Below are 57671 nucleotides of genomic sequence, written 5' to 3'. Positions count from 1 at the left end.
TTATATAGAGGGTTAGGGATGTTAAAAATATCAATAATATTAACAGTAATGTCTTTAGGAACTAGAGTAGGCTTAGCATATGTACTTTCAGCAACTTTATTAGGCGCTTATGGGATATGGTGGTCAATACCTATAGGATGGGCATTAGCTGATACTTTGGGAGTTATTGTATATAAAAGATTAGATTATTGATAGTCTAATATCAGTCATGAATATGATTTTATATTTTTCAAATACTATAAGAAAGTATAAAAGAATGGACGTGAAATATTAATGAATGAAACTTTAAATTCTAATATTTTTAGAAAGTATACTTTGGATTATTTAGGGAAATATCATTTTTATGAAGAAGATGAATTAGTAAAATTAAAAAAAGATGGTGAATATATTTTAGATAATCTTAAAAAGAGTAATAGATTTGATTATGATAAAGCAATGTATACGTTCACTAAGTTTGGAAATATTTCAGAGGGAAGAACAGAAATAGATGTTATAGTAGAAATAGAAAAAGAAAATATAGATGTAAGGATTAGTGATAAAATAACACAGCTAGATTTAATATATAAAATGGAAGTAAAAAAATTAGAAGATCATTATAGAATAGCAACTCGTATAAGTGAAAAAACTGATTCAGTATCTGCACTATTATATATAAATCTTAGAGATGGAGAAGAATTTATAAAAGCTTTAGAAGAAATTAAAAAATATCAAGAAAAATTATCTAATAGAAATACAATTAAATAACTATGAGATTCTTACAGCTATTTAATTGTAATCTTATAATTATAAACAATAAATATACAATGAAGCATTATTAAATAGTATTTAAAATTAAGATTTAGATTCAATCTAGATCTTTTTTGTTAATAAATTAATATAACAGTGCTTATGTAAGAGTTAGAAAAGTGTTAATATACTTGAAATATTTTAAAAAGTGATAACGATTACTAAAGTTAAATGAATTAATATCGATAATATATAATGATATGGAAAATTAAGTTAATTAGGAGATGGGTTAAGATGGAAAATGATTGGAGCTTTGATATTAGAACGATACATAAAGTAAATTATATAACTATAATTGTTATATGTTTATTTATGAGTTTAACGACTATTTCAATGCTTAATTTTAAATTAAACATTGATGATTTATTACCATTTATAACAATAATAATAGTTTCAGTTATAATATATTTTTTAAATATAAAGGACATCATAAAAGCCATAGCTTTTAGTTTAGCTATAATACTTTCCAATTTTGGATACCTATTGTTTGCAAACTTTAATGAACAAACTACTGCATCTGACACATTGGTCTTTGGAGCTGGTATTATATGTGGTGCATTATATTTAAATAAAAAAGTATTAGTTGTAGATGCATTTGCTTTAGATATGTGTATTGTAATATTATTTTTGGTTAATCCGACCAGCATTTTAGGAGAACACTTTTCATATTCTAATATGTTAAATTTTTTTGTAATTTTAAATGGAATTATAATTATAATTTACTGTATTACTGTTTGGGGTGAAAATTTAATTGAAATAGTAAATAAGAAATCTTTAAAAAGTACGGATATAGTAGATAAATTAGATAGGCTTTTATTAAATATTAAGAATTTAACTAATGATTTAGAAAGTAATATAGAAACTTTTCCGGGAGATAGTAAGGATGTTAAGGATTCGAGTCAAGATAAAACAGAATCTATAGATCAAATAAACATGAGAGTTCAAGAAATAGCGAAGAGTATATTAAATATAAAAACAGAAGTTGAAGGAAAAGGAAATATTATTGAAGAGCACACAACATATGCAAAGGAAATTGATGGAACAATTAATAAAGCAAGAAAATTAACTCAATAAAAATTAATGCCTATATTGACAACATATGTGAAAAAATATATAGTTAATTTATAATAGGATAGAAAAACAGCTAACCTGATTTGGATAATGTCAACGTAGAGAAATTGTATTATTTAAGTATAATATAAAAATAGTAACCATAAGCATAGAATTGTCTAAGTTAGATGATTTTATGCTTTTTTATTCTTTAGGAAATTATATATCTTGAAAATTTATGGATAACTTATAGAATATTGTATTTTAAAGGTATGATGAGTATCTCTAAAGAATAAAAAATAATCATATGCCGCACCATTATTCCTGCACTGCGTTTGGAAAGGGTACATGGCTAAAAAAATCGACGGCTCTAAAGTCGCCTAGGCGATTTTGTTCTGATTTCAAAATTAGTGCTTGTTTTAATAATGTATTGATATAGATTACTTTACCTATTAAATATATGAACACATATTTAAAACAGAATTAATAATAAAAACAATAATAGGGGGAGTTAAAATGTCAGTATGTAATGTAAGTTTGCAAGTAGTACCAAGTGTTCCAGAAGATATGATTTATCCAGTAGTGGATAAGGTTATAGAATACATAGAGTCTACTGGTGTAAAATATGAAGTAGGTCCAATGGAAACAACAATGGAAGGTGAATTAGATTTTCTTCTTGAAATTGTAAAAAAATCACAGGAGATTTGTGTAGAAGAGGGTGCATCTAGAGTTATTTCAATGGTTAAGATTGACTATAAAAAAGATGGTGTAACCATGGATGAAAAAATTAAAAAATATAGAGAATAAAGTAGTAAGTAATATAACAATTATTTGTTAAAAAAGAAATTTAATATTTTAAAACAAGATAAAAATACATACTGTAACCTAGTATGTATTTTTATTATAGAATAAGAAAAAATAGGATATTAAGGAATATTTTATTTAATTATGCTATACTACTGATTATAGGATATATTAGGAGGCAATTCACGGATGGATAAAAGACAACTAGTTATAGTCTCTAGTAATGCAAAAAAAATTTCACAAATATCTAATAAGGCTCAAGATAATGGATTAGACTTTTCAATACATGGAAGTATAGATGAAGTTATTAAATTAGATGTGAATTTAGTAATAATAGATACAAATATAGGCAACAAAGAAGTTATTAGAACTATAAAAAAATTAAAAAATGAATTTTTAAAAGTTAAATTAGGAATTATAATATGTACAGATAAAGATAACATTGGGAATTTAAAAGAGTATATAGAAATTGGAGCGGATGATTATATATTAAAACCATTTAGATTTGAAGAAATAGATTTAAGAATTAGTAATCAAATTAAGTTAATGAAAGCTGAAACAAATTCTAAGATAAAAGATATTCAATTTGATGCATTGTTAAACAACACTCCTTTTATGGCTTGGTTTAAGGATAAAGATAGCAATTATATTAAAGTAAATAATGAGTTTATGGAGCATAGTGGAAAAACAATGGGGCAGATAAAGGGCAAAGGGGATCACTATGTATGGAGCGGTATGGTAGGAGATCGGTGCAGACAATTTGATTTAGAAGTAATGAATAAAAGAACTCAAGTAGTTTTTGATGAAATAATTCCTGGGGAAAAGGGATTTAAGCAATTTAATATGTATAAAGCACCAGTAATAAATGAGTTTGATGAAGTAATAGGTACTATAGGTATTGCAAGAGACATTACTGATTTAAAAAATAAAGATGCTAAATTGCAAATGCTTATGGACAACTTACCTTTTCCAGTATGGTTAACTGATATAAATGCAAAATATGTTAATGGAAACAAAAAATTTGCAGATTACTTTAGTGTAAGTATGGATGAATTAATAGGAAGAATGCAACATGAAATTTTTGGAGAAGATATTGTAAAAGATATTCATAGTCAAAATAAAGAAATAATGGAAGCAAAAGAGACTAGAAAATTTGAGTCTGATATTAAAGTTAATAATGAAATTAGAAGTGTGGAAATTTATAAAACACCTGTATTTGATATAGGAAATGAGGTAATAGGAATTGCTAGTGCACTTATAGATATTACAGATATTAAGGAAGCACAAAGAAAAATAAAGAAGCAAGCTTTTACAGATGCTTTAACGCAAATATCTAATAGAACAGCATTATATGATTACATGAAAAATGAAAGTGATTATAGTAATATAGGTATGATGCTTGTAGACATTGATAATTTTAAAGATATTAATGATTATTATGGTCATAATTTTGGCGATAAAGTAATTGTACATGTAGCAAATGAACTTAATAAAATTTGCAATGATGTTTTTATATGTAGGTTTGGTGGAGATGAATTCTTAGCTGTTTTTAAAGATGTAGAAAATGAAAATATAATATGTGATAAAGCAGAAAAAATATTAGAAAAAATACATATGTATAAAGAACATGATTTTTCTGTTAGTATAGGCATCGCAATGGGAGATAATATATCAGATATAAATAGGCTGCTTGTAAAGGTAGATCTTGCAATGTACAAATCTAAAGAATTAGGCAAAAATAGATTTATAAAATACACTAAGGAATTAGAAGCAGAAAAAAACTTAACTTTAAATATAGAAAAAGATTTAAAGTATGCAATAGCCAAAAATGAAGTAAAAGTATTTTATCAACCACAATATACAATAGATAGAAAACTAAAAGGATTTGAAGCACTATTTAGATGGCAAAGCAAAAAATATGCAAGTGTTCCTGTTATAAAAATAATAGAAGTTATGGAACGTAGCAATTTAATAATAGATATGGGTTATTATATAATGCATGAAGCTTGTAAATTTGCAAAAAAAATAAATGTAAACAGAAAAGATAAGATAGTAGTTTCAATTAATATATCTGCCATTCAAATAATGGAGAAAGATTTTATAAATAAGGTAAAATCAATAATTAATAGGGCAGATGTATCTATTGATTGTATTGGAATAGAAATAACAGAGACTATATTAGTTAAAAATATAGAAGAAAATATAATGAAAATTAAAGAATTAAAAGATATGGGAGTTACAATAAGTTTAGATGATTTTGGTACAGGCTATTCATCCCTTAATTATATTGTAAATATGCCTTTATCATTAATAAAAATAGATAAGAGTTTTATTAGTGGAATGAATGTAAAAAAAGAATATATAAAACTTTTAAGATTAATTATTGCCTCAGCTCATTCATTGAATTTACCAATAGTGGCTGAAGGCGTGGAAACAGAAGAACAATTAGCAAAATTAAATAAAATGAATGTAGATTATGTTCAAGGATTTTTATTCTCTAAACCAGTAGAGGAAGAAAAAGCATTTAAATTATCAGAACTTGAATCATAAATTTACCATATAAATTAAAATTTCGTTGTATAGCTATAATACGTAAATATTTTATAAATATACTATTGTATATGGTTAGTTAAAAAGTGTATAATGAAATGGCAGGTTATTAATTAAAATTACGAATGAGGGCTATATCTTAAGAATATTTAATATTCTTAAGATATAGCCTAAATTTTTATATATTATTATGAGAGGATTTAATTTTATTATAAGGAAGAGATTTAATTAAATATATAAGGATATCGGATTTTACATATGCTTATACAATCTTTAATAGTATTTTCTCCATAATAGTTTATTAATTCAACAATAACTAAGCCTAAAGCATTTTCTACTTTGGCTACATATAAAATGTGAACTAACTTATCGGTTAAATTATCAAAATTAAAATAATGTTTACTCATAATAAATCCTCTCTAATTATAATTTATTAAATATATATTCACATAACATATATTTAATGACTAAAACCACAAAATAATAAGATATATTTTAGAATATGGACAATTATTAGGAATATATGCAGATTTAAAGAAAATTTATCTTACAAAAATGTAATTATTATAAAAAGAATCTACATAGACTAGTAAAATAAAGGGGTTATGAGTAAACGTCAAAAAAATTTTTAAAAAATTTTAGCAAGTTCATATAACTCAAAAATCGTTATATTTTGCCAGGTGGACAATATGAGTTAGAAAAAGGGTATATGATTTAGGATTAAATTTTGAATATACTACATGCGAAAATATAATAATAAAGTTATTAGAATCAGATAGGGTTACGGGTGGATTAAGATATAAAAGAAAATTTGCTTTTAAAATCAATAGATTTAATTTAATTCAAGCATATTGGACAGTAGCCTGTCATGTAGCAAAGGAGGAGTAGCCAATGACGCCAAAGGAACTTACAGCATTAACAGTAAGAGATATTGCCAATAGAAGAGAAAAAGCTGATAAAGAATTCTATGGTTATCAAAAAGAGAGTGGAGTAAGAAGAAAAAAAGCTTGCAATGTGAGATATGGTGGATATAGATGGTAATTAATTTATAATAGTAGGGAACCAATTTATTAAGAAGTGAATAATATAATATATGCAATGCTTACTAATAGCTTTAAAGAGATTATTATGAAGCAGGTGTCTGAAATGATTATTGCATTTAATCAAATTATGTTGAATATAGAACGAGGATATTATAGATATATTGGTTCAGGTTCTAGTAGAAAAGTGTTTGATTTGGGAAATGGATATGTAATCAAAGTGGCAAAAAATAGAGCTGGAATTGCGCAAAATAAATCTGAGTATAAAATTTCATCTAATGATTATTCAGATTTGTTTGCAAAAGTTATAAAAGCTTCAAATAACTTTAATTTATTAATAATGCAAAAAGCGATTAAAATATATAATATTTCATATGTATTGAAGTATTTCAATGTTAGAAGTAAAAATCAACTGCTTAACTCAAAAGAGCTACAGAATATTAAGAGAAACTATAATTTATTATTGTCTGATTTAGGTAGGAAAAGTAGCTGGGGAATTATTAATGGAAGACCTGTTATTATTGATTATGGTTTTACAAGAGAGGTCCAGAAAATGTATTATTAACATTTTTAGATATAAGATAGGATACTATATATTAAAATAAAGTATATTAAATATCGGATATTAAGATATTATGTTTAATAGTATATAAATAGTAAGAGTAAGGTACGTTATAGAAGATATGCCTTGCTCTTTTTTATATATTATATACATATTAAAGTAAGTAGCATAATAAATTTAAAATGCTTAAATGGTGGAATAAAAGAGGAATAATTTTTTAAAATAAAAGCTTTATAATAGTAAGTGTAAAGAATGAAAAGTGGTATTATTTAGATCCTAATTCTACAGGATATAAAGGAGAATGTTATATAGATAGGACTGCCACTATAGATGGAAAAGAATATAAATTAATGTCCTGTTTAGTAACAATTATATAGTAATATGAATATATTAATAATATACAAAAGATAAGAGGTGATTAGTATGTGGTTTGGTCCTGGATTTGGATTAGGATTAGGATTTAATGGATTTAACAATGGATTTGGATTTAATGGATTTAATGGATTTAACAGATGTTGTAGATGTTGTAGATGTTGCAGATGTCGTAGATGTCGTAGATGTCGTAGACATCACAGACGCCGTTCTTGCTAATGACAGATTAATTATTCCTTATACTAAGAAAGTTATAATGAAATTAAAAGCTATTAGTAAAATAATTTAGTACTATTATATACCGTATTATTTAAATCTTTATGAGAAGCGAATAATACGGTATTTTTATTTAACTCACATAAATATACAAAAGAACATAGTACATAGTATTTTAAATAGCAAAGGAGAAACATTTAACAAATGGAAAGCACATTCATTTAGTAAAGGGGAAAATAACCATCGATGATGGACATGATCATGATTATTATTTTGCGACTCAAATTCAAGATCCAACTGAAGTACCAGAAAAGAAAATGTGCTAAATTTTAAATAAAAATACAAGTAGAAAATGTAATGACAGTATGTGATTAAGTTCTATGTACTGTCATTATTTTTATTTAGCTAAAGTTAATGCTCCACTAGAATATATAATTATTGTTAATCTAAAAAGAGTGAAAATACTTCTAGCAGCTAAAAGAATATTTTTAATATTAAGATTAAAGTATACTAAATTAAAAAGAAGTAAAAATAATCTTATAAGAAACTAATATTAAGAGGTGAAATTTTAATGAATGATATAAAAGGATATTATTTAATGCCACATCCACCAATAATAATTCCTGATATAGGAAAAGGTGAAGAGAAAAAAATTGAATTAACTTCAAATGCTTGTAATGAAATAGGGAAAGAAATAAGTGATATTAAACCAGATACAATAATTGTAATAACTCCTCATTCAACTATGTTTTCAGATGCAATAGTTGTATCTAATGAAGAAAGAATTAGGGGAGATTTAAGACAATTTAGGTGTTCTAATTTTAAAATGGATATTAAAATAGATACTGAATTTAATAATGAACTTATAAAATTGTGTACTGAAACAGAGATTCCAGTAGCACCTGTAAATTCAGAATTTTTAATAAGATTTAACAGAGATTATGAATTAGATCATGGAGCAATGGTTCCACTATATTTTATAAATAAATATTACAATAATTATAAGCTAGTTCATATTACGTACTCAATGATTGGCGATTTAAACTTATATAAATTTGGGATGAACTTGAACAAAGCAGTTAAAAATTTAAATAAAAAAGCTGTAATAATAGCTAGTGGGGATCTTTCACATAAACTTAAAAATGATGGACCATATACTTATTCACCCTATGGGAAAAAATTTGATAATGAATTTATAAAAAATCTTGAAAATGGTGATATTTTAAGTGTATTTAATATGAAGAAAAGTTTAATAGAAGAAGCAGGACAATGTGGATTTAATTCTACTTTGATACTATTAGGTAGTATGGATGGAAAAGAAGTAAAGGGAAAACTTTTATCTTATGAAGGAATATTTGGAGTTGGGTATGGAGTAATGAAATTTAATGTTAAAAATAGTGAAAACAGTACATTAAATTCTATAATAAAATTTCAGAAAAAAAAATTAAGGGAAAAGTTAAATTCATCAAATACATATGTAAAATTAGCACGTGAAAGCTTAAATTACTATTTTAAAAATAAAATAAAATTAACTGATATATCTAATATGCCACAAGAACTATTAAATAAGAGATATGGAGTATTTATATCATTAAAGAAGTTTGGTAATTTAAGAGGATGTATAGGAACAATTTCTCCAACGACAGATAATGTAGCACAAGAAATTATAAGAAATTCAATAGAAGCAGCAATAAATGATCCAAGATTTATGAGTGTAGTAGAAGAAGAATTAGACGATTTAGATATATCTGTGGATGTACTTATGGAAGCAACATCATGTAATAAAGAAGAATTAGATCCTAAGAAATATGGTGTAATAGTTACTTCTGGATATAAAAGAGGATTGTTACTTCCAGATCTTGAAGGGGTAAATACTATAGAAAGCCAGCTAAATATAGCATGTGAAAAAGCAGGAATAAATAAAAATGAGAAATATGATATAGAGAGATTTGAAGTTATAAGATATAAAGAAGGTGAATAGCTATTGGATTATAAAGTATTTTTTTATGAAAAATTAGAAGATAAATTTAAGTGTAAACTATGTCCTCATAACTGCATAATAGATAAAAATAATTTTGGAATATGTAAAGTAAGAACTAATAAAAATGATGAATTAATTGCTATAAATTATGGAGAAGTGACTTCAGCAGCAGTAGATCCAATAGAAAAAAAGCCATTATATCATTTTAAGCCATCTAAGAATATTTTATCACTTGGAAGCTTTGGGTGTAATATGCAATGTAGTTTTTGCCAAAACTATGAAATATCTCAAAATAGACCACAAACGCAGTACGTCAGTATAGAAGAATTGATTAAAATTATTTCTAGAATAGAAAATAATACTGGAATTGCATTCACTTATAATGAACCATTTATGTGGTATGAATATATTTATAATTGTGCTAAAAAAATAAAAGAATATGATAAAGATATAAATGTAGTTATAGTAACAAATGGTTATATAAATGAAGAACCTTTGATGAAAATATTGCCATTTGTAGATGCCATGAATATAGATTTAAAAGCATACACAAATAAATACTACAACAAAATATGTGGTGCAAAATTGGAGCCAGTACTTGAAGCTATAAAGAAATGTAACGAATATTGTCATGTAGAAATAACAACTTTATTAGTTAATGACGAAAATGATTCGATAGAAGAAACTTCACAAATAGCGCAATTTATATCAAGTATAAATAAAGAGATACCGCTTCACTTAAGTAGATATTTTCCAAAATATAAAATGCAAAATGAAGCAACGGAAATAGAAAAAATAATAAAAGCAGAAGAAGAAGCTAAAAAATATTTAGATAATGTGTATGTGGGAAATGTTGGTGGAGTAGATAATAATACTTATTGCAAAAAATGTGGCAAACTTCTTATAAAGAGAGATGGATATAGTACAGAAGTTTACATTAAAAATAATAAGTGCAGTCAATGTGGAGAAAAATTAAATGTAATTATATAGGGTTTTAGCATTTAATGAAAATAAAAAATACTACTGGAAATCAAAATTTCTAGTAGTATTTTAATAACAAATTATAAACTACTAGAAATTATCTCAAGTCTCAATTAACGTTAAGAAAGTGCTTTATTCATATAATCACGGTCAAAACTATCATCAAGTACTTTATATGTTTTATTTGAATTATCTTTATACCAAATTATTAAATATTCTTTCCCTAATGTATAAATAGATAAAACATCATCTGAATTTTCATAAAGACATATATGAAAAGATCCTTTAGTTCTGTTTTTTGATGTATCACCAAAATATCTAACAAGTTTTGTAGTAGAAATGTAGGATAAAATTTCATTTATTTCATCTTTATCTTTAATAGTTTTTTCATTTCCAGAATTAACACCTCTAATATAAAGTTTATCAATGGCTTCTAAATTGCAATTAGTAGATAAAATGTTGCCTATAGTAGTTTTTCTAGGATAAAAGCAATATAGCAATATAATTGATAAAATAATTATTGATAAGATTAAAAAATAACGCTTTTTCATGACTATAACTCCCAACTAAATTAGTCTTTTGTTAAATTATAGCATATTAATGTGTTATAATTTAACAGATATGTTATAATAAAGAGAAATTATGAATTATTTAATAAAAAGATAAGAAGAAATTATATTTACAATATTAAATATAAAAAAATCACTGATAATTTTAAATTAATTAATATCATTGAGTGTGGAGGCGCAATTTATATATGCAAAATAAAATTTCAACATTAAATATAGGTAATAAACTAGGATTTATTTCTCTCGGAATTCCTGTAATTGTTTTTATGTTCATTATTAATTGGTTTTTTAATATAACACCGTATCAAATATTGGAGGGAATGCCATTAATGCGAGCTCCATATATATGTTCAATAGGAGCCATATTGGCATTAACTACAGCACTAGTACTTGCAACGAATTTTATAGGTGCTAAAATATTGTTTTTATATGCTCTATGGATTTGTATTATGATTTCAATAACTCCTTTGCTTTGTATATATATAAAAGTATGATTATAATATTATTAAAAGATAGTAAGATAGAATCTTAATGTAAGAAATAATTAGTTAAATATTATATTAAGATATATTTTATAATAAAAAGAGTATATACAGTTTTATTAAATGATTACTGGCTTTAATAAAATGACTTGAAAATTATACCTTACAGTCTTACTAACCATATATTTTAAGTCGGTAATCATGTAAACATATTCATATTGTTTAATAAATCATTTTTATGGAGGTTAAAGATATGAATAAAAAAGAAATAAAAATAGTTACTATTGGAGGGGGTTCAAGTTACACTCCTGAATTAATTGAAGGATTTATAAAGCGTAGCAATGAACTTCTAATTAAAGAAATTTGGCTTGTAGATATTGAAGAGGGAAAAGAAAAATTAGAAATTGTAGGTGCTATGGCTAAAAGAATGGTTAAAGCAGCTAAATTAAACTGGAAAGTTAAATTAACTTTAAATAGAAGAGAGGCATTAAAAGATGCTGACTTTGTAACAACTCAATTTAGAGTGGGCCTTTTGGATGCGAGAATAAAGGATGAAAGAATACCTTTAAGTCATGGATTGATAGGACAAGAAACAAATGGTGCAGGAGGAATGTTTAAAGCTTTTAGGACAATTCCAGTAATTTTAGAAATAATCAAAGATATGAAAGAATTATGTCCAAATGCATGGCTTATAAATTTTACAAATCCAGCAGGTATGATAACTGAAGCAGCTATTAAATATGGAGAATGGAATAAAACTATAGGATTATGTAATGTTCCAATCAATTGTATGAAACAAGATAGTAAAGCATTAGAACTTGAAGAAGAAGATTTATTTTTTAAGTTTGGCGGAATAAATCATTTTCATTGGCACAGAGTCTGGGATAGTGAAGGGAATGAAAGAACAAAAGAATTAATAGAATTATTATATAATCCAATTAATGCAGATTCAAATAATGAAGCAGTAGTAGCAAATATTAAAGAATCAAAATTTATATATGAGCAAATAAAGGATTTGGGGTTATTACCTTGTCCATATCATAATTACTACTATGCTACAGATGATATGCTAAATGAAGAACTAAAAGGTTTTTCAAAGGGACAAACAAGAGCAGAGGTTGTAAAAAAAACAGAAGCGGAATTATTTGAATTATACAAAGATGTTAATCTGGATTATAAGCCAGAACAATTAACTAAAAGAGGCGGTGCTTATTATAGTGACTCAGCATGTGAAGTTATAAGTTCAATATTTAATGATAAAAGAAAGATTATGGTAGTTAGTACTTTAAATAAAGGAGCACTTGTAGATCTTCCATGCGATTCTGTTGCAGAAGTTTCAAGTATAATAACAGCTCATGGACCAGAGCCAATAAACTTTGGACAGTTAGATGCATCATCAAGGGGAATGGTTCAATTAATGAAATCTATGGAACAAGAAACCATTTTAGCAGCAATTAGTGGTGATTATAATAAAGCATTACAAGCTTTTATAATAAATCCATTAGTTCCAAGTGGTAAAGTAGCAAAAGAAGTATTAGATGAACTATTATTAGCACATAAAAAGTATTTACCACAATTTGATGGCACAATAAAAAATAGAGAAGTAAATATGAAATCTTGATAAAATCTAGATTTAGATAAATATTTAGTTGGAAATTGAGAGTGGAAAATTGAGAGTAAAGAAATAAATTCTACAGTGGAATTTTAAAATATATATTTTGAGAAAATTTTCAAGACTTTCATCTCTCCACTTTCAATTAACAAGGGGGGAGCAACAACCTTTGTTCTATTTTTGAGAATTTGATTAAGGAGAGATTTTTATGGGGGGAATAAGTAGAAAAGAAGAAGTGATGCAAAAATTACTTGAACTTGAAAACAAAAACAAGAATGGAATTACGGCAACAGAATTAAGTTCATATATGAATTTGGATCGTACTAATATAAGTAGATATTTAAATGAGTTATATAAAGATAAAAAACTAGATAGACAAGATGGTAGACCCGTTAGATATAGAAGTATACAAAAAGATAAACAAGTAATTTTAAATGGTAATGAGGAAAAGAAAAATATAAATAAAAAAGATAGTTTAGAGATGCTTGTTGGATCAAAACATTCACTAAAACTACCTATACAACAAGCAAAAGCGGCTATATTATATCCACCTAGAGGACTTCACACTTTAATATTAGGTGAAACTGGTGTTGGAAAATCATTATTTGCTGAAGTTATGTATTACTTTGCAAAAGAATCTAATATGATATCTGATGACGCACCATTTGTTAGATTTAATTGTGCAGATTATGCTGATAATCCTCAACTAGTTGTTGGACAAATATTTGGAGTGAAAAAAGGGGCCTTTACTGGTGCTGATAGTGATAAAGAAGGTTTGCTAAAAAAAGCAGATGGTGGAATATTCTTTTTAGATGAGATACATAGATTATCTCCGCAAGGTCAAGAAATGCTTTTTACTTTTATTGATAAGGGTTACTTTAGAGCATTAGGTGACACAGAAAAGAAAATAAAAGTACAAGTACAAATTATAGCAGCAACAACAGAATCACCAGAGTCATTTTTATTAAAAACATTTACTAGAAGGATACCAATGACACTATTATTACCACCACTTAGAGAACGAATGTTAGAAGAAAGGTATAGGCTTTTAAGTGAATTTATAATAGCAGAATCATTGAGGCTTGGAAAAAGTATATATGTAAGTAAAAATTCAATAATATCCTTTTTGCTATATGATTGTCCTAACAATATAGGACAATTAAAAAGTGATGTTCAACTTTCGTGTGCTAAGGCATTTTTAAATTATAAAATAAATAAGAACAATTATATTTTAGTAGATCAAGAAGAATTACAGCCTAGAGTTCAAAAAGGAATAATGAAAATTCAAGAACATAGGGAAGAAATAGACTTTATAGTTAAAAATATTACTGATATTTTAAGATTTTCAAGTAAAGATAATTTTGAAAGAAATTTTGAATTAGAAATTGATGAATCTAGTAATGATAAAAATAAGAGCTTTTATTCAATTATAGAAAATAAGGTGGAATTATTAAAGAATCAGGGAGTTGATGAAGAAAGCATTAATAATATTTTAAATATTGATTTTGAAGAGTATTTTAAAAAGTATATAAATACAATAAATACAAATTTAAAAAAAGAAGAAATTTCTAAGATTGTTGGATTAAAAATAATAAGAGTTGTTGAAAATATGTTATCTATAGCTTCTAAAAAATTAAACAGAGAATTTAATCAAAGAGTTTACTTTGGACTTTCACTACATTTACAAGGGAGTATTGAGAGGATTACTTGTGGAAAAAAGATATATCATCCTAAACTTAATATTATTAGAGTTCAATATAGAGAAGAATTCAATGTAGCAATGGAGATAGTTAAAATTATTGAAAAAGAATTTAATGTAGATGTTCCTTTGGACGAGATTGGGTATGTAACTATGTTTTTATCTGCATGTGATGATGAAGCTAGTGAATACGTAGAAGAAAAAGTTAGTGTCCTTGTTATGATGCATGGAAGAAGTACAGCCAGCAGCATTACTGAAGTTGCTAACACACTTATAGGGGAAGAATATATACAATCATTAGATATGCCGTTAACAATGAAAGCTGAAGTTATGCTTAAAAAGGCTAAAGAAAAAATTAAAGAAATGAATACTGAAAAAGGATTATTAATATTAGTGGATATGGGATCATTGATTAATTTTGGAAGCATAATTAGCAATGAATTAGGTATTAAAGTTAAGACAGTGGATATGGTAACAACATTAACGGTTATAGAAGCTGGAAGGAAAGCAATAAGCGGTAGAAAATTAGATGAGATTTATTCTTCATGTAAAGAGCTAGGAAGAACTTCAATACAAATGTCTAAGGAATATTATAGTGAAGACAAAGAATTTATAGTAATTACAACTTGTTTTACAGGGGAAGGTGCAGCAGAAAAGATAAAAACGAGAATAAGTTGTAGTTTGAAAAATATAGAAAAGGTTAGTATTATTTCTCTTGATATCTTAGATAAAGAAGATTTCTTGAAAAAGGTAAGTACATTGAAAGAAAAATATATAATATTAGCTGTGGTTGGAACTGTAAATATATTTATTGACGGAGTACCATTTATATCTGCACAGGATGTTTTTATGGAACGTGGAGTAAATCAATTAGATGATTTAATTGAAATAGAGAGTGATTTCTTAAAAGTAAGAAAAGCATTAGAAAATGAAATAACAGAAATTAATTGTATGGCTTTAATTAGTGACATTAGAGATATGATAAGAGATATAGAAGAGAGTTTAAATGTTAAAATTCAACATGATATACAAATTGGAATTTTAATTCATATAAGCTTTCTTATAGATAAACTAAAACATGGAATGAATCAAACTATGTTTAATAAATTAGAAGAATATAGATATAAGTATTTAAAGGAGTTTTTGATTGTTAGGAAAATTTTACGAGTTTTAGAAAATAATTATAATATTGAAATCGGTGATGATGAATTAGCTTATATAGTTAGAATGATTGTAGAAAATATAGGGTAAATATTAGGTACAACTTAACTGTAGATTGTGATATAAGGTGTTAATTTTATATAGAGTGTAAAAATAAGAAAGTGTGTGATTAATTTTACACACTTTTTTTGTGATTTTTACAATATGAGAGTAGACAATAAACACAGGAATAGCACTGTTTTAAGGAAAATTTTCTTTGATATAAGTTTTGGCATGGTTATTGCTTAATATAAAGGTGTAAGGTAAAAATAGTAAGCAAGAATGAATATGTTTTAAAACTGTAAATTTAAAGGAGGATTTTAAGTGAAAAAGATATTATTAGTTTGTTGTGCAGGAATGTCTACTAGTTTATTAGTTTCAAAAATGCAAGTAGCAGCAAAAGAAAAAGGAATTGAATGCAGTATAGAAGCGACAGGAGAAGCACAAGTTAAAGATCATATAGATGATATTGATATTTTATTATTAGGGCCACAAGTTAGATTTTTATTAAAACAATTTCAAAAAAGTCTAGCGGATAAGAATATCCAAGTAGAAGTTATAAACACAATTGATTATGGGACGATGAATGGAAAGAAGGTATTGGAAAGAGCTTTAGAACTTACAGATAATAAATAATCAAAAAAAGGGGAGAAACTATATGGAAGAAATAATAATGAATCTTATAGTTCATAGTGGGGAAGTTAGAAGTTATTCGATGGAGGCAATTCAATGTGCTAAAAAGGGAGACTTAAATAAAGCAAGAGAATTGATGGAAAGAGCTGATGAAGAAATGTCAAAAGCTCATAATGTTCAATCATCTTTAATACAAAAAGAAGCTGGTGGAGAAAAAATAGAGGTATCATTGCTTATGGTACATGCTCAAGATCATTTGATGACAAGTATGACAGTAAAATCTCTTGCAGTTGAATTTATAGATATGTATGAGAAATTTAATGGTAAGTTAAATAAGGAATAAAATTAAATTTTATTTAAGAGCACTATATAGTCTAATAGTAAAACTTATACAAGCCAATATAATCTTTAAAATTATTTAAGTAAATTAAAATTATGGTTTAAACATCTTTGATGTAATCGTTATTAAAAATATTTGAGTTTTGAAAAAACTGTTTACAGCAAAAATAAAAAAGTGTGGTGATTTTATGAAATATATTATAGGCGTTGATGGTGGAGGTACAAAAGTAGAGGCTACAGCTTATGCCATGGAAGGAGCAGCTATTAAAACGTCTATAAAAGGATTTGGAAATTTGTTGAATAACAAAGAAAAGGCTTTAGAGAATATAGTTAAATCCATAAAAGATATAATAGAATTTTTGCCTAATGAAGAACTTATAAATGTATATCTTGGGATTGCTGGATCTGAAGTTGGTAATAATTCAAAAATGATAAAAGAAGAAGTTAAGAAAAAGCTCAATATAGATTGTGTAGTTATGAATGATGGTGAAATAGCATTAAAAGCTATGTTAAAAGGAGAAGATGGAATATTAGTTATAGCAGGTACAGGATCAGTAGCTTTAGGAATTAAGGATAATAAAACTATTAAATGTGGCGGTTGGGGAAGTTTATTAGGGGATGAAGGTAGTGGATATAAAATAGCCATAGAAGCAATAAAAAGAATGATATTAGAAGAAGAGTATTCAATGCCTAAATCAAGATTATCTAAAAATATTATAAAAAAATTAAATATTAAATCAGTTTATCAAATAACTGATTTTGTTTATTCATCAACTAAAGATGAAATAGCATCATTAACACCTATTGTTGTTAAATTAAGTGAAGAAGGAGATGATATATCAATTCAAATATTACTTGATGAGAGTATATCATTTGCAAGAACTACTGAGAATGTATATAGGAAATTAGGATTTGAAAGTTGCAATATAGCATTAATTGGAGGCGTTATTAGAAATTCAAAGGTTTTTAGAACGGCTTTTGAGAATCATTTAAGAGAAAATATAAATATTAAAGATATTATAGATGAAGAAGTCTCTCCAACAATAGGAGCTTATTATATGGAATGGGGGATGAAAAGATGATAGGACTCGGAATTTCAGTTTATCCTAATCATACAGATATAAATGAAATTGTGAAGTATATACATTTAGCTGGCAAATATGGATTTAAAAGAATTTTTACATGCTTAATCTCTGTAGATGATAAAAATACTGAAGATGTAATGAGTAATTTTAAAACTATGTTATGTGCAGCTAAGAAAGAAAATATGGAGGTGATTGCAGATTTAGATCCAAATGTATTTAAAAATTTAAGAGCATCTATATATGACCTAAAAGTGTTTGAAAATATTGGATTAGATGGAATAAGACTAGATTTAGGCTTCAGTGGATTAGAAGAATCTATAATGAGTTTTAATGAGTATGGATTAAAAATAGAACTTAATATGAGCAATGGCACTAAGTATATAGACAATATTTTATCTTACAAATCCAATATTGATAATCTATATGGATGTCATAATTTCTATCCTCATAAATATACAGGTCTTTCATTTGAACATTTTATTAAGTGTTCAAAACAATTTAAGGAGCTTGGAATAAGAACAGCAGCCTTTGTAAATTCTAAAACAGCTAAGTACGGACCTTGGCTTGTATCAGAAGGGTTATGTACTTTAGAAATGCATAGAAATTTACCTATAGATGTACAAGCTAAACATTTATTATCAATAGGGCTTATTGATGATGTAATAATAGCAAATTCTTTTGCTTCAGAAGAGGAATTAAAGATATTAAGTGAAATAAATAAAGAAAAATTAATGCTTAATATTGAATTTGATGAAACAGCAACAGAACTTGATAAAAAGATAGTTCTTGAAGAATTTCATTACAATAGAGGTGATGTATCAGAATATATGATAAGGTCTACGCAAAGTAGAGTTAAATATAAAGATAAGCGCTTTCCAGCAGTTAATACTCCAGATATAAAAAGAGGAGATTTATTAATAGATTCAGATTTATACACTAGATATTCAGGTGAACTTCAAGTTGCATTAAAGGATATGAAAAATAGTGGAAAAACAAATGTGGTTGGAAAGATAGTAGATGAAGAGATATTTCTATTAGATTATATAGAACCTTGGACAAGTTTCGGTTTTAGAGAAGTAAAAGGTTAAAGTTATAAGAATAAAAAATATATCTAAGTAAGGAGGAAAAGGTCTATGAAAAAATTCTTTGATTGGATGGAAGAGCACTTTGTACCGATTGCGGCTAAAATAGGTGCTCAAAGGCATTTAGTAGCAATACGTGATGGGTTTGCAACAATAACACCATTAGTTATGGCAGGAGCATTTGCCATATTATTTAATAATTTAGGATTTAAATGTTATCAAAATTTTCTAGATTGGTTATTACCAGTGGGTTGGCAAGCATGGGGAGGAGCTATTTGGAATGGTACTTTTGGCGTTATGTCCATATTACTTGTATTTACAATATCATATCATTTAGCAAAAGGATATGATAAAGATCCATTAGCAGCAGGTATATTATCATTAGGATCTGCAATGATTTTATATGCAACAAATGCTGAAGGTGCATTACCATTTGATTTCTTAGGAGCTCAAGGATTATTTATTTCTATAATAGTAGCATTAGTAGCCACAGAAGTTTTTGTTAAATTATCAGGAAATTCAAAATTAATAATAAAGATGCCAGAGGGAGTTCCACCAGCAGTTTCTAAATCTTTTGCGGCCTTAATACCATCAATTATAGTTTTAGCTTTAACAGCTGGAATTAAGGAATTATTAATAGTTATCAATATACCAGATGTTCATCAGGCATTATTTCTAGCATTACAAAAACCGTTACAAGGAGTTGCTGGTAGTTTAGGTGGAGTATTACTTATAATTTTTGTATCTCAATTATTATGGTTCTTTGGATTACATGGCTCTAATATACTTGCACCAGTTATAAATGCGCTACTACTTCCATTGCTTGTTTTAAATACAGAAGCAGTTAAAGCTGGATTAGAACCAGAATACATTGTAAATAGTCAATTTTTAGATTCGTATGTGAATATGGGTGGTTCAGGTGCTACCATTGCATTGATTCTAGCAATATATATTTTAGGAAAGAAATCAGGATCTCAACAGAAGATGATTGCAAATTTAAGTTTAGCACCAGGATGTTTTAATATAAATGAACCAATAATTTTTGGTATGCCAATAATATTAAATCCAGTATACTTTATTCCATTTATGTTAGCACCATTAGTATCTGCATTAATAGCATATGGTTTAACAGTAATACACTTTGTACCAAAAGTTTCAATTATGGCAACATGGACAACACCACCAATTGTTGGAGCATTTTTCTCAACTAATTCAGTTATGGGTGCAGTTACAGCAATAATTTGCATAGTAATTAGTGTATTAATATATCTTCCATTTGTTTATGTAGCAGGAAGACAAGAACTAAAAAATAACCAATAAATTTATTAAAGCTTTATCCTACTAATTATATAGTAGTTTAATATCATATAAGTTATCCTCTCAAAATTAATCCATTTTATAAAACAATTTATTTACAAAAAGCACTCCATGAATATTCATGGAGTGCTAATTTTTATTATTTCATATTTATGATAATTGTAAATCGCTGATAAGAAAAATCTTTGGTAATGAAAAGAATACCTATAAAAGGAAACATATATTAAAAGTAGTAGTTCAACAATATAAGATTTGAGCTAGTACTTTTTTGTGTTATGCTATATTTAATAGGAATATTTAAAATTATAGATTTATATCTTATAAAGAATAAACCCTAATTATAACTTTAACATTGGAGTTTAAAATATAAATTAAAGGAGATGGTCTATTATACGAAACTATAAAAATATTTTTGTTAATATTAATAGAATTTTCTTTATGATATTAGGTGCTATTTTAGTATCAATAGGACTTGAAATATTTTTAATACCTAATAACATAATTGATGGAGGAATGACAGGAATATCAATAATGGCAAGCTATTTAACAAAGGTTCAACTTGGAATGTTTATCTTTCTATTTAATTTACCTTTTGTTATTATAGGTTATAAACAAATTGGAAAGACTTTTGCTTTGTCAACCATATTTTCAGTAATATGTTTATCAATAAATGTAACTTTATTTCATTCTATTCCAAGCATTACACAAGATATATTACTAGCCACTATTTTTGGGGGTATTACAATGGGAGTAGGAGTAGGCTTAATTATAAGAAATGGTGGATCTTTAGATGGAACTGAAATTATTGCTATAATACTAGATAAAAAAAGTGCATTTTCTATTGGAGAAATAGTTATGTTTTTTAATCTATTTATATTGGGAATTTCAGGATTTGTATTTGGATGGGATAGAGCCATGTATTCTTTAATAGCTTATTTTATTGCGTTTAAAACAATAGACATTACTGTTCAGGGGCTTGATGAATCAAAGGCAGTTATTATTGTTTCTGAAAATAATGAGAAAATTTCTGAAGCTATAATGGCAAGACTAGGAAGAGGTGTGACCTTTTTTTATGGAAAAGGCGCATATAGTGGAAATAAAACAAATGTCATCTATGTGGTTTTATCAAGACTTGAAATAGCAAAATTAAAAAACATTGTACATGGTTTTGATAAAGATGCATTAATTACAATTACAGGTGTTGAAGGTACTGGAAAGAGATATGGAAAGAAAGCTATACATTAAAAATATTCATATTGCAAAAGTTCTAATTACTATAAAAATAGGATTAGAACTTTTATTATTATGTTATAATTCTTAGTGGAAATAATATCTTCATGATATGTATTAAATAAACTAAAGAATAAAATGAGGAAGGGGATACAAATTAAGTATGACTAAAACTGAAAAAAATAATATAAGCCGAAACAACTGGATAATTCTTGCGATAGTAGTTATGTCACCATTTATGGCATGTCTTGATAGTAGCATAATAAATGTAGCACTACCTGTTATGGCAAAGGATCTTTCAACATCTATGGCTGGTATACAACAAATAGTTACAACATATCTTATAGTGATTTCTGCAACTATACTTATATTTGGAAGATTGGGGGATATAAAAGGAAAAACAAGTGTATTTAAATACGGATTTATAATATTTGTTTTAGGTTCTTTATTATGTGGAATATCAACTACGCTTAATTTTTTAACATTTTCAAGAATTGTTCAAGGAATAGGTGCAGCTATGACTATGTCTACAAGTCAAGGAATCATAACACATACATTTCCAAAGAATGAAAGGGGAAGAGCACTTGGAATATCTGGAACTTTTGTAGCACTAGGAACTTTGCTTGGACCACCTTTAGGAGGACTAATAATATCAGTAGTAAGCTGGGAGTACATATTTTTAATAAACGTTCCAATAGGTACAGTAGCTTTTATAGCAGCTATGAAATATTTACCTAAGGATAAAATAACCACTAAGCAAACTTTAGATTATAATGGTGCCATACTTTTTCTTATATGTATAGTTTCATTATTTTTAGGGTTACTTAAGGGACAAAAGATTGGCTATAATCATATAACAATAATTTTATCATTTATAATATCTCTAGTGAGCTTTATTGTATTTATTATATTAGAATCAAAGATAGAAAATCCGCTTGTAGATTTATCTATATTTAAAAATAGAGTTTTTTCTATCAATGTATTTTGTGCTTTTTTATCATTTGTAGGAATTAGTTGTATAAACATAATACAACCTTTTTACCTTCAAGATGTATTGGAATTATCTCCAGGTACAGCAGGATTTATTATGATGGGTTATCCTATAGTTTTAACTATTATAGCTCCATTAAGTGGATATTTAGCAGATAAAATAGGAAGTAAAATACTTACCTTAACTGGCCTTATGATAAGTGCAATAGGTTTATTTACTATGACAACTTTAAATGAGCAATCATCATTTTTAATAATTATTAGTATTATATCTATAGTAGCCTTAGGCAATGGAATTTTCCAATCCCCTAATAATACTTTAGTTATGTCTTCAGTTGAAAAAAGTAAACTTGGAATAGCTGGTGGAATAAATGCTCTTATTAGAAATTTAGGATTTGTTTTTGGAGTTTCATTTTCAACTACTGTTTTGTATAACAGAATGAGTTATAAAATAGGTTATAGAGTATTAGATTATGTAGAAGGCAGAGGAGATGTATTTATATATGGTATGAAATGGGTATATGCTCTTGCAGCAATAGGATGTATTATTGGATTTATCATATCTTTAATTGATAAATTGCAGATAAGACATATTCAAAAAAGCAATGAATCTAAAATTACTGAACAGTCTATATAGATATTATATAAGCCTAACACTAGCGAATGGAGGAAATGAATTAATGGTTAATTTACCAAATTGTCCTAAATGTAATTCAGAATATACTTACGAAGACGGAAATCTTTTTATCTGCCCAGAATGTGCCCATGAATGGAATTTAGAATCACAAAATGCAGGTAATGAGGATGAACTTGTTGTAAAAGATTCAAATGGAAATATTTTAAATGATGGCGATTCTGTAACAGTAATCAAAGATCTTAAAGTAAAAGGATGTTCATCACCTATTAAAAAGGGTACAAAAGTAAAAAATATACGTTTAGTTGATGGAAATCATAATATTGATTGTAAAATTGAAGGTTTTGGAGCTATGCAACTAAAATCTGAATTTGTTAAAAAAGCATAATTAATATATTTTAAAATAATATTGATATTGTAGTATAGAGCCTATAAATATACTACAATATCAATTTTTATTTTAAATATAATATTAAATCTAGAAGGAGTTGTTGTTATCTCTTTAAATAGAATATCTTTTATTAAGGATACCACAGCACTATCTTACTACCATTTTCCCAATTTTTAAAATCAACATTTCCGCCATGTACTTTAGCAATTTGTTTTACAATAAACAGTCCAATACCATGAGAGGTACCATTAGGAATTTCATTAGAAAAATTCAAATTTTGTAAAACTTCATATTTAAATCCCATTCCTGTATCTTTAATTTCAATTACACAACCCTCATTCTTTTTTTTAACATTAATAAAAATATTACATCCATGTTCATTATGCTTAATACTATTTCCTATAAGATTATTAAGTGAACGTTCAAATAATCTTATATCACCATTTATCATATGAGTTTGAGCTTCATCAGAAATTGAGAGTTGCAATGTATATTTGTTATTACATAAATTATTTAAATAATCTACAACTACTTTTCTTATAACTTCTGAAGCATAAAAAGGTTTTATGTTTAAAGGCTGCATATCATATTCAAGTTTTACGGTTAAATTTAAATCATTTATTAATTGTTTAATTTTTTCACTTTGAAATCTTATGATACTAAATTGTTTTCTCTCTTCATCAGAAAACTTTTCATTATCTTCTAATTCACTAGAATATCCCATAATCATAGAAAGGGGAGTACGAATATCGTGAGATACTCCAGTAATCCAATTATTTCTAGCTAAATCTCTTTTTTCTATTATTTGTTGCTGTCTTAAAAGTTCATTAGAAGTATTATTTATATTATCTGCTAAATCTTTTAATACACCCTTAGTTTCAAGCAATACAGGTTTCTTTTTAGCCATATCATCTATTCCTTTTACAACTGTACGAAGGGAAAGGAAAAAACGAATTCCAAATAAAAATGCTAAGAACATAGCAATCGTAAAATTTATTATTAATGAAGCGAATAACCACTTTGGACTATTTCTTAAAACTGTTTCAGGTAGTATAAATTCAAGTTTCCAAATAGTATTTTTATCATTTCCAAGAACAAATAAGCCATAGTCATGTTTCCATACTTGAACAGGATAATCATTTAAATACCATTTGGTAAAGGAAGCAATATCAGAAGAAGTATATTCTAATGGTAAATCTTCAGGTAGATTTTTATTCCATATAACTTTCCCATCATCATCTAAAAGCATTGCCCACTTATATTTATTATTAATAGTAAATGAACTTTTATCGGATAATACAAATTCATTATTTTCTTTTATAAGTCCTTGGCTAATTTCAGAAATATTATATCCTATATCACTATATTTATTAACATATTTATTAACAGATATTGTCCATGTAACTAAAATGAAAAAGTTAGTTAACAATAATAATATGCTAATTCCTCCTGCTGATAGTAGGTAACGCATTATTATTTTCATCATACTCTTCATTTTATTACTCCAATATAAGCTTGTATCCAAGCCCTCTTACTGTTAAAAGATATTTTGGGCGAGAAGGCTCTGGTTCTATTTTTTCTCTTAATCGTCTTATATGAACCATTAAAGTATTTTCATATCCAAATAAATTATCATCCCAAGCAGCTCTACATAAAGCATCAATAGTAACAATATTTCCCTTATTAACATACAACTTATCAAGGAGAGTATATTCTTTAGCTGTAAGTGTTAATTCTTTTTTTGATGTTTTTATAGTTCCGCTATTCATATCTACAAATCTATCTCCCAAATAAAAAGTCGGTTTTTTATTTGGTTTTATTACTGAAGGAAAATAAGTTCTTTTAAGAATAATGCTAAGTCTAAGAATTAATTCTCTAGGTAAAAAAGGCTTAGTAATATAATCATCAGCACCAAGCCCAAGCCCTAGCAGTCTATTTTCATCTTCATCTCTAGCTGATAAAAAAAGTATAGGAATCATAGAAGTTTCACGAAATTGTTGCATAAGAGAAAACCCATCTCCATCAGGTAGCATTACATCTAAAATAATCACATGAGGATTTATTTTTTTAAACTGCTCTATAGCCATATTACAGCTTGATGCTGTAAGCACCTCGTGAAACCCTTCTTTTAATAAAATATTTTTAACCATTTCTAATAGGGGAAGTTCATCATCTATAATTAATATTTTGCAATCTTTAATGTTGTCCATAATAAATTACCTAGCCTTTCTAAATAAATAATCAGTATATCTTTTAAAATAGTATTGATATTCTAGTATAATGCCAGTTCACCTTTATACTAGAATATCAATACTTACTTAAAGTGTAATGAAAAATCATAATAAATTTTAAATAAGGTAAATAAAAGACAAGAATATTTAGCTGTTAATTTTTTATATACCTAAAATATACTAATAATAGTATACATGAATATTTAACTAACAAAAATTATATTATAAAAAGCTTAATGTAATTGTAAGGTAAGCTTCATTAAAGTGTAAGGTGAGTGTTTTATATTTTAAAAGAACCTAGATATATTGAAAGGAGCTTTTAAATATGGAACATATAATTACTACAAATAATCTTTGTAAAAAATACGGGAATGTATTTAGAGTTAAAGATCTTGATTTAAAAATACCAAAGGGGGCTATCTATGGATTTTTAGGACCTAATGGTGCTGGAAAATCTACAACATTAAAAATGATTTTAGGACTTGTTAAACAAACAAAAGGTAAAATAACTGTGTTTGATAAATATTCAAATGATAAAAACAGGTTAGATATTTTAAAAAATGTAGGGAGCCTTATTGAATCTCCTAGCTATTATGGGCATTTAACAGGAGAAGAAAACTTAAGAATTATTCAAACATTACGCAATGTACCAGAAAAAAATATAAAAAAAGTACTAGAAATTGTTCGTTTAGAAAATGCAAAAAACAAAAAAGTAAATCAATATTCTTTAGGAATGAAACAAAGGTTAGGTCTTGCTTCTGCATTAATTAATTTCCCTAAACTACTTATTTTAGATGAACCAACAAATGGTCTTGATCCAGCCGGAATACAAGAAATGAGAGAATTAATTTGTTCTCTTCCTAAAAAATATGATATGACAGTTGTAGTCTCTAGCCATTTATTAAGTGAAATTGACCAAATGGCAACAGATGTTGGAATTATTAATAATGGGGAACTGATTTTTCAAGATAATCTTGAAGCACTGCATGAAAAGAACAAAAATAAAATTGCAATTAAAACTTTAGATAATACAAAGGCTAGAAGTATATTAAGCATGAAGAATATTTTTTGTGAGGAGGAAAGTGATTATTTATTATTACCACAAACATCTGATTCATTTATTATAAAATGTAATCAATTATTTTATGAAAATCAAATTAAGGTTACTCGTATAGAAGAACGACAAAAAAGTTTAGAAGATATTTTCTTAGAGTTAACAGGAAAGTCGGTGAGTTTATGATAACAGCACTTTCTATGGAATTTTATAAAATACGTCACAGAAAAGTTGGACTTACTGTAGCTATAATGATAGGGGTACAATTTATGTGGGCTTTATGGGCAATGAGACATATGGATGTTCATAAATTGTCACAAGGATGGATGTATTCTATATATTCATTTTCACAACTTAACTGTATCATGATGCCAATAGTAATTGGAGTTATAGCCTCGCGCTTAAGTGATATTGAGCATAAAGGAAATACTATTAAGTTATTAAAAACTATTATTTCAGATAATAAAATATTCATGGCAAAATTCTTATGTGGTGAATTTTATATGATAATTATTGCAATTTTACAAGTTGGAATAATAATTTTCTTTGCAAAGTTAAAGGGGTTTAGTGGAAATTTTCCTATAGGGTATATCAGTTATTATACTTTGATAATTAATCTAACACTATTGTTACTGCAACTTATATTTTCTTTAATTTTTATAAACCAAATGATTGGACTTGTTATAGCAATAGGGGGAGCGCTTTTAGGGTTATTTTCATTATTTTTTTCAAAAACAATAGCTAGATTAGTTTTATGGGGGTATTACGGTTTATTATCACCAGTTAAAATGGATTGGGATATAAAAACAAGAATAGTTAATTTATATTGGATATCTATTCCACTAACAGAATTTGCAATACTTATTGGGATATTTATTTTATTGTATATAGCAGGAAAAGAAATTTTTAAAAGGAAGGAGATTTAAATATGTTTTTACGTACATTAAAGGCAGAACAATTAAAACTACATAATTCTCCTGTATGGATAGCATTTATTGTAATACCATGCATTTCAGCTTTTATGGGAACATTAAATTATTTAAATAATACAGAAATATTAACAAATCAATGGTATAGTCTTTGGACACAACATACATTATTTTATTGCTATTTTTGTTTTCCTTTATTAATAGGGGTTTACTGTGCTTATATATGTAGATTAGAACATATGAATAATAATTGGAATATGGTTATGACAGTACCAACTAAGATTAGTAATATTTATTTATCAAAGTTTATTACAGTTATGAAAATGCTATGTTTAACACAAATTTTTGTTGGAGTATTATTTTATATTTCTGGGAAGATAGTTAATTTTAATACTGGAGTGCCTAAAGAAATGTTTTTGTGGATATTTTTAGGCCTTATAGCAAGTGCTGCAATTGTATCTATTCAACTTGTATTATCACTTACTATACGAAGTTTTGCTGTACCTATAGGTATCTCTTTAATTGGTGGAATTATGGGGCTTGCAATTAATGCAAAAGGATATGGATTATACTTTCCTTATTCTTTATTTTCAATAGGAATGTGTTCAAATAATCCCGAAAGTAGTATGGTATGTAGTATAATTGCATTTATGATTTCATGTATTGTATTTATAGTCATATTTAGTTGGATTAGCATTTTGAAACTTAACAATAGACAATAAAGAAAAAAATCTTTAGAATTTATCAATTGAAAAGCTATAATTTTTAAAATAATGCATTGACTATAACGTTCCGTAATAGTTTATTATAAATATGTAGAAATAAGCACTAAACAATTAGGGGATGATTTTATTTCTTATAAAGTAAAAGAGGTTGCTAATATAGTAGGAGTAAGCGTACGAACACTCCACTATTATGACCAAGTTGGATTATTAAAACCAAATACTATAACTACCGCGGGGTATAGACTTTATACAGAAAAAGACCTTGAAAAATTGCAGCAGATCCTCTTTTTTAAAGAACTTGATTTTAGTTTAAAAGAGATAAAAAACATTATGGAAAATCCAGGATTTGATAGAAAGCATGCATTAAATAATCATAAAAATTTATTATTACAGAAAAAAGAGAGACTTGAAAAAATAATAGATACAGTTGAAAAAACTATAAATTCAATTGATGGAGGAAAAGAAATGAATAAAAAGGAAATGTTTAATGGATTTGATATATCTGAAATAGAAAACTATAAGAGTAAATATGCAAAAGAAGCTAGAGAAAAGTATGGTGATTCGAAAGCCTATAAGGAAAGTGAAATAAAAACATCAAAATATACAAAAGAAGATTGGAACAATATTATGGAATCTGGAAATTTAATATTTGAAAAGTTATCAAAATTAATTGATAAACCAAAAGAATCTTCAGAAGTTCAAGATGTAATTGAAGAATGGAGAGAATATATTACTAATAATTTTTATAATTGTACACTAGAGATATTTAGAGGCCTAGGACAAATGTATGTTTATGATGAGAGATTTACAAACTTTATTAATCAAACTAAATCAGGATTAGCTAACTTCTTTAGTGAAGCAATTGAAGTATATTGTAATAATATAAATAAAATATAAATATTTATTTTTATAAAAATCGGCATAATATTACAGCAGTAATTTAAATAAAATAGTAGCATTTATTTAAAATAATACGTATAATAACTTAAAATCTCTTTGCACTGCATATTAATCTACAGTACAAACTGATCAGGCCGATAAATGATTTTATTATGGAGCCGGGCCATAATAGTGGCAACAGGATATTTAATACCTGTGGGACAGTATATTGTTCTACGGGTATTTTTTTATTCTTTGGAACAATAGCTGATAATAAGATCTTAAATGCATTGCCATAGAGCTATCAAACAAAAATTCTTAAATATTTTAAGAATAAAATGGAGGTAACTTTTATGACAGAACAAAAAAAGTTAAATGAATTTATGGGCTTAACAAAAGAAGAAGCAAAAAAAGCTCAAGAAAAACATGGTAAAAACCAATTGATTCCTGAAAAAAAAGAAAACTTTTTTCTGAAAATTTTAGAAGTGTTAAAAGAACCAATGTTTTTACTTTTACTTGTTATAATATATAAAATAAAACCTACTAAATAGACTATAAATGGGCTATTTCAGTAGGTTCTTTTTTGAAAATATATTTTTAATACAATCTATAAGATATTAACAAAAATTTAAATGAATTGACTTTGTCATTAAATCTTAAGTAAATTTCTCTGTCCATAAGCTTTATTTGATAGCTAGTGTCTGTAATTTCATAATGGCTACATGCTCATGGATAATGCTTTCTAACTCTCGTCCTAAGACAAACTTTGATTGAGACTAAGAACTCTGTTTATACTGATAATATCAGCATTCATTTAAAACATAGCTAAAAATTTAATTATATAATTCAACATTAAAATTTTTTAATATTTTTAGTATATTTCTATTTGGAATTTTATCTGTAACTATTCCATTAATGTCATTTAGATTTGAAAAAGTATATATACCATGAGAATAAAATTTTTCATTTTCCATTAATATATATGAATTATTACTTGAATTAATTATTACTTGTTTTGTATTACCTTCTTCTAAATCAAAATTATAAATATCTCCATTTTCTAAATTTATGCCTGAACTTCCGATGAAGGCTTTATCAAATCGATACTTTTTTAATGTGCTAATAGTTTCTGAACCAACTGTTCCACCTAATTCTTTATTATAAATTCCACCAATAAGGATTAATTTACAGTTAGAATTAGTTTTAAATAATTCAGGGATAGATGACATATTTGTTATTAGGGTTATTTTTTTATAACTATTTGCAATTAACTCTGCTAATAAAAAATTTATGCTAGAGATATCAAAAAATAATGTATCAGAATCTTTTATTATATTAAATGCTTTCTTTGCAATTATATGTTTATTTTCAATATTTTTATGCATTCTAGTATCAATATTTAGAGTTTTTTTAATTTCATTATTTGCTATTGCGCCTCCATAGGTTCTTGTTAGCTTGCCTAGACTTTCTAATTTTTGAAGATCTTTACGTATCATTCCATTAGATACATCAAACTTTTCACTAAGATTTTTAACAAAAACTTTTCCTTCTTTATTAACTATATCTATTATTTCTTGTAATCTTTCTTCTTGAAACATTTTGTTATTTCCTTCCTTAAATAAAACAGATAATTTTTAGTATTTAAAATATAAAACAGTTACTTTATTTGCATTTCCAAGTTTTAAAGTAAATTAATATGACCATGAATTTTATCAATGTATAGCATCTTTAAGTTTATAACAGTAAATACTAATGGATAATGGATTTTACATATATAAGTTATTAGTCATATATTAAAAAATTTACATAACATAATAATTAATTATTATTATAACCCAAAATGATAACAAATAAAACTAAATAATACTTTGAATATTGACAAACATAAAAAATAAGATTAAAATGTAATCAAATGATAACAAAAAATAATAAATAATAACAAACAATACTGATTAAAGGGGGTGAAGTTTAGTGAGTACTTATTCATTAAGTTATATATCTCACTAAATATGAATTATGGAAAAAGCACTTATTTGTAATATTGAAAAATATGCTACCCATGATGGACCTGGAATTAGAACAGTAGTTTTCTTTAAAGGCTGCCCATTAAAATGCATATGGTGTAGTAATCCTGAAACTCAAAGTAAAAAAAATGAACTATATTATAACAAGAAAAAATGTATTAGTTGTGGAAGTTGTATAAAAAGTTGTGACAAAAATGCACTCTCATTTGAAGATGATTTAATAAAAATTCATAGAGATAAATGTAATAGTTGTGGTAAATGTACAGATATTTGCCCTACAAATGCTTTGAACTTAGTTGCAAAAGAAATGATTATAGATGAGGTATTTAAAGAAGTTATTAAAGATGAAATTTTTTATTCTAAATCTGGAGGCGGAGTTACATTATCAGGTGGAGAAGTATTAAGCAATGGAGATTTTGCATTAGATTTACTTAAAAAATGCAAGGAAAATTATATTAATACAGCAATTGAAACAAGTGGATTTGGAGAGACTGAAACTCTTTTAAATTTATCGAAATTTTGTGATTTAGTTATGTTTGATATTAAAAATACTAATAATGAATTTCATAAAAAATTTATAGGTGTGGATAATTCTTTAATAATTAAAAATTTAGAAAGCTTAAGTAAAGTTCATAACAATATAATTATAAGGATTCCTTTAATCCCTAGTTTTAATGATGGTGAAGAAAATATAAAAAAAGTTATTGATTTAGCTTTAAAAAATAGAATAAGAGAAATTCATTTATTACCTTATCACTCATTAGGTAAGGAAAAATATAATCAATTAAACAGAAAATATGATCTTAATGATATGAAAACGCTTAATAAGGATAAAATTGAATGTTTAAAAGAAATTATTGAAAAAAGTAATATTAAATGTATTATTGGAGGTTAGTAAGATGATGGATTATATAATTAAAAGTGAAAGAATAAAGAAATTAAGAGAGTATATACTTAACAAAACTCCTTCTATTTGTATTGAAAGAGCTAGATATTTTACTGAAGCTTATAAGGAAAATGAAGATAAGCCAATATATATAAAGAGAGCTAAGGCTGTAGAAAAAACTTTAGAAAATATGAGTATTTATATTAAAGATGGTGAACTTATAGTTGGTAATCAAAGCTCTGATGAAAGAACTGCACCAATATTCCCTGAATACGCTGTTCAATGGATAGAAGATGAATTAAAAGAATATGGCAATTTTAATAAAAGAGAAGGGGATAACTTCTATATAAATGAAAAAAATATAGATGAACTTTTAGAAATAGTTCAGTACTGGAAAGGCAAAACATTAAAAGATAAATGTTATGGGATAATGCCAGAAGAAATAAAAAAGGCCATTAATGTTAAGGTAATACATGGAGAAGGAAACATGACTTCAGGAGATGGTCATATAGTTCCAGATTTTGAAAAAGCTTTAAACTTAGGACTTTCTGGAATAATAAAAGAAGCAGAAGAAGCTTTAGAAAAAGTTGATATAAGTGAAAATGATGGGTTCAAAAAGAAATCCTTTTTAGAATCAGTAATAATTATAAATAAAGCTATTATAAACTTTGGATTAAGATATAGTGAGCTTGCTAAAAAATTAGCACTTGCAGAAAAAGATATAAATAGGAAAAATGAATTATTATTAATATCAGATATATGTTCAAGAATACCAAAAGAAGCTCCGAAAAATTTTTATGAAGCTGTTCAAATGATTTGGTTTGTACATTTAGTAATACAAATAGAAAGTAATGGTCACTCTGCTTCATTAGGTCGTGTTGATCAATATCTATATCCTTATTATAAAGAAGGAATAGAAAATGGAACTTTGACAGAAGATTTTGTGAAAGAATTATTACAATGCTTATGGATAAAGTTATTTTCAATATTAAAAATTCGTCCAACATCTCATGCAGGGTATGGAGCAGGATATCCAACTTATCAAAACGTAACAATTGGAGGATGTAATGAACTTGGAGAAGATTGTACAAATTCTTTAAGTTATTTAATATTGCAATCTGTTGGAGAAATGAAATTAACTCAACCAAATCTTTCAGCAAGACTTTTCTCTAATAGTAGTGCGAGATTTATAAGGGAATGTGCAAATGTTATAAAAACAGGATTTGGAATGCCAGCACTTCATACTGATGAAATAATAGTGCAATCATTATTAAATAAAGGTGTTAATTACAAGGATGCATATAACTATACAATGGTAGGATGTGTGGAAGTTGCAGTTCCTGGAAAATGGGGTTATAGATGTACTGGTATGAGTTTTTTAAATATGATAAAAGCAGTAGAGCTAACTTTAAATGATGGATATGATGAAAGAACAGGTGAAACATTGCTTACTGGAAATAGGGATTTATTAAGTTTTAATAATTTTGAAGAATTATGGGCTGCGTGGGAAAAGAACATAGCTTATTACACAAAATTAACCGTTGCATTAGATAAAATTGCAGATACAAATCTTGAAGAATTCCCAGATATATTCTGTTCATCATTGGTAGATGATTGTATAGGTAGAGGAAAGCCTATTAAAGAAGGCGGAAGTATTTATGATATAGTTGCTGGACTTCAAGTTGGATTAGCAAATGCAACAAATTCATTATTCGCTTTAAAGGATATTATTTTTGATAAAAATATACTTTCTAAAGAAGAAGTGATGAATGCATTAAAAAATAATTTTGAAGGTTTAGAAGGAATTAAAGTAAAAAAAATATTATTTTCTTCACCTAAGTATGGAAATGACGTAGATTGTGTTGATAACATGGCAAGAAATGTTTACCAAACTTATATAAATGAAATATCAAAATATAAAACAACAAGATATGGAAGAGGACCTATTGGAGGAATTTATGGACTTTCAACATCAGGAATATCTTCTAATGTACCAATGGGATGTGTAACAGGGGCTACTCCAGATGGAAGACTTGCATGGACTCCATCAGCAGAAGGAGCATCTCCAGTACAAGGATCAGATATAGAAGGACCAACTTCTGTTTTAAAATCAATAACTAAGTTACCTACTATATTAATAACTGGGGGACAATTATTAAATATGAAATTCTCACCTAACTTATTAGTTGGAGATGACCAATTTACAAAGTTTATTAATCTTATAAAATCTTTTGTTTCAATGAAAGGATGGCATATACAATTCAATGTAATAGACACTAAGACTTTAAGAGAAGCCCAAAAGGACCCTGAAAAGTATCGAGATGTAATTGTTAGAGTAGCTGGTTACTGTGCTCAATTTGTAACTTTAGATCAAACTACTCAAGAAGATATAATATCAAGGACAGAAGAAACATTTTAGGAGGAATTAATTATGATATATATGATAGATACAGCAAATATTGAAGAAATTAAGGATGCAATGGAGTATTATCCACTTAGTGGAGTGACAACAAATCCAACAATTCTTTCAAAGGAAAACAAAGATCCAATAAGTTTATTAAAAGAAATTCGTACTATTGTTGGGGAAGAAACAATGATACATGCACAAGTAATTTCTCTTTCAACTGAAGGTATGATTAAAGATGCAGAGTATTTAAAAGAAAATATAGGAGGAAACTTATATATTAAGATTCCAGTAACAAAAGAGGGAATTAAAGCTATAAAAATTCTTAAGACAAAAGGTTTTAATATAACTGCTACAGCTATATTTACAGCTCAACAAGGATTAATGGCATCAGTTGCAGGTGCAGATTATATAGCTCCTTATGTAAATAGAATTGATAATTTAAGCGGTGATGGTGTAGGGGTTGTTGGCTGCTTAATAAATATGATAAAAGAATATAATTTAGCCACTAAAGTTTTAGCTGCATCATTTAAAAATGTTCAACAAGTACATGAAATAAGTAAGCTAGGTGGTCATTCTGTTACAGTTGGAAAAGATATTTTTGATAAATTAATAGAACATCCAATGACTGACTGGAGTGTTGATAATTTTATAAAAGATTGGGAAAAAGCTTTTAATAGAAAATCTTTAGTTTAGACTATGTTTCAAGTGAATGTTAATATTTTAGCATAAAAAATTTTATGAATTTACCCACCAATTTTTAGTTAAACTGTTTTATAAACAAATTTCATACTAATAGTTGGTGGGAAGTTATACATATTCCTACCATAAAATACCTCGTTGAATTATTTGTTAAAAAATAATAAGCTGCAGAGAAGTCTCTACAGCTTATTAAGCATAATTATTTATAGAAAAATATAATAAATAAAAATAAACAATTGAATTTATTTTTATAAATATAATCTAAATACTCTATTTAAAAATAGAGTATTTAAAATAGAATCATCTTTAAATCTGTTTATAATTTTTGTATATTTGTTGCCATTGGACCTTTTTCACCATCTTGTACATCAAAGGTTACACTTTCACCCTCATGTAAGTCCTTTTCAGGACCATTTTCTTTAATTTGTGAGTGATGTGCAAAAACGTCATCTCCTTCATCACATGAAATAAAGCCATATCCTTTTTCAGCATTGAACCATTTAACTATGCCTGTTCTACTAGCCATAAATTATCTCTCCTTTAATAAAGTTTTCACTATTAGTATTTGCTTAAAATTTATTTTTATTATTATTCCACCAAATATAAATTCTGAAAATATTAGTGTTAATAAGTTTGTTAAAGATTTCAAATAAGGATTAGCTTTTATAAAAAATAAAAAGATACTAATTAATATAATGATAATGGGAATTATAATAAATTTTGCTTGTTCACTTATTAGTAAAATCAAAAACTGCTTGATTAAACGTAAAAAGTTAATCATGCAGTTTTTATATACAAAAAAGCTTGTTCATTTGAAAAATATCAAGAAATTACTGAATAGAAGTTATTTGTCTGTTTTGTGCAAAGGTTACTTTTGAATTTTTCAACAAAATTACAGCTATGATTGTAGTTATTGCCTCAGCGCTTGGAAAGACAAGCCATATACCGGTTATACCAAAAAAAGAGGACAGTACAATAACCAATGGAACAATAGCTATAACTCCTCTTATTAAGGAGATAATAAAGGCTACTTTAGGATTTTCAATAGAACTTAAAAATGAAATTATAACAATATTAACTCCTGCAAAAACAAATCCAATAAAGTAAAGTAGAAGTCCATTTGTTGCATAATATTTCAGAAGTAAATTGTTCTCACTATTAAAAAATGAAATTAATTCACTTGAAAATAGGTTTACTATTATATAAATTAATACTGAAATAGATAGTGATAAAATAATTCCATACTTTAATAATTGTCTTAACTGTAAATTGTTTTTCATTCCATAGCTATTGCTGACAAGTGGTTGCATTCCTTGTGCTATTCCAGTAAACATCCCTACAGCCACAATCGATAAATTTGCTACAATTCCATATGCTGCAACACCTATATTATCTGTAAGACTTAAAATAACGATATTAAATATTATTAGGACAATTCCTGATGATATTTCTGTTATGAATGAAGATATTCCAAGACTGCTGATATTTTTAAATATCAGTAAATCAATCTTACATTTTTGAATATGAAATTGATTTTTCTTTTTAATAAAATGTAGTGATAATAATAATATACTAATTATAGGTGCAAGTCCTGTTGCAAAAGCTGCTCCAAACATTCCAAGGTTTAACGGAAAGATAAAAATATAATCAAGAATAATATTAGAAAAACTACCTAGCATCATACCTGTCATTGCAAGCCTAGGGGAATTATCATTACGTATAAAAGCGATTAGAACATTATTCAAAATAAAGCAAGGAGAAAAGCAAAGAATAGTTTTCAAGTAGGTGTTAGTCATAGTAAATGTTTCTTTATTAGCACCAAGCAAACGACTTATGACTTCAGAATTGAAAATGCCTGTAAGAACAAAAAACATTCCGATGACAACACTTAAAATTATACAATGAGTAAAAACTTCATTTGCCTTGTTATGTTCACTTTGAGTTTTTAGTATTGTAAATTTTGTAGCTCCACCAATTCCTATCATTAATCCTGTAGCATGAATAAAACTGTATATAGAAATAGCAAGATTAAGAGATGCTAGTCCATTTGTACCAAGCCCATTTGAAATAAAATAGGTATCTGCAAGTATATAGCAAGAAAGAGCTAACATTCCAATAATATTTAAAGTGATAAATTTTGTAAATGTGAGATATAAAGCATTTTGTTTCATTAAATCAATCCTTCCAAATAAAAAACATCCCCAAATTCATACCTTCAATGGCCTAATGGTATGAAATGCGAATGTTTGTAAAATCATATTTACCCGGCGGCAAAAATCAAACAATATAATTAATTATTTTTAGTATAGTACAATTTGGGGTATTTTTCAAGTGAGCAAAATAACTTTATCTTTAGAGTTTTATAATAAAAAAAACATATGATATAGATTGAGGATTATTTCAATTTTGTTATGAAAATTTAGAAAAGAGATTTTTCACAAGATATTAAAATACCCTGTGAAAAATCTTAAACTAAGAAAATATATCTCTAGATATTAAATACAAAGTTTCTAATTTAGTAATTAAAATCACTTTTTACAATAGTTATTTATAAGTTGTATGAGGAGAGGGTTCATTATCACCATAAGGACTTTCTTCATGACTTTTTTCATTTACATTTTTAGCGTAGTTAGATGATGCAGGATCAGAATTAGTAATGTTGTTGTTTGAGTAAAGAGTTTCCTTTTTCATACATATCCTCCTTCTATAATTTGCTCATAATATTTTATAGAAAAATGTTACTATATTAGCTTATCCATAATAATTAAAATTATATATTAATACAATAATATTTATATTAAAAAACATGTTGAATATATAAAAAATATATGATATTATGTACTAAAGTAAAAGATTACATAGGTTTTAACACATTTTTGTTAAGGCATGTTACTGGTAAAGCAGGCAAGACCGAAATAAAAATGCATTTCTTTTAATTAAGAAATACATTTTATTTTGGTCTTTTTTTATTCTAAAAAACGGAGGAGAAGAATTATGGATTATAAAAAAGTAGGACTTCAAGTATTAGAACTTGTAGGTGGAGCAAAAAATGTAAACAAGCTTACACATTGTGCAACTAGACTTAGATTTGAATTTAATGATATGTCAAAAGTTCAAGTTGAAAAGATTGAAAAACTACCAGGAGTTATAAGTGTAGTTAATAAGGGTGGACAATTCCAAGTTGTTATTGGAAATGATGTACAAACCGCCTATAGAGTTATACTTAATGAAACAGGAACTCTTGAAAGTTCAAAAAATAAATCAAACAAAGAAAATGTAGAAAAAGAAAGTATAGTTTCTCGTTTTATAAGTGTTATATCAACAACATTTACGCCTATGATTCCAGCAATCACTGGAGCTGGTATGATAAAAGCAGTATTAGCTATTTTAACATTAACAGGTATATTAACAGATGATAGTCAAACATATTATATTTTAAATACTATTGCAGATGCAGCATTCTTCTTTATGCCAGTATTACTTGCATATGGTGCAGCTATAAAATTTGAATGTAGTCCAATATTAGCTATGACACTTGCAGGAGTATTATTACATCCTAATTTAGGAGCACTTATGGAATCTGGAGAAGCAGTACATTTTATGGGAATGCCTGTAAGATTAACTGATTACGCAGGTTCAGTATTACCAATTATTATTACTGTATGGGCAATGTCTTACATAGAAAGATTTGCAGAAAAAGTATCACCATCAATTATAAAATTCTTTACTAAACCTTTAATAATTTTATTACTTACAGCACCACTTGCTTTAATCGCAATAGGACCTTTTGGCACATATTTAAACGATTTAGTAGCAGCAGGAGCAGAATTTATTAATGGAAAAGCTAGCTGGTTAATACCATTACTTATGGGAGCATTACAACCTTTCCTTGTTGTAACTGGAACAGCATGGGCAATGACGCCAATTGCAACAATGCAATTGACTAGCAATGGGGCAGAAATGATAAATGGACCTGGTATGTTAGCATCAAATATAGCACAAGGTGCAGCTACTGTATGTGTTGCTGTTAAAAGTAAAAATAAAAATTTAAAACAACTTGCAGCTTCATCAGGTATAACAGCATTATTAGGTATAACAGAACCATCACTTTATGGAGTTACTTTAAAACTTAAAAAACCATTAATAGCAGCTATGATAGGTGGAGGTTGTGCTGGTATATATGCAGGACTTTCAGGACTTGTACGTTATGCTTTTGTTTCACCAGGACTTGCAGCACTTCCAGCATTTATAGGTGAAAATCCAATGAATATAGTTCATGCTTTAATTACTTGTGCAATTGCCTTTGGTGTTACTTTTGCATTAACTTGGATCATAGGTTTTGAAGATCCAATAGATGAAGATGAAGCACAAGTAGAGGAAACTACTAGTACTGAAGCAAAAAGTGAAAATAAAGTAGAAATGAATGGTTCAATGGAAATAGCTAGTCCTCTTTCAGGAAAATTAATTCCATTAAGCAAAGTTAATGATGATGTATTCTCAGGAGAACTTCTTGGTAAAGGAATGGCAATAGTACCTAATAAAGGAAATGTAGTTTCACCTGTATCAGGAGTAGTTCAAACTGTACTTGCATCAAAACATGCAGTTGCAATAGAAAGTGATAATGGAACTGAAATTTTAATTCATGTAGGCCTTGATACTGTAAATCTTGAAGGAAAACATTATGAATCATTTGTTAAGAGTGGAGATAGAGTTAAGGTTGGAGATGAATTAATAAGTTTTGATATAGAAGAAATTAAAAAATTAGGTTATGATATTGTGACTCCAATAGTTATTTGTAATTCGGATAAATACTCAGACATATTAGGAGAAGAAGAAAAAGAAGTGACTTTTGGAGAAAAAATTATAAAAATTACAGAGTAGATAATATTAAAAAATCAGACTTTGAAAAAGTATCAAAGTCTGATTTCACACTTAAAATATTATGATGAAAGGTTGAGCTAATATGATATATAATAATATAAAAGGATTTCCTGAAAACTTTTTATGGGGTGGATCTACATCAGCTTATCAAGTAGAGGGAGCTTGGAATGAAGATGGAAAAGGATTATCCGTTATAGATATGTGTGATCATCCAGAAGGAACAGCAGACTTTAAAATTGCTAGTGATCATTATCATAGATTTAAAGAAGATGTGAAGCTATTTTCAGAAATGGGGTTAAAGGCTTATCGTTTTTCTATAGCATGGACTAGAATTATTCCACAAGGAACTGGTGAAGTTAATGAAAAGGGAATAAAGTTTTACAATGATCTTATAGATGAGCTAAATAAATATAATATAGAACCAGTAGCTACAATGTTTCATTTCGATTTACCATATGTATTAGAGGAAAAAGGTGGTTGGAGTAATAGAGATACTATAGATGCTTTTTCTAAATATGCCAAAGTGTTATTTGAGAGATTTGGATCAAAGGTAAAGTATTGGTTAACAATAAATGAACAAAATACAATGATACTTCATCCAGGTGCAATAGGTATTCCAAAGGGAGGAACGTTACCTAGTAAAAAAGAGTTATATCAGCAAAATCATCATATGCTTTTAGCTCAAGCAAAAGTAATGGAATTATGCCATAAAATGTGTCCAGGTGGCAAAATAGGTCCAGCACTTAATACAACAGCAATGTATGGAGAAACATGTAATCCGCTAGATGCTATTGCAGCCCACAATTGGGAAACTATTCGTTGTTGGAGTTTTTTAGACATGGCAGTTAGAGGTAAATATAATAAACTAGCTTGGAGTTATTTAGTAGATAGAGGGTTGGAACCTATTATAGAAGATGGTGATATGGAAATAATGAAAAATGCTAAATCAGATTTTATAGCAATAAATTATTATTCAACAGCAACAATAGCTGCAAGTAAAGGTGATGCATCTGATATATCAGCAAGAGCAGGGGACCAACAAATAATGTTAGGTGAACAAGGTGTATATCGTGCAGCTGAAAATCCTTATGTAGATAAAACAAAGTATGGATGGGTTGTTGATCCGATAGGTCTTAGAATGACTTTAAGAAAAGTAAGCGAAAGATATGATTTACCTATTTTAATTACTGAAAATGGAATTGGTGCACCAGATAAATTAGAAGAAAATGAAACTATAAATGATGATTATAGAATTAATTATATTAGAAAGCATTTAGAACAATTAAAGTTAGCTATTAATGATGGAGTAGAAGTTATGGGATATTGCCCATGGTCTGCACTTGATGTTGTAAGTACTCATCAAGGATATGGCAAACGTTATGGTTTTATATATGTTAATAGGGACGAATTTGATTTAAAAGACTTAAGAAGAATAAAGAAAAAAAGCTTTAATTGGTATAAGAATGTTATAAACACCAATGGAGAAAAGTTATAAACCTTTATAAATAAATAATTGATATTGAGGGTGAATAAGATGCAAATAATTAAAGTGATGAACAATAGTCTTATTTTAGCAAGAGACGAAAATGATAAAGAAATTGTTGTTATGGGAAAAGGGATCGGATTTAAACGTAAGGCAGGAGAAGAATTAGACACAGAAAAAATAGAAAAGATATTTGTGTTAAAAAATGAAACTGATACAAGAGAATATGTAAAACTTATAGAAGAAACGCCTAGTGAATACATTGAAATAACTAATGATATTATTGGTTATGCTAATGAAAAGCTAGGTGGAAAGTTAAATGATCAAATTTTTATTACATTAGTAGATCATATATCTTACGCTCTTACTAGATATGAAAAGAACATAACTATACAAAATCGCTTATTGTGGGAACTTAAAAAATTTTATCCAAAAGAATTTGAAATAGGAAAGTATGCAGTTGGATATATTAATGATAAACTTAAAGTAAAGCTTCCAGAAGAAGAAGCTGGAAATATTGCATTTCATGTTGTTAATGCACAAACTGATGAGGCAGAAATGCAAAACACAATGTTAACAATACGTATGTTAAAGGATATTTTTAATATAATTCAATACAATTTTGGAATAACTATTGATAAAGATTCACTTAATTATTCGAGATTTTTAACTCACCTTCAATTTTTTGTTCAGCGTTTATTAGATGATAGAATGATTGAATCTAAGGAAAACTTTATTTTTGAACAAATGATAAAAGAATATCCAAAAGAAGTTAAGTGTGCTAGGTTAATTGGAGATTATGTTAAAAAGGTGTTAAACAAAGAAATCTCTAATGAAGAATTATTATATTTAACTATACATATAGTAAGAATAGTACAAAAGTAATTTGGGATGTATATAGATTTAAATTTATTATTAAATAGCTAATTATTTTATATAAATATCCAACATAAAAAATACATAAAATGGTAAATAAAATTAAAATATTTTTTATAATCTTGTAATATAATAAGTGGACATATGATAATTATATAGTTATATGTTCGCTTTTTTACTTTTTATATATTTATTAAAATGATTTTTTTAACGGTTATATACTGCTATATTAAGTGACGTAGGTTTGAAGTTTATATAATAAAAAGATAAACTTTAAAAAAGAAAACTCAAATATGAAATTAAAAAATATTGTGTAACATATGTTACTTAATTTATATAGACTTTATTATATAATTACTTACATGGAATAAGTAATTTAAATGCTACGAATTAGAATATAGAATATTTAAAAATGTATTGTATTTTAAATTAAGAGAATTAGATATTAATTTATTGCAAAATATAAATAAGACTATAGAAATTAAAAATGAAAACAAATCAAATAAATTTAATATAAAGAGGAGAAAAATTATGATAACTAAAGATATGACAGTAGGAGAAATAATAAGAATAAAGGAAAATGCACCAGAAATTTTGATGAGTTTTGGAATGGGATGTGTTGGATGTCCATCAGCTCAAGCTGAAAGTCTTGAAGATGCAGCTAATGTTCATGGATTAAACCTTGAGGATTTACTAAAAGCACTTAATTAATTGTTGGATATGTTTAGTAGCGGATTGATATATGCATAAGCAAATTTGGACAGAATTTAAATATGTTAATTACAATAGCACTGTACCTATTGCATATATCAATACATATTTAAAATATAGTTTTAATATAAAAAAATAGAGTGCACAATATATCTAAATTAGATATGGAAAGGAGAGAGAGTATATGGATTATGGTAACCTTCAAAAAATAAGAAATGGTAAGAGAACATATGGTATAACTCCACATATACCAGGTGGATTTGTAACTATAGAAACAATGCAAAAGATAATAGATGTAGCTAAGAAATATAAAGGTGTATTGAAAATTACATCAGGACAAAGAATATTAATAACAAATTTAGAAAAAGAAGATTTACCTAAGATATGGGAAGAACTTGGTATGGAACCTGCTGTAAAAAGTGCTAATTCTGTTAAAAATGTTGAGATGTGCCCTGCAGGTTTTTGTAAAAGAGAAAAATATAATACCATTGGAATCGGAATGAAGCTTTCTAAAAAGTATACTTGGATGGAGATGCCTTGCAGAACTAAAATTGGAGTTGCAGGATGTAGAAATGCTTGTGGAAGTGTTTATAGCAAAGATGTTGGAGTAATTGCAGATAAAACTGGATTTATAGTATGTGCAGGTGGATCAGCAGGATATAATCCAAGAATTGCAGATGTTATTGTTAAAGACATAAGTGAAGAAGAAGCATTAAAAGTAGTAGATAATATATTTGATTATTACAAAGAAAATGCAGAAGCAGGAGAAAAATTAGGATCCTTTATAGAGCGAATTGGATTAGAAAATTTTAAAGAAAAAGTTATTCTTTAAAATTTTAAGATAATGAATCTAATAGGAAATCCATTGATAAAGGCATCTTCATTTGGAGTTATTACCGATGCAATATATTAGATTTTAGATACCTTAAATAGTGCTCTAAAAGCGCTATTTAAGGTATTTTGCTGTTAGAGATTTATTTTTAAGATATAAATTATTGACACTCTAAAAATATTATGATATCCTTATCATATAAACAAAAGGATTGTTACTGGTTATGCAGGCTTTACCGCTTTATAAATGATATTGTGTTGGTATTATTTGTGGTATGGTCTTTTTTTTATACCCTAATAATGAAATATGATTTTAAGCAATTTTATTATTAGAAGTTTGATAAAGCAATTATATTGTGTATTAAAAAGGGGAACAGTCATGAAGATAGATAAGGTAATAAACAATAATTTAATCCGAGCTTTTGATGATAACAATAAAGAAGTTCTTGTTATGGGTTGTGGACTTGGATTTAAGAAAAAAATTGGAGAAATTATTGATCAAAGTAAAATAGAAAAGATTTATTTTTTTGAAAATAAAAATTGCTCTAATAAATTAATAGAATTATTATCTGACATTCCTTTAGAAGTTATTCAAACAACTAATGAGATTGTTTCTTACGCAAGATATTCACTTGGAAAGAAACTTAATAATAATATTTATATATCATTAACAGATCATATAAATTTTGCAATAGAAAGAATTAATCAAGGATTGGAATTTAAAAATGCATTGTTGTGGGAAATAAAGAGATTCTATAATCATGAATTTTTAATTGGTAAAGAAGCGATTAAAATAATTAAAAAAAGACTTAATGTTGATTTACCAGAAGATGAAGCAGCATCTATTGCATTACATATTGTAAATGCTCAATTAAATTCTAGTAATATGGATGAAACTATTGATGTAACTAAAATGATTCAAAATATTTTAAACATAGTAAAGTTTCATTATAATTTAGAGTTAGATGAATATTCACTTCATTATGAAAGATTTATTACTCACTTAAAGTTTTTTGCTCAAAGAATGTTTAGTGGTAAAGAGATTAAAGATGAAGATAAAAATCTTTATGAAATAATGAGAGAAAAGTATAAGGAAGCATATGACTGTGCAGAAAAGATTAAAAAATATATTAAGAGTGAGTTTAACAATGAACTTACTGATGAAGAGATGATGTACTTAGCAGTACATATAAGTAGAATTACAAAACAAACTGAATAAACACAGGATTGTTACTGATAATGCAGGCTATACCTAAGAAATGTAAAACAAGTGCTCTTTTACATTCTTTAGGTATTTTTTTTATAAAAATAAAGTCATTTAAAAGAAATATATTCTACAAATAAAAAACAAATAATGGGATTATTTAATTGCTAAATATGTAAAACTAATTAAATGCAAGGTTGTTACTGTAAACAGGAAACTGTATTATAGGCTTTACTTCATTAAAATTTATTTTAAATGGAGGATTTGTATTATGGATTATTCAATGGTAGCCAAAAATATATTAGAAAAATTGGGTGGAGAAGATAATATAAACAGCGTTATGCATTGCATGACAAGGCTAAGATTCACCTTAAAAGATGAAGGTATTGTAAATGATGAAGAAGTTAAAAAAATAAAAGGTGTCATGGGGATTATGAAAAAAGGTGGTCAGTACCAAGTAATTATAGGAAATGATGTCTCTAAGTGTTATAAAGAAACATTAAAACTTGGAAATTTCAGTGATTCTATTAACGGAAATGAAGCACCAAAAGAAAAACAAAATATTATAACAAAAGTGTTAGATGTAATATCAGGTAGTATGTCTGCAACTATGCCGGCTATTATTGGTGCTGGTATGATTAAAGTTTTAATTATTTTATTGACAACATTTGGACTGTTATCAGAAATTAGCCAAGCTTATGCTATATTATCAGCACTTGGAGATGCAGCATTTTACTTTTTACCAATGTTATTAGTTATTTCAACTTCCAAAAAGTTTGATATTAATCCGTACACATTAGGTGCAGTTATAGGAGTAATGTTATATCCTGATTTTATAAAATTACTTGCATCTGGGGATAAAGTATCATTTTTAGGATTACCAGTTACTTCAGCAAGTTATGGATACTCAGTTATTCCTATAATAATGATGGCTTGGATAATGAAATACGTAGAAAATTTTGTAGATAAAATTACTCCATCTGTTACAAAAAACTTTTTAAAACCAATGTTAATATTACTTATTGCAATGCCAATAGCATTAATAGCTGTAGGACCTATTGGATACTTAGCAGGTCAAGGTTTAGCAACAATTATGTATGAAATTCAAGCTAAAGCTGGATGGATTGCATTACCTTTAATGGCTGCATTTATGCCACTTATAGTTATGACTGGGATGCATTGGGCTTTTATACCTATTTCATTAGCTGCAATTGCAAATCCAGGATATGAAACATTGTTTTTAGTTGCAATGTTACCATCTAATTTAGCACAAGGTGCAGCAGCTTTAGCAGTATCATTAAAATCAAAAAATAAAGAATTAAAACAAGTTGCAAGTGCATCAAGTATTTCAGCATTACTTGCAGGAGTTACAGAACCAGCACTGTATGGTGTTACTTTAAAGTATAAAAAACCTTTAATTGCAAGTATGATAGCAAGTGCTATAGCAGGATTATATGCTGGAATATCAGTACTAAAAGTATATGTTCTTGCAGCACCAGCTCTTGTATCTATAGCTCAATTTATTAGTCCAAATGATGGATCAAATTTTATCAATGCATTAATAACTGTAGCAATTGCTATGATAGTTTCATTTATATTAACATGGATAATTGGATTTGATGATCCAGCTAATGAGGCTGATGAAGATTTGGAAAAATTTAAAAATCATAAAATTGAAAATATAGAAAAAGAGATAAATGAAACACTTAAAAGAAAAGAATCATTAATTTTAGCACCTATTGAAGGAAAAGCAGTATCATTAAGTCAGGTTAATGATACAACATTTTCGCAAGAAATAATGGGAAAAGGTGCGGCGATAATACCAAGTGTAGGTAGAACAGTATCACCGGTCAATGGGGTGATCTCAGCATTGTTTGAAACTAAACATGCTATAGGAATCACATCAGATGATGGTGCAGAAATTTTAATACACATAGGATTAGATACAGTAAAATTAGGTGGAAAATATTTTACAGCACATATTAAAACTGGCGATAAAGTAAAAGTTGGAGAATTATTAGTTGAATTTGATATAGATGCTATTAAACAAGAAGGTTACGAAGTAATAACACCAGTTCTTATTACTAATTCAGATGATTATAAAGATGTATTATCATTAATAGATAGAAACGTAAAATTTGATGATGAATTAATAAAAACAATAAAATAATCTCAATAATTAAGCTAAGAATGAATGTCAATAAATTTAGATAAAAAAGCTATTTGCAAACAGTGAAAATAAAATATAAAAAATATTAAATATAATGTGTAGGAGGAATAGTTATGTCAATTAAATTTCCAAATGGATTCTTATGGGGAGGAGCTACGGCTGCGAATCAATGTGAAGGAGCATATAATGAAGATGGTAAAGGGTTATCAACTCAGGATATAGCACCAAAAGGGGTAATTGGACCTATAACGGATAAACCAACAGAAGATAATATGAAACTTATAGGTATTGATTTTTACCATAGATATAATGAAGATATAAAATTATTTGCGGAAATGGGATTTAAGACTTTTAGATTATCAATTGCATGGTCAAGAATATTCCCAAATGGTGATGATAAAGAACCAAATGAAAAAGGTTTAGAATTTTATGATAAAGTATTTGATGAATGTTTAAAATATGGAATTGAACCGTTAGTTACAATTTCACATTACGAAACACCTCTTGCACTTTCTAAGAATTATAACGGTTGGATTAATAGAAAACTTATAGGATTTTTTGAAAACTATGCAAGAACTATATTTACTAGATATAAAGATAAAGTAAAATATTGGCTAACATTTAATGAAATTAATTCAGCATCACATTTTCCATATATGAGTGCAGGAATATGGACACCAAAAGAAAAGTTAAGCAAACAAGATTTATATCAAGCGATGCATCATGAATTGGTTGCTAGTGCATTAGCAGTAAAGATTGGACATGAAATAAATCCAGAATTTAAAATTGGTTGCATGATTTTGGGAGTACCTAATTACCCATTGACTCCAATGCCAAGAGATGTACTTAAGGCAATGGAACAAGATAGACAAAATCTTTTCTTTGCAGATATTCATGCAAGAGGAGAATATCCAAGATATATGAATAGATTTTTTAAAGAAAACGGTATAGAAATAAAAATGGAACATGGCGATAAAGACATACTAAAAAATACAGTGGATTTTATTTCTTTTAGTTATTACATGAGTTCATGTGCAACAGCAAATCCAGAAAAAGATAAAAAAGGAGCAGGAAATCTTCTTGCAGGTGTATCAAATCATTATTTAGAAGCTTCAGAATGGGGATGGCAAATAGATCCAGAAGGTTTAAGATATATTCTTAATATGCTGTATGATAGATACCAAAAACCATTGTTCATAGTTGAAAATGGATTAGGTGCAGTTGATGAACTGATAACTGATGAAAATGGAAATAAAACTGTAAATGATGATTATAGAATAAATTATTTAAATGATCATTTAGTTCAAGTTTCTGAAGCTATTAAAGATGGTGTTGAAATTATGGGATATACTACATGGGGATGTATAGATTTAGTAAGTGCATCAACTGCTGAGCTTAAAAAGAGATATGGATTTATATATGTAGATAGAAATGATGATGGAAGTGGAAGTTTAGAAAGATATAAGAAAAAAAGCTTTAATTGGTATAAAGAGGTTATAGCCACTAATGGTCAGAGTTTAAAAGAAAAATAACATATATAAAATTGTTTTATCTTAATATAATTTCAAAAAGTATTTAATAAATAATTAAAATTGAATTTTGTATTATTCAAGATTCAACTATTAAACTAGGACCAAAAGAGTGCATGGATTTATCAAAACAAGGAACTATTTAAAAATAGTCCAACCTGATTTTCTTATAATATTAGTGCAGATTTTGAACCGATACCATGTAAATAATCTGTAAATAATTTTGTGTAAACTGAATAAAATGAGCTCTAGATAATTTTATATAAAATTATCTAGAGTTTTAAAATTTTACATTTTAAATTTGTTTACATTTTTAATCATTTCAATACTCGTATTACTTAATAACTCCACAGAATTTGATAATTCTTCAGTAGAATTATTCATTTCTTCAGTTGATGATGCTATTTCTTCAGCCGATGCAGAAACTTCTTCAGCAATTGAAGATGATGTTTCTATTTTAATTAAAATATTTTCTTTATTTACATTTAAATCATTAACTGAATTATTAGCTAATTTAATTTTAGGGGCTATGTCATCAACTGCAACTGTAATTGTTTCAAAGGATTTTATTGCAGTATATATATTATTTTCTTGAATTTTAAGCTCATCCTTCATAGTATCAGTAGTATTAATCATAAGATTTGTATCTACAGAAATTTCTGATACTAAGTTAGAAATACTTAATGAAGATTCTTTACTTTGTTCAGCAAGTTTTCTTATTTCATCTGCTACAACAGAAAAACCTCTACCAGATTCACCAGCTCTTGCCGCTTCAATAGCTGCATTTAATGCAAGAAGATTAGTCTGTTCAGATATACTATTTATTAAATTAGTTATTTCGTTTATTTTTGTAACATTAGAACTAACGCTTTGTATTTTCATAATTAAATCATTAAATGCTTTGTTAACATTATTTACAGATTGAATAACAGTTTCCATATCTGTATTGCTAGAATAAGCTTTAGATTTTATATTACTTGTATTTGAGTCTATATCACTTATTATTTTAACCATATCATCTAATTTAGAACTGAAATTTTGTAATATAGCAGTAATATCTATTAAATCTTGAGCTTGGCCTACAGTTCCTTTAGCAACATCATTAGTAGCAATTGAAATGTTCTTACTTGAAGCTGACATTTCATTGGATAGTACTAATAAAGTATTACTTTGAGTGTCTATATTAGAAGAACTTGATTTTATATTATCAATCATATTAATCATAGAAGTTTTCATAGTATCTATAGATTTTGCCATTTCTCCTAGTTCATCAGTTCTATATAGAAGTTTTTCTGAAATATTTAATATTAAATTACCTTCAGATATAGATTTTAATTGTTGCATTGATAATTTTATAGGTTTTGTAATTGAAGATGACAGAAATAATACTATAAAGCTACTTAATAAAATAAATATAACTAATGTTATTCCAATAACTAATTTTAAAGTAGTTAGTTCACTTAAAACTTCATCTTTTTCAACTACTATAGCTACAGACCAACCTGTACTTTTAATAGGAGAATAACCAATATATTTATTTTGGCCTTTATAAGAATATTCTCCAAAGCCTATTTCCCCTTCAATCATTCTTTTCTCTATTTTAACTATAGATTCTAGTAAAGGATCAGTTTTTACATTTTCAAAGTCATTATCTCTATCAAATACTAATTCTTTATTATTATGTGCAATTATAGTTCCCTCTTTATTAAGTATATAAGAAGTACCTGTTTTTCCAAATTTAATGTTATCAGTATACCCACTTAATTCATTACCATCTCTAATAGCAGTTAAAACTCCAATTATAGCATCGTTGTTTTTTATAGGAACACTATATACAACTATGAGAGTATTATCTGTCTTACTTACTATAGGATCAGATACTGAACTAATGCCCTGCATGCTTTTTTAAAATAATCTCTATCACTAACATTTGAAGAATTACTATCAGAGTTTACAGAATTACCATTTATATCTACAATCGACATTTTTAAATATCCATTTTGTTTTGAAGCTTCTGAAAGCAAAGACAATTTTTCTTCTGATGATATAGATTCATCTTTGATTTTTTCATTACTAGCTAAAGTTTCTAAAATTTTAGTTTGAGTATTAATTGCATTTTCTACAGAAGAACTTGCTTGTTTAGCAACTTCAGGTAAGGTGATATTAACAGTTGAAATTACAGATTTTTTTGATATGTACATAGAAATTAAGGCTATGCCTGTACACATAATTACAATTAGAGATATAAAACATAGTAATAATTGCTGTTTTATACTTTTAAACTTTAGTTTTTTCATTTTAAATTTTCCTCCTAATATAGTTATTTAATAAAATAATACATTTATCTATCGTAACATTTAATAAAACCTTAAACCAACATTTACCTAATAAAATATTAATTTTTAAACTATAAATTAAGAAAAATTAAAGAATTTAATAAAAATATTAGAGAAAATAGAATTTGATATATATGTTTTAGGATATGATGAACTGCAGAAAAAAGAAGAATCTATTAGCTACTTGAAATTAGAATTATTAAAGCTAAAGTAATAGTATATAAAATAGATAAAAAAAGGACATGCTCAAAATAAAATGAGCATGTCTTTTTTAGTTAAAATTTTATTGATTTATCCATTCAACAACGCCAGGTGTTAAAGAAGCAACATTATCTTTAGTTACTTCTGTAACAAAAAGCATATCTGTAGCTTCAAGAACTTCTTTAAGCTTTGCTGAAATTTCATTAGCAGTTAATTCACATTTAACTAGAAAACTAGTAGGCATTAAGTGTGCCCAAGCTCCTAAAGCTTTAATATTTCCAGTTATTTCGTAATCATCACGATGATGATGGTGATGATGTTCTTCATTATGATCTTCACAACCACATGAATGTGTATCTTCTTTTAAATAATAAGTTATTGCATAAACGTTCATATATGTACCACCTTAATTTTATATTAATATATCTTTAGTTTTAATCTATATAAATTATACAATAAATGAAAGAAATTTTCAAATAGAAATAAATATCAAAATAGGGAGTATAAATATAGATTAAAATAAAAAAATAAATAAAATTAAAAAAACTATTGATTAACGTTTACAAATAGTTTATACTATGGTTAATCGGTTCAGTGAAACGGTTAACTGAAAAGTTAACCAATATTTAATTAGGTGATGGAGGAATTTATATGAATAAGATATGTGTACTTGGAAGTATGAATATGGACTTAGTTATGAAAATAAAGGATATGCCTAAGTCAGGAGAAACAATACTATCTAAATCATATGAGAAAATACCAGGTGGTAAAGGTGCTAATCAAGCAGTAGCAGCAAAAAGAAGTGGTGCACATGTTTCGATGATAGCTAAAATAGGAAAAGATGATTATGGTAGAACATTAAGAGATGAATTAAAAAATGATGATATAAATATAGATTATGTTTTTGAAGATGATTCTAATGCAACAGGAACTGCGGTGATAATGGTAGCAGATACTGGTAATAATTCAATCATTGTTAATCCAGGTTCAAATATGAGTATTAATGAAAAAGAGATAGATTTTACATTAGATAGAATAAAAGAAAGCGATATTTTAATTGCACAGTTTGAAACACCAAAAGAAATGTCTTTAAGAGCATTTAAAAATGCAAAAGAAAATGAAAAAATAACAATATTAAATCCTGCACCTGCAAAAAGTATAAAAGATGAACTTTTAGCAGTTACAGATATAATAGTTCCCAATGAGACTGAAGCAGAAGTTTTAACTGGTGTAACAGTTGAAAGTGTAGAAGATGCAAAAAAAGCAGCAAAAGTTTTTATGGACAAGGGAGTTAACTTTGTAATAATAACAATGGGTTCAAAAGGCGCAGCAGTAATAGGAAAAGATTTTTGTGAATTAGTACCTGCATATAAAGTAAATGCAATAGATACTACAGCAGCAGGAGATAGTTTTATAGGTGGACTAAGTACAAAATTAAATCCAAATGAAATAACTAAAGAAAATTTACTTAAAGCAGTTAAATTTGGTAATATGGTATCTTCAATAGCAGTACAAAGAGAAGGTGCTCAACCATCAATACCATATAAAGAAGAAGTAGTTAAAGTTTACGGAGAGGAATAAGAAAGAGATGAGAAAAACAGCATTATTAAATAGTAATTTAAGTTCAGTAATTTCAAAAATGGGTCATACAGATATGATTGCAATAGGAGATTGTGGTTTACCAATACCAGGTGAAAGTGAAAGAATAGACTTAGCACTAATAAAAGGTATACCAACATTTATGCAAACGTTAAAGACAATATTATTAGAATTACAAATAGAAGAAGTGATTTTAGCTAGAGAAACAGAGGATGTTAGTCCAGAGCTTTATGAGGAAATAAAGGAAGTAATAGGTGATGTTAAGATAACATTTATTACACATGAAGAATTAAAGACTACATTAAAATCTTGTAAAGCAGTAGTTAGAACAGGAGAACAAACTCCATACGCTAATATAATATTAAAGTCAGGAGTAGTATTTTAAAAGGGGTGAGCAATTTGAATAGCAAAAAACCAATGTTAAAAATGGAGAATGTATCTAAAGTTTTCCCAGGTGTAAAAGCATTAGATAACGTAAATATAACTGCTTATGGTGGAGAAGTAACTGCACTTATGGGCGAAAATGGTGCAGGGAAATCTACACTTATGAAAATTTTAAGTGGTGTTTATAAAAAAGATGGAGGCAGAATTTTTATTGAAGATCAAGAAGCTGATATAAAAGGTATAAAAGCTGCTGAAGAATATGGAGTAACCATAATTCACCAAGAATTAAGCTTACTGAATAATCTTACTGTTGCTGAAAATATTTTTCTAGGTAATGAAAAGTATGATAAGTTTAGCAGAAAGATAAATCAAAAAGTTTTAAATGAAAGAAGTGTTATGTTCCTAGAACAAATTGGCTGTAATATTGATCCAAATGAACTTGTAGGTAACATTAATGTAGGAGAAAAACAAATGATAGAAATTGCAAAAGCATTAACTAAAAATGCAAGAATTATCATAATGGATGAACCTACAACAGCTTTAACAGATGTAGAAACTAAAAAGCTATTTGAAGTAATAGAAAGTTTAAAGAAAAAAGGAATAGCTGTAATTTACATATCTCATAGAATGGAAGAAATATTTGCAATTTGTGATAGAGTAGAAGTGCTAAGAGATGGTAAATATGCTGGTAATGCATTAATTAAAGATATAGATAATGATGAACTTATTTCAATGATGGTTGGTAGAAAGATAGAAGACCAATTTCCTTATAAAGAGGTTAAAAAGGGAGAAAACTTTTTAGAAGTGTCAAATTTAAGTGCAAAAGAAGGCGTGAAGAATGCATCATTTAATGTAAAATCTGGCGAAATACTTGGAATAGCAGGTCTTATGGGATCTGGTAGAACAGAACTTGCTAAAGCTATCTTTGGTGAATATAAAAAGACTAGCGGAACTGTAAAAATAAAAGGCAAAGAAATGAATATAAAATCAGTTAGTGATGCTATAAATAATGGAATATGTTACTTATCTGAAGATAGAAAAAAAGAGGGATGTGTTCTAGGATTATCTATAAAGGATAATATGTCAATTTGTAACATAAAAAAATATGAAAATAAATTTAAATCAATAGACGGCAAAAAAGAAATAGAAGATGTAGATTATTATATTAAAAAGATTAAAATAAAAACTCCAAATAGAGATCAATTGATAGGTAAGTTAAGTGGTGGAAATCAACAAAAAGTAATTCTTGCAAAATGGCTTATGTTATCACCGGAAATTCTAATAGTAGATGAACCTACTAGAGGAATAGATGTAGGAGCTAAAAAAGAAATATACGAATTATTAAATGAACTTAAAGCAAATGGAAAAGCTATTATAGTAATTTCTTCTGATTTACCAGAAGTGCTTGGAATAAGCGATAGAATAATGGTTATGAGTGAAGGAAAAATATCAGGAGAACTTTCAAGGGAAGAAGCATCTCAAGAAGCAATTATGAAATTAGCTGTTGGGATTAATTAGATAGGGGGAATTAAAATGAGCGAAAACTTCAAACAAAATTTAGTAAAATATAAATCAATAATAGGGTTAGTACTACTATGTACCATTATTACACTTGTAACTCCAAGCTTTTTAACAATATCTAATATTACTAATGTTTTCACACAAGTTTCAACTAATGCAATAATAGCAGTTGGTATGACTTTTGTAATCTTAACAGGTGGTATAGATTTATCAGTAGGTTCAACTTTAGCAATTAGTGGAGCTTTAGCAGCATCTATTATTAAATCAACTGGAAACGTATTCCTAGCTGTTATAGTAGCAGCATTAGTTGGGATAGCTGTAGGTTTTGTAAATGGTATGTTAATATCAAAAGGTAAATTACAAGCATTCATCGTTACTTTAGCTACAATGACAATATTTAGAGGTTTAACATTAGTATTTACAAATGGTACACCAATATCAAAGTTACCAGAAACTTTTGTGAAAATCGGTAATGGTAAAATAGGGTTTATGCCAATACCAGTTATTATAACTATAGTAATTGCAATTGTTGCAATATATCTATTAAATAAAACAAGATTCGGAAGATACTTATATGCCTTAGGTGGAAATGAAGATTCTGCAAGATTATCAGGTATAAACACAGATAAAATAAAAACTCTAGCTTATGTAATTTCAGGATTTGCATCAGCAATTGCTGGGGTAATTATAACAAGTAGAATAGCATCAGCATCACCAAATGCAGGAACAGGATTTGAATTAGATGCAATAGCAGCAGTAGTAATTGGTGGAACTTCATTAGCTGGTGGAGAAGGAAAAATATCAGGTACAATTATCGGTGCTCTTATAATAGGAATTTTAAATAATGGATTAAACTTAATGAATGTATCACCATTCTATCAATCAATAGTAAAAGGTTTAGTTATATTAATGGCTGTATTATTAGATAAAAAGAGCAGAAAAAAATAATACGAACATATAGGAGGAAACACCATGAAAATAATGAAAAAAATATTAATGTTTGGTTTAGTTTGCATAATGGTAAGTTCTTTTATTGGATGTTCAAAGGGTAGTAATGAGAGAAAAATAGGTATGGTTTTATCTACATTAAACAATCCTTTCTTTGTAAATATTAAAGAAGGAGCAGAAGAAGAAGCTAAAAAATTAGGATTTGAATTAATTGTTTTAGATTCACAAAATGATGCTGCTAAAGAAAGATCTAATATAGAAGATTTACTAGAACTTGGAATAACTGCATTATTAATAAATCCAACAGATAGTGATGCAGTTGTAAAATCAATAGAAGTTGCTAATAAAAGAAATGTTCCAGTAGTTACAATAGATAGAATGTCTAATGGTGGACATGTAACAAGTCATATAGCATCAGATAATATTAAAGGTGGAGCTATGGCAGGAGAATTCATCTTAGATAATTTTAAAGATAAAAATACTATAAATGTAGTGGAATTACAAGGAATACCAGGATCTTCTGCAACTAGAGATAGAGGAGAAGGATTTCATAGTATAATAGATAATGATGCTAAATTTAACTTAGTATCAAGTCAGGCTGCCGATTTTGATAGACAAAATGGTCTTAAAGTTATGGAAAATATAATTCAAGGAAGTAAAGACATTGATGTAGTATTTGCTCATAATGATGAAATGGCACTTGGAGCTGAAAAAGCAATAAAATCTGCAGGATTAGACACTTTAGTTATAGGATTTGATGGAATTGATGATGCTTTAGATGCTATAGATTCAGGAGAAATGAAAGCAACAGTTGCACAACAAGCTGATTTACTTGGTAAGTTAGGTGTTCAACTTGCAGAGAAAATATACAATTCTGAACATGTTGACAGTGAAATAGCTGCTGATTTAAAAGTTATAACTAAATAATTTGTGGTATAATGTGATTTAGTTAGTATGTATGACAAAGGAGTATTTTTATGAAGAAAACAACATTACTGGATGTAGCTAATCACGTTAATGTATCGAAAACTACTGTATCTATGGTATTAAATAATAAAAAAATAAATGTTTCAGAAGAAACTAGAAATAAAATTTTTAAAGCTGCTAAAGAGCTTAATTATATTCCAAATTCACTAGCAAGAACTTTAAGTACAAATAGAAGTTATACTATTGGATGTATTGTTCCAGATATAGAAAATCCTTTTTTCTCAGAAATTGCTAAAGCTATAGAAACGGAAGCAGAAAAGTATGGATTTAGCATGATATTATGTAATACATTAAATAGAGAAGAAAAGGAACAGCACTATATAGAATTATTAATAAGTAAATTAGTTGATGGAGTTATAATAGTTCCTAGCAAAGATGGAACTAACTCTTTAGACTTATTAATAAGAAATAATGTTCCATTTGTTGTTGTTGATAGAAAAGTTAAATACAAGGAAAAGTATAATGTAGTACATTGTAACAATAAAGAAGGAATAAAACTTGGAATTGAATATTTAATTGATAAATCTAAGAAAAATATAGCTTTTGTAGGTGGAATAAGACATGGGGTGGA

At 27.0% G+C, this 57671-nt stretch carries 54 protein-coding genes, 2 pseudogenes and 1 riboswitch (2 of these 57 running past the window's edge); of the genes and pseudogenes, 45 read left to right on the top strand and 11 right to left on the bottom strand.

Features of this window, described 5'->3' with window-relative positions; genetic code table 11:
• From RYM86_RS01210 to RYM86_RS01190, 5 genes are all read left to right on the top strand, one after another.
• Positions 1-192, top strand: the 3' end of a protein-coding gene (locus RYM86_RS01210) for an MATE family efflux transporter (protein ID WP_315076708.1). 1125 nt of this gene lie to the left of the window's left edge; only the last 192 of its 1317 coding nucleotides appear in the window; the start codon falls outside the window, past its left edge; its stop codon occupies positions 190-192.
• 81 nt (positions 193-273) lie between these two features.
• Positions 274-744, top strand: a complete 471-nt coding sequence (locus RYM86_RS01205; RefSeq protein ID WP_315076706.1) for a hypothetical protein — start codon at positions 274-276, stop codon at positions 742-744.
• 276 nt (positions 745-1020) lie between these two features.
• The gene (locus RYM86_RS01200; RefSeq protein WP_315076703.1) at positions 1021-1860 is read left to right on the top strand and encodes a hypothetical protein; all 840 of its coding nucleotides are present in this window, start codon (positions 1021-1023) and stop codon (positions 1858-1860) included.
• Between the two features lie 492 nt (positions 1861-2352).
• The gene (locus RYM86_RS01195; protein ID WP_315076701.1) at positions 2353-2643 is read left to right on the top strand and encodes a thiamine-binding protein; all 291 of its coding nucleotides are present in this window, start codon (positions 2353-2355) and stop codon (positions 2641-2643) included.
• A gap of 186 nt (positions 2644-2829) precedes the next feature.
• Positions 2830-5190 carry an EAL domain-containing protein gene (locus RYM86_RS01190; protein WP_315076699.1) on the top strand — a complete coding sequence of 787 codons (2361 nt, stop codon included), beginning with the start codon at positions 2830-2832 and terminating at the stop codon, positions 5188-5190.
• 224 nt (positions 5191-5414) lie between these two features.
• Here the strand turns inward: RYM86_RS01190 and RYM86_RS01185 are convergent, their stop codons facing one another.
• Positions 5415-5597, bottom strand: a complete 183-nt coding sequence (locus RYM86_RS01185) for a hypothetical protein (RefSeq protein WP_315076698.1) — start codon at positions 5595-5597, stop codon at positions 5415-5417.
• Between the two features lie 484 nt (positions 5598-6081).
• Between RYM86_RS01185 and RYM86_RS01180 the strand changes: the two genes are divergently transcribed.
• The 7 genes and pseudogenes from RYM86_RS01180 (at position 6082) to amrS (ending at position 10351) form a co-directional block, all read left to right on the top strand.
• The gene (locus tag RYM86_RS01180) at positions 6082-6231 is read left to right on the top strand and encodes a hypothetical protein (protein ID WP_315076695.1); all 150 of its coding nucleotides are present in this window, start codon (positions 6082-6084) and stop codon (positions 6229-6231) included.
• 105 nt (positions 6232-6336) lie between these two features.
• A complete protein-coding gene (locus RYM86_RS01175; RefSeq protein ID WP_315076759.1) occupies positions 6337-6795 on the top strand; it encodes a hypothetical protein in 459 nt (152 codons plus the stop codon).
• Between the two features lie 257 nt (positions 6796-7052).
• Positions 7053-7136, top strand: a pseudogene (locus RYM86_RS01170) (cell wall-binding protein); the annotation flags it as partial.
• Between the two features lie 119 nt (positions 7137-7255).
• Positions 7256-7453 carry a hypothetical protein gene (locus RYM86_RS01165; RefSeq protein ID WP_315076694.1) on the top strand — a complete coding sequence of 66 codons (198 nt, stop codon included), beginning with the start codon at positions 7256-7258 and terminating at the stop codon, positions 7451-7453.
• A gap of 106 nt (positions 7454-7559) precedes the next feature.
• The gene (locus RYM86_RS01160; RefSeq protein WP_315076755.1) at positions 7560-7706 is read left to right on the top strand and encodes a YmaF family protein; all 147 of its coding nucleotides are present in this window, start codon (positions 7560-7562) and stop codon (positions 7704-7706) included.
• A gap of 245 nt (positions 7707-7951) precedes the next feature.
• The gene (gene amrA, locus RYM86_RS01155) at positions 7952-9361 is read left to right on the top strand and encodes an AmmeMemoRadiSam system protein A (protein ID WP_315076692.1); all 1410 of its coding nucleotides are present in this window, start codon (positions 7952-7954) and stop codon (positions 9359-9361) included.
• A 3-nt stretch (positions 9362-9364) separates the two neighbouring features.
• Positions 9365-10351 (top strand): AmmeMemoRadiSam system radical SAM enzyme, encoded by a 987-nt coding sequence (gene amrS / locus RYM86_RS01150; protein ID WP_315076690.1) that lies wholly within the window; start codon positions 9365-9367, stop codon positions 10349-10351.
• Positions 10352-10461: 110 nt separating this feature from the next.
• On the opposite strand, the gene RYM86_RS01145 is transcribed toward amrS, so the two are convergent.
• Positions 10462-10893, bottom strand: coding sequence for a hypothetical protein (locus tag RYM86_RS01145; RefSeq protein WP_315076688.1), 432 nt, complete (start codon positions 10891-10893; stop codon positions 10462-10464).
• Positions 10894-11099: 206 nt separating this feature from the next.
• Between RYM86_RS01145 and RYM86_RS01140 the strand changes: the two genes are divergently transcribed.
• From RYM86_RS01140 to RYM86_RS01090, 11 genes are all read left to right on the top strand, one after another.
• Positions 11100-11405: a hypothetical protein gene (locus tag RYM86_RS01140; RefSeq protein ID WP_315076686.1), complete on the top strand. Its 306-nt coding sequence runs from the start codon at positions 11100-11102 to the stop codon at positions 11403-11405.
• 241 nt (positions 11406-11646) lie between these two features.
• Entirely contained in the window at positions 11647-13014 is a 1368-nt protein-coding gene (locus RYM86_RS01135) for a 6-phospho-beta-glucosidase (RefSeq protein ID WP_315076684.1), read from the top strand.
• A gap of 199 nt (positions 13015-13213) precedes the next feature.
• The gene (locus RYM86_RS01130) at positions 13214-15955 is read left to right on the top strand and encodes a sigma 54-interacting transcriptional regulator (protein WP_315076681.1); all 2742 of its coding nucleotides are present in this window, start codon (positions 13214-13216) and stop codon (positions 15953-15955) included.
• A 273-nt stretch (positions 15956-16228) separates the two neighbouring features.
• Positions 16229-16540: a PTS sugar transporter subunit IIB gene (locus RYM86_RS01125; protein ID WP_315076679.1), complete on the top strand. Its 312-nt coding sequence runs from the start codon at positions 16229-16231 to the stop codon at positions 16538-16540.
• A gap of 22 nt (positions 16541-16562) precedes the next feature.
• Entirely contained in the window at positions 16563-16880 is a 318-nt protein-coding gene (locus tag RYM86_RS01120) for a PTS lactose/cellobiose transporter subunit IIA (RefSeq protein WP_315076677.1), read from the top strand.
• Positions 16881-17064: 184 nt separating this feature from the next.
• Positions 17065-17958: a BadF/BadG/BcrA/BcrD ATPase family protein gene (locus RYM86_RS01115; protein ID WP_315076674.1), complete on the top strand. Its 894-nt coding sequence runs from the start codon at positions 17065-17067 to the stop codon at positions 17956-17958.
• On the top strand, positions 17955-19049 hold the full coding sequence (locus tag RYM86_RS01110) for a MupG family TIM beta-alpha barrel fold protein (RefSeq protein ID WP_315076752.1): 1095 nt from the start codon (positions 17955-17957) through the stop codon (positions 19047-19049). Before RYM86_RS01115 ends, RYM86_RS01110 begins: the two co-directional genes overlap by 4 nt.
• 45 nt (positions 19050-19094) lie before the next feature.
• Positions 19095-20363: a PTS sugar transporter subunit IIC gene (locus RYM86_RS01105; protein ID WP_315076671.1), complete on the top strand. Its 1269-nt coding sequence runs from the start codon at positions 19095-19097 to the stop codon at positions 20361-20363.
• A 435-nt stretch (positions 20364-20798) separates the two neighbouring features.
• Positions 20799-21605, top strand: coding sequence for a YitT family protein (locus RYM86_RS01100; RefSeq protein WP_315076668.1), 807 nt, complete (start codon positions 20799-20801; stop codon positions 21603-21605).
• Between the two features lie 148 nt (positions 21606-21753).
• Positions 21754-23217: an MFS transporter gene (locus RYM86_RS01095; RefSeq protein ID WP_315076665.1), complete on the top strand. Its 1464-nt coding sequence runs from the start codon at positions 21754-21756 to the stop codon at positions 23215-23217.
• A gap of 43 nt (positions 23218-23260) precedes the next feature.
• Complete coding sequence (locus tag RYM86_RS01090; RefSeq protein ID WP_315076662.1) at positions 23261-23602, top strand: zinc ribbon domain-containing protein YjdM; 342 nt, start codon at positions 23261-23263, stop codon at positions 23600-23602.
• Between the two features lie 133 nt (positions 23603-23735).
• On the opposite strand, the gene RYM86_RS01085 is transcribed toward RYM86_RS01090, so the two are convergent.
• Together RYM86_RS01085 and RYM86_RS01080 are read right to left on the bottom strand one after the other, a co-directional pair.
• Positions 23736-25100: a HAMP domain-containing sensor histidine kinase gene (locus tag RYM86_RS01085; RefSeq protein ID WP_315076659.1), complete on the bottom strand. Its 1365-nt coding sequence runs from the start codon at positions 25098-25100 to the stop codon at positions 23736-23738.
• Between the two features lie 4 nt (positions 25101-25104).
• On the bottom strand, positions 25105-25815 hold the full coding sequence (locus RYM86_RS01080) for a response regulator transcription factor (protein ID WP_315076656.1): 711 nt from the start codon (positions 25813-25815) through the stop codon (positions 25105-25107).
• A gap of 346 nt (positions 25816-26161) precedes the next feature.
• On the opposite strand from RYM86_RS01080, the gene RYM86_RS01075 reads away from it, so the two are divergent.
• The 5 genes and pseudogenes from RYM86_RS01075 to RYM86_RS01055 form a co-directional block, all read left to right on the top strand.
• Positions 26162-27076 carry an ABC transporter ATP-binding protein gene (locus RYM86_RS01075; RefSeq protein ID WP_315076653.1) on the top strand — a complete coding sequence of 305 codons (915 nt, stop codon included), beginning with the start codon at positions 26162-26164 and terminating at the stop codon, positions 27074-27076.
• A 14-nt stretch (positions 27077-27090) separates the two neighbouring features.
• Complete coding sequence (locus RYM86_RS01070) at positions 27091-27816, top strand: ABC transporter permease (protein WP_315076651.1); 726 nt, start codon at positions 27091-27093, stop codon at positions 27814-27816.
• Between the two features lie 2 nt (positions 27817-27818).
• Positions 27819-28541 carry an ABC transporter permease gene (locus RYM86_RS01065; RefSeq protein ID WP_315076650.1) on the top strand — a complete coding sequence of 241 codons (723 nt, stop codon included), beginning with the start codon at positions 27819-27821 and terminating at the stop codon, positions 28539-28541.
• A 129-nt stretch (positions 28542-28670) separates the two neighbouring features.
• A complete protein-coding gene (locus tag RYM86_RS01060; protein WP_315076750.1) occupies positions 28671-29441 on the top strand; it encodes a MerR family transcriptional regulator in 771 nt (256 codons plus the stop codon).
• 118 nt (positions 29442-29559) lie between these two features.
• Positions 29560-29650: riboswitch (NiCo riboswitch) on the top strand.
• Positions 29651-29776: 126 nt separating this feature from the next.
• Positions 29777-29944, top strand: a pseudogene (locus tag RYM86_RS01055) (cation-transporting P-type ATPase); the annotation flags it as partial.
• 312 nt (positions 29945-30256) lie between these two features.
• On the opposite strand, the gene RYM86_RS01050 reads toward RYM86_RS01055, so the two are convergent.
• Positions 30257-31021, bottom strand: coding sequence for a DeoR/GlpR family DNA-binding transcription regulator (locus tag RYM86_RS01050; protein ID WP_315076647.1), 765 nt, complete (start codon positions 31019-31021; stop codon positions 30257-30259).
• Positions 31022-31439: 418 nt separating this feature from the next.
• Here RYM86_RS01050 and RYM86_RS01045 point away from each other — a divergent pair, with 418 nt between their 5' ends.
• Genes RYM86_RS01045 through RYM86_RS01035 form a run of 3 tightly spaced genes read left to right on the top strand, consistent with a single transcriptional unit; the run spans position 31440 to position 35433 of the window.
• The gene (locus tag RYM86_RS01045; RefSeq protein ID WP_315076645.1) at positions 31440-32342 is read left to right on the top strand and encodes a glycyl-radical enzyme activating protein; all 903 of its coding nucleotides are present in this window, start codon (positions 31440-31442) and stop codon (positions 32340-32342) included.
• A gap of 4 nt (positions 32343-32346) precedes the next feature.
• On the top strand, positions 32347-34752 hold the full coding sequence (locus tag RYM86_RS01040; protein WP_315076644.1) for a glycyl radical protein: 2406 nt from the start codon (positions 32347-32349) through the stop codon (positions 34750-34752).
• A gap of 12 nt (positions 34753-34764) precedes the next feature.
• Positions 34765-35433, top strand: coding sequence for a fructose-6-phosphate aldolase (locus RYM86_RS01035; protein WP_315076642.1), 669 nt, complete (start codon positions 34765-34767; stop codon positions 35431-35433).
• A gap of 322 nt (positions 35434-35755) precedes the next feature.
• Here the strand turns inward: RYM86_RS01035 and RYM86_RS01030 are convergent, their stop codons facing one another.
• The 3 genes from RYM86_RS01030 to RYM86_RS01020 form a co-directional block, all read right to left on the bottom strand.
• A complete protein-coding gene (locus RYM86_RS01030; RefSeq protein WP_315076639.1) occupies positions 35756-35965 on the bottom strand; it encodes a cold shock domain-containing protein in 210 nt (69 codons plus the stop codon).
• A 304-nt stretch (positions 35966-36269) separates the two neighbouring features.
• A complete protein-coding gene (locus RYM86_RS01025) occupies positions 36270-37610 on the bottom strand; it encodes an MATE family efflux transporter (protein WP_315076637.1) in 1341 nt (446 codons plus the stop codon).
• Positions 37611-37983: 373 nt separating this feature from the next.
• Positions 37984-38130, bottom strand: a complete 147-nt coding sequence (locus RYM86_RS01020) for a hypothetical protein (protein WP_315076634.1) — start codon at positions 38128-38130, stop codon at positions 37984-37986.
• Between the two features lie 303 nt (positions 38131-38433).
• On the opposite strand from RYM86_RS01020, the gene RYM86_RS01015 reads away from it, so the two are divergent.
• The 8 genes from RYM86_RS01015 (at position 38434) to RYM86_RS00980 (ending at position 49127) form a co-directional block, all read left to right on the top strand.
• Entirely contained in the window at positions 38434-40320 is a 1887-nt protein-coding gene (locus tag RYM86_RS01015) for a beta-glucoside-specific PTS transporter subunit IIABC (RefSeq protein ID WP_315076631.1), read from the top strand.
• Between the two features lie 82 nt (positions 40321-40402).
• Entirely contained in the window at positions 40403-41815 is a 1413-nt protein-coding gene (locus RYM86_RS01010; RefSeq protein WP_315076628.1) for a glycoside hydrolase family 1 protein, read from the top strand.
• Between the two features lie 39 nt (positions 41816-41854).
• Positions 41855-42688 (top strand): BglG family transcription antiterminator LicT, encoded by an 834-nt coding sequence (gene licT, locus RYM86_RS01005; protein WP_315076626.1) that lies wholly within the window; start codon positions 41855-41857, stop codon positions 42686-42688.
• A gap of 522 nt (positions 42689-43210) precedes the next feature.
• Complete coding sequence (locus RYM86_RS01000) at positions 43211-43390, top strand: DUF1858 domain-containing protein (RefSeq protein ID WP_315076623.1); 180 nt, start codon at positions 43211-43213, stop codon at positions 43388-43390.
• Between the two features lie 184 nt (positions 43391-43574).
• A complete protein-coding gene (locus tag RYM86_RS00995) occupies positions 43575-44222 on the top strand; it encodes an NAD(P)/FAD-dependent oxidoreductase (RefSeq protein WP_315076620.1) in 648 nt (215 codons plus the stop codon).
• A 378-nt stretch (positions 44223-44600) separates the two neighbouring features.
• On the top strand, positions 44601-45440 hold the full coding sequence (licT, locus tag RYM86_RS00990) for a BglG family transcription antiterminator LicT (protein WP_315076617.1): 840 nt from the start codon (positions 44601-44603) through the stop codon (positions 45438-45440).
• A 256-nt stretch (positions 45441-45696) separates the two neighbouring features.
• Entirely contained in the window at positions 45697-47595 is a 1899-nt protein-coding gene (locus RYM86_RS00985) for a beta-glucoside-specific PTS transporter subunit IIABC (RefSeq protein WP_315076613.1), read from the top strand.
• A 113-nt stretch (positions 47596-47708) separates the two neighbouring features.
• A complete protein-coding gene (locus tag RYM86_RS00980; protein WP_315076611.1) occupies positions 47709-49127 on the top strand; it encodes a glycoside hydrolase family 1 protein in 1419 nt (472 codons plus the stop codon).
• 285 nt (positions 49128-49412) lie between these two features.
• On the opposite strand, the gene RYM86_RS00975 is transcribed toward RYM86_RS00980, so the two are convergent.
• The 3 genes from RYM86_RS00975 to RYM86_RS00965 form a co-directional block, all read right to left on the bottom strand.
• On the bottom strand, positions 49413-51023 hold the full coding sequence (locus tag RYM86_RS00975; RefSeq protein ID WP_315076608.1) for a methyl-accepting chemotaxis protein: 1611 nt from the start codon (positions 51021-51023) through the stop codon (positions 49413-49415).
• Positions 50990-51421 carry a hypothetical protein gene (locus tag RYM86_RS00970; RefSeq protein WP_315076605.1) on the bottom strand — a complete coding sequence of 144 codons (432 nt, stop codon included), beginning with the start codon at positions 51419-51421 and terminating at the stop codon, positions 50990-50992. Before RYM86_RS00970 ends, RYM86_RS00975 begins: the two co-directional genes overlap by 34 nt.
• 322 nt (positions 51422-51743) lie before the next feature.
• Positions 51744-52055, bottom strand: a complete 312-nt coding sequence (locus RYM86_RS00965; protein ID WP_315076602.1) for a hypothetical protein — start codon at positions 52053-52055, stop codon at positions 51744-51746.
• Positions 52056-52312: 257 nt separating this feature from the next.
• On the opposite strand from RYM86_RS00965, the gene rbsK reads away from it, so the two are divergent.
• The 6 genes in view from rbsK to RYM86_RS00935 are tightly spaced (at most 50 nt apart) and all read left to right on the top strand, a layout consistent with a single transcriptional unit that may run on beyond the window.
• Complete coding sequence (gene rbsK / locus RYM86_RS00960) at positions 52313-53242, top strand: ribokinase (protein WP_315076599.1); 930 nt, start codon at positions 52313-52315, stop codon at positions 53240-53242.
• 7 nt (positions 53243-53249) lie between these two features.
• Positions 53250-53645, top strand: coding sequence for a D-ribose pyranase (rbsD, locus tag RYM86_RS00955; protein ID WP_315076596.1), 396 nt, complete (start codon positions 53250-53252; stop codon positions 53643-53645).
• A 32-nt stretch (positions 53646-53677) separates the two neighbouring features.
• Positions 53678-55162 carry a sugar ABC transporter ATP-binding protein gene (locus tag RYM86_RS00950; protein WP_399547034.1) on the top strand — a complete coding sequence of 495 codons (1485 nt, stop codon included), beginning with the start codon at positions 53678-53680 and terminating at the stop codon, positions 55160-55162.
• A 15-nt stretch (positions 55163-55177) separates the two neighbouring features.
• Positions 55178-56113 carry an ABC transporter permease subunit gene (locus tag RYM86_RS00945; RefSeq protein ID WP_315076592.1) on the top strand — a complete coding sequence of 312 codons (936 nt, stop codon included), beginning with the start codon at positions 55178-55180 and terminating at the stop codon, positions 56111-56113.
• Between the two features lie 24 nt (positions 56114-56137).
• Positions 56138-57040, top strand: coding sequence for a ribose ABC transporter substrate-binding protein RbsB (gene rbsB, locus RYM86_RS00940; RefSeq protein WP_315076589.1), 903 nt, complete (start codon positions 56138-56140; stop codon positions 57038-57040).
• A gap of 50 nt (positions 57041-57090) precedes the next feature.
• Positions 57091-57671, top strand: partial view of a LacI family DNA-binding transcriptional regulator gene (locus RYM86_RS00935; RefSeq protein ID WP_315076587.1) — the 5' portion only. It continues 415 nt past the right edge of the window; only the first 581 of its 996 coding nucleotides appear in the window; the start codon lies at positions 57091-57093; its stop codon lies beyond the right edge, outside the window.

Origin of the sequence: uncultured Clostridium sp., assembly GCF_963527835.1 — a bacterium.
GTDB lineage: Bacteria > Bacillota > Clostridia > Clostridiales > Clostridiaceae > Clostridium.
The sequence above is the reverse complement of the archived record's forward strand: the minus strand, read 5'-3'. Positions and strand labels throughout refer to the sequence as shown.

Coding starts and splice junctions, on each gene's coding strand:
- RYM86_RS00995 (WP_315076620.1), top strand. CDS start 43,575: ATGGATTATGGTAACCTTCAAAAAATAAGAAATGGTAAGAGAACATAT.
- RYM86_RS00980 (WP_315076611.1), top strand. CDS start 47,709: ATGTCAATTAAATTTCCAAATGGATTCTTATGGGGAGGAGCTACGGCT.
- RYM86_RS01000 (WP_315076623.1), top strand. CDS start 43,211: ATGATAACTAAAGATATGACAGTAGGAGAAATAATAAGAATAAAGGAA.
- rbsK (WP_315076599.1), top strand. CDS start 52,313: ATGAATAAGATATGTGTACTTGGAAGTATGAATATGGACTTAGTTATG.
- RYM86_RS01010 (WP_315076628.1), top strand. CDS start 40,403: ATGATATATAATAATATAAAAGGATTTCCTGAAAACTTTTTATGGGGT.
- RYM86_RS01085 (WP_315076659.1), bottom strand. CDS start 25,100: ATGAAGAGTATGATGAAAATAATAATGCGTTACCTACTATCAGCAGGA.
- RYM86_RS01090 (WP_315076662.1), top strand. CDS start 23,261: ATGGTTAATTTACCAAATTGTCCTAAATGTAATTCAGAATATACTTAC.
- RYM86_RS01045 (WP_315076645.1), top strand. CDS start 31,440: ATGGAAAAAGCACTTATTTGTAATATTGAAAAATATGCTACCCATGAT.
- RYM86_RS01175 (WP_315076759.1), top strand. CDS start 6,337: ATGATTATTGCATTTAATCAAATTATGTTGAATATAGAACGAGGATAT.
- RYM86_RS01110 (WP_315076752.1), top strand. CDS start 17,955: ATGATAGGACTCGGAATTTCAGTTTATCCTAATCATACAGATATAAAT.
- RYM86_RS00965 (WP_315076602.1), bottom strand. CDS start 52,055: ATGAACGTTTATGCAATAACTTATTATTTAAAAGAAGATACACATTCA.
- RYM86_RS01195 (WP_315076701.1), top strand. CDS start 2,353: ATGTCAGTATGTAATGTAAGTTTGCAAGTAGTACCAAGTGTTCCAGAA.
- RYM86_RS01020 (WP_315076634.1), bottom strand. CDS start 38,130: ATGAAAAAGGAAACTCTTTACTCAAACAACAACATTACTAATTCTGAT.
- RYM86_RS01075 (WP_315076653.1), top strand. CDS start 26,162: ATGGAACATATAATTACTACAAATAATCTTTGTAAAAAATACGGGAAT.
- RYM86_RS00985 (WP_315076613.1), top strand. CDS start 45,697: ATGGATTATTCAATGGTAGCCAAAAATATATTAGAAAAATTGGGTGGA.
- RYM86_RS01040 (WP_315076644.1), top strand. CDS start 32,347: ATGATGGATTATATAATTAAAAGTGAAAGAATAAAGAAATTAAGAGAG.
- RYM86_RS01035 (WP_315076642.1), top strand. CDS start 34,765: ATGATATATATGATAGATACAGCAAATATTGAAGAAATTAAGGATGCA.
- RYM86_RS01120 (WP_315076677.1), top strand. CDS start 16,563: ATGGAAGAAATAATAATGAATCTTATAGTTCATAGTGGGGAAGTTAGA.
- RYM86_RS01015 (WP_315076631.1), top strand. CDS start 38,434: ATGGATTATAAAAAAGTAGGACTTCAAGTATTAGAACTTGTAGGTGGA.
- RYM86_RS00970 (WP_315076605.1), bottom strand. CDS start 51,421: ATGAAAAAACTAAAGTTTAAAAGTATAAAACAGCAATTATTACTATGT.
- RYM86_RS01095 (WP_315076665.1), top strand. CDS start 21,754: ATGACTAAAACTGAAAAAAATAATATAAGCCGAAACAACTGGATAATT.
- RYM86_RS01115 (WP_315076674.1), top strand. CDS start 17,065: ATGAAATATATTATAGGCGTTGATGGTGGAGGTACAAAAGTAGAGGCT.
- amrA (WP_315076692.1), top strand. CDS start 7,952: ATGAATGATATAAAAGGATATTATTTAATGCCACATCCACCAATAATA.
- RYM86_RS01105 (WP_315076671.1), top strand. CDS start 19,095: ATGAAAAAATTCTTTGATTGGATGGAAGAGCACTTTGTACCGATTGCG.
- RYM86_RS01025 (WP_315076637.1), bottom strand. CDS start 37,610: ATGAAACAAAATGCTTTATATCTCACATTTACAAAATTTATCACTTTA.
- RYM86_RS01200 (WP_315076703.1), top strand. CDS start 1,021: ATGGAAAATGATTGGAGCTTTGATATTAGAACGATACATAAAGTAAAT.
- RYM86_RS01190 (WP_315076699.1), top strand. CDS start 2,830: ATGGATAAAAGACAACTAGTTATAGTCTCTAGTAATGCAAAAAAAATT.
- licT (WP_315076617.1), top strand. CDS start 44,601: ATGAAGATAGATAAGGTAATAAACAATAATTTAATCCGAGCTTTTGAT.
- rbsB (WP_315076589.1), top strand. CDS start 56,138: ATGAAAATAATGAAAAAAATATTAATGTTTGGTTTAGTTTGCATAATG.
- RYM86_RS01135 (WP_315076684.1), top strand. CDS start 11,647: ATGAATAAAAAAGAAATAAAAATAGTTACTATTGGAGGGGGTTCAAGT.
- RYM86_RS01100 (WP_315076668.1), top strand. CDS start 20,799: ATGATATTAGGTGCTATTTTAGTATCAATAGGACTTGAAATATTTTTA.
- RYM86_RS00975 (WP_315076608.1), bottom strand. CDS start 51,023: ATGCAGGGCATTAGTTCAGTATCTGATCCTATAGTAAGTAAGACAGAT.
- licT (WP_315076626.1), top strand. CDS start 41,855: ATGCAAATAATTAAAGTGATGAACAATAGTCTTATTTTAGCAAGAGAC.
- RYM86_RS01030 (WP_315076639.1), bottom strand. CDS start 35,965: ATGGCTAGTAGAACAGGCATAGTTAAATGGTTCAATGCTGAAAAAGGA.
- rbsD (WP_315076596.1), top strand. CDS start 53,250: ATGAGAAAAACAGCATTATTAAATAGTAATTTAAGTTCAGTAATTTCA.
- RYM86_RS01205 (WP_315076706.1), top strand. CDS start 274: ATGAATGAAACTTTAAATTCTAATATTTTTAGAAAGTATACTTTGGAT.
- RYM86_RS01140 (WP_315076686.1), top strand. CDS start 11,100: ATGCAAAATAAAATTTCAACATTAAATATAGGTAATAAACTAGGATTT.
- RYM86_RS01080 (WP_315076656.1), bottom strand. CDS start 25,815: ATGGACAACATTAAAGATTGCAAAATATTAATTATAGATGATGAACTT.
- RYM86_RS01165 (WP_315076694.1), top strand. CDS start 7,256: ATGGATTTAACAATGGATTTGGATTTAATGGATTTAATGGATTTAACA.
- RYM86_RS01130 (WP_315076681.1), top strand. CDS start 13,214: ATGGGGGGAATAAGTAGAAAAGAAGAAGTGATGCAAAAATTACTTGAA.
- RYM86_RS01145 (WP_315076688.1), bottom strand. CDS start 10,893: ATGAAAAAGCGTTATTTTTTAATCTTATCAATAATTATTTTATCAATT.
- RYM86_RS01070 (WP_315076651.1), top strand. CDS start 27,091: ATGGAATTTTATAAAATACGTCACAGAAAAGTTGGACTTACTGTAGCT.
- RYM86_RS00945 (WP_315076592.1), top strand. CDS start 55,178: ATGAGCGAAAACTTCAAACAAAATTTAGTAAAATATAAATCAATAATA.
- RYM86_RS00950 (WP_399547034.1), top strand. CDS start 53,678: ATGTTAAAAATGGAGAATGTATCTAAAGTTTTCCCAGGTGTAAAAGCA.
- RYM86_RS01050 (WP_315076647.1), bottom strand. CDS start 31,021: ATGTTTCAAGAAGAAAGATTACAAGAAATAATAGATATAGTTAATAAA.
- RYM86_RS01065 (WP_315076650.1), top strand. CDS start 27,819: ATGTTTTTACGTACATTAAAGGCAGAACAATTAAAACTACATAATTCT.
- RYM86_RS01180 (WP_315076695.1), top strand. CDS start 6,082: ATGACGCCAAAGGAACTTACAGCATTAACAGTAAGAGATATTGCCAAT.
- RYM86_RS01185 (WP_315076698.1), bottom strand. CDS start 5,597: ATGAGTAAACATTATTTTAATTTTGATAATTTAACCGATAAGTTAGTT.